The following is a 52568-nucleotide window of genomic DNA, read 5'->3' as shown; positions in this document are numbered from 1 at the left end:
GAGCCGATGACCCCGGCGGTCACCGGCTTCCGCGAGCACGTCCTCGCGAGCCGTCAGGCCAGCGAAGCCGCCAGCTCCACCAGCGTCCGGGCCGCGAAGCCGGTCGCCCCCGGCACCACTTCCCCGTAGTTCTTCTCCGACCGGGCCGGCCCGGCGATGTCCAGGTGCGCCCACGGCAGGCCCGAGGTGAACTCCCGCAGGAACAACGCCGCCGTGATGCCGCCCGGGCCACCGGGCGTCTGCCGGACGTCGCCGAACTCGCCGCGGACGTTCTCCGCGTAGTCCTCCACCAGCGGCATCCGCCACCACGCCTCGCCGACGCGCGCACCCGCTTCCGACACCAGCGCCGCCAGCGTGTCGTCCGAGGCGAACAGCCCGCCCGTGCGCAGGCCGAGCGAGACCTTCATCGCACCCGTCAGGGTGGCCGCGTCGACCACGTAGTCCGGCGAGAACCGGCGGATCCCGTAGACCAGCGCGTCGGCGAGGACCATGCGGCCCTCCGCGTCCGTGTTGCTCACCTCGGTCGTCTTGCCGCCGTAGTGCCGGACGATGTCGCCCGGGCGGTACGACGAGCCCGAGACGTGGTTCTCCGCGCACGGCACCAGCGCCGTCACGCGGACGCCGAGCCCGAGGGCCGCGACGCCGCGGATCGCCGCGATCACCGCCGCGCCGCCCGCCATGTCCGTGCGCATCAGGTGCATGCCGTCGGCCGGCTTGATCGACAAGCCGCCCGTGTCGAACGTGATGCCCTTGCCCACCAGCAGCAGGTGCCGGGCGGCCCCCGGCGGCTGGTAGGTCATCTCGATCAGCCGCGGCGGTCGCGCGGACCCGCCGCCGACCGCCAGGACGCCGCCGAAGCCCTCCGCCGCGAGCCACTTCTCGTCCCGGACCGTCACCTCGACGCGCGGGCCGGCCACGCGCGCGGCCGTGTCCGCGAGCCAGGCCGGGGTCTTCACGTTGGACGGCGTGTTCGCGAGGTCGCGCGTCAGCGCCGTCGCCGCGGCCAGCGCCGAAGCCCGGTCGACCAGCGCCGGCAGCGCGGGGTCGGCCGCCACCAGGCGCACCGTCCGCACGGACGGCGCGGGGTCCTCGCCGGTCACCCGGTACCGGTAGCCGCCCAGCAGCAGGCCCAGCGCGAGCTCGGTGACGTGCTCGCCGGCGGCCTCCTCGGGCAGCTCCAGCTGCACCGCGCGGAAGGCCTTGCCGCCGTGCTCGACGTCGTCGGCCAACGCCGCGTTCACCGCGCGGACCAGCGCCGCGCCGGTCTTGCGGTAGTCCTTCGGCTCGCCGCCGCCGATGCCCGCGATCCACCGGGGGCCGGTGCCGGGCACCGTCTGGACGTCGCCCGCCTTGCCGGTGATCCGGACGCCCTCGATCTCCAAGGGCTCGACGTCATCGTTGTCGGGCGCGGCCACCAGCCGGGCCGCCGGGACGCCGCGGCGGAGCTCGCCCGCGACCTCGATGTCGAGCAGGGTAGCCGGAACGGGCGGTAGCGGATTACGCACAGTGAGCAACCTTCGGGCGCAGAGGAACCGCGACCCCGGCCTCCGAAGGGAGACCGGGGTGCGACGGAAGGACGGATCGGGGGAGCCGGGTCAGCCGGTGACCTCCGCCAGTGCGGCGCCGAGGTCCTTCGCCTCTTCCGCGGAGAGTTCGACGACGAGTCGCCCACCGCCCTCGAGCGGTACGCGCATCACGAGGCCCCGCCCCTCCTTAGTCACTTCGAGGGGACCATCTCCGGTCCGGGGCTTCATGGCCGCCATAGCGTGCTCCCTCCGTCTCAACCGGCGCGCCCGGGTCGCGCTCGCGTGAAAGCCAGCCGGGTCTGGTGTCCATTGTCCCTCATCAGCGGCCGGGCGCATCAGCGGACCGATCTTTTGCCGCCGTATCGGTGCTGGTATGCGGCCCGCGCGAGGTGAAAGACTCTCGGCCGACCGAAGTTTTCCGCGCAAGGAGAAGACGTGACCACATCCGACGTCCTGTTGACCGCCGACGCCGACGGGGTGCGCACCCTCACCCTGAACCGGCCGCAGGCGTACAACTCGCTGACCGTCGAGCTGAAGGAAGCACTGCTCGCGGCGCTGCGCGAGGCGTCCGGCGACGAGGGAGTCCGCGCGGTGGTGCTGACCGGTTCGGGCAAGGCGTTCTGCGCCGGGCAGGACCTGAAGGAGCACGTGGGGCTGCTGCAAGCGGGTGACCCCGCCCCGCTACAGACGGTGAAGGAGCACTACAACCCGATCGTCAAGACGATCGTGGCCATGCCGAAGCCGGTCATCGCGGCCGTCAACGGCACCGCCGCCGGTGCCGGGGCCGCCTTCGCCTACGCCAGCGACCTGCGGATCGCCGCCGAGTCGTCGTCGTTCCTGATGGCCTTCGCCAACGTCGGGCTGGGCCCGGACTCGGGCGCGTCCTGGACGCTGCAGCGGCTGGTCGGCCACGGCCGCGCCGCCGAGCTCATGCTGCTGGCCCGGACCGTCGACGCCGCCGAGGCGCTGCGGCTCGGCCTGGTCGGCGAGGTCGTGCCGGACGCCGAGCTCGCCGCCCGCGCCCAGCAGGTGGCCGCGAAGCTCGCGGCCGGCCCGACCGTCGCCTACGCGAAGATCAAGAGCGTGCTCAACCTGGCCGCGCAGTCGACGTTCGACGAGGCGCTCGAAGCCGAGGACGCCGCCCAGACCGCCCTCGGCGGGACCGCCGACCACGCCGAAGCCGTCGAGGCCTTCGTCGGCAAGCGCAAGCCGGCCTTCCAGGGCAAGTGACGCGGGGCTGCTTCCGGGCTCAGACCGCCCGGAAGCAGCCTTCGACGTGGTCGTCGACCATGCCGGTGGCCTGCATCAGCGCGTAGCAGGTGGTCGGGCCGAGGAAAGCGAAGCCGCGCTTCTTCAGCTCCTTGGCCATCGCCTTGGACTCCTCGGTGATCGCCGGGACGTCGGCCATCGTCGCCGGACGCTTGTGCGACGAAGGCGCGAACGACCACAGCAGGTCGTCCAGGGGAACCTCAAGCGAAGCGATGGCCTGCGCGTTCTTGATCGCGGCCAGGATCTTCGCCCGGTTCCGCACGATCGACGCGTCCTGCATCAGCCGTTCGACGTCGGCGTCGCCGAACTTCGCCACCTTCGCCGGTTTGAACTGCTTGAACGCCTTCCGGAAGGCTTCACGCTTGCGCAGGATCGTGATCCACGACAGCCCCGACTGGAACGACTCGAGGCACAGCCGCTCGTACAGCTCGTCCTGCCCGTGGAGCGGCACGCCCCACTCCTCGTCGTGGTACGCCACGTAGTCCGGGGTCGAATTGCCCCAGCTGCACCGCGCGACGCCGTCGGCGCCGACCAGCTCACTCATGCCCACCCACCGAATAGCTCTCCGCGAACCGCGCGAACCGCCGCAAGGACTGGCGCACCCCCAGCGCGAACGCCGGTCGCACGACCGGCCAGCCGAGCCGGCCCAGCGGCCCGAACGGCAGCCGCAGGTGCTCGGCCCAGACGAACGTCGAGCGCGTCGCGCCCTTGGGGACGACCTGGAACACCCCGGTGCCCTGCACGAAACTGCCCAGGTGCCGGACACCGCACCGCACCGGCGGCTCCCAGCTGGTGATCTCCATGGTGTCGGTGAAGCCGACACGGGCCACGCCGGTGAACGCCGACAGCCGCGACCCGACGCTGCGGCCGTTGCCCTCGACGACTTCGACCTCGGTGCCGAGCATCCACTCGCCCTGGCGCGCCCAGTCCGTCAGCGCGAGCCAGGTGGTCCCCGCCGGGGCGCCGACGTCGACCGAGAGGATCAGGTCCGTCACGGGGACGCCTCGGGCGAGCTCTCCCGCTCGCGCTCGCGCTGCTCCAGCTCGGCGACCCGGGCGCGCAGCTCGTCGAGCTCGACGCCGAGCCGCCGCATCACCCAGTCCACCTCGGACATCTTGTAGCCGCGCAGCACCAGCTGGAAGCGGACCTCGGCCAGGTCCGCGCCGGTGATGTCCTCGGCGGGCAGCCGCGTGGGCGAGCTGCCCGGGGGCAGCGGGGCGAGCTCCTCACCCCGGCCGAACACCACCGCGGCGAGCAGGAACACCACGGCCGCCACCAGCAGCATGACTACGAGGTAGATCAGCGCGGTCGTCACGCGACGATCGTGGCATACCCACCCCAGGAACGTCTCGCGAGCACGACGAGCCGGACCGAAAGCGCCACCCAGGCGACCATCAGCAGCGCGCACGGGACGCTGAGGAACAGCCTCGAGACGTCGACGACACCGGTCGCCGCGACGAGCAGGCCGACGGAGGCGAGGTTGACGCCGACCGCGAGCGCGATGAGGATCCCGCAGAACCGGGCGAGCCCCGTGCCGTCCATGCGGCGGCTCAGCCAGCGGATACCGAGCAGGGCGACCACGCCGATCACCGGCACGACGAACACGGCGCCGTGGGAAGCGTGCGCGACGACCTTGTACCACTCCGGCGTCGGCGTCGGCAGCTTCGTCCATTCGCCGAAGGTGAGGATCCGCGCGTAGTCCCACGCGGTCTGCATCGCCGGGACGCCCAGCACCAGCTTCCACAGCGTCCGGACCCCGCTGAGCATGCCCAGCTCGGCCTGGTAGCCGCGGGCGACGACCGCCGCCGGGCCGAAGTCGGCGACGGCGCGGCGCTCGGCCTCTTCGTCGTCCCACCCGCCGGCGCGGTAGGCGTCGGCGGCGTCGTGGAGGCCGTCGCGGGCCTCTTCGAGGAGGTCGGCCTTGAAGCGGCCGCAGCCGTGCAGCCTGCGGTCCAGCTCCCCCAGGTACGCGTCGATCATGCGTCCAGCACTCCCCCGATGACCGCGGTGAACTCCCGCCACTCGGTGCGCTCGGCCGCCAGCGCCTGCTCGCCGGAGCGGGTCAGCCGGTACGTCCGGCGCTTGCGACCGGACACGACGTCCCATTCGCTGGCCAGCCAGCCGGCCCGCTCGAGCCGGCGCAGCGCCGGGTACACGGTGCCGGTCGGCAGGTCGAGCGCGCCGTCGCTGCGCAGCTGGAGCGCCTCGATGATCGCGTAGCCGTGGAGCTTCCGGCCGTCGAGCACGGCCAGCAGCAGCGCGTCGAGGTGGCCGCGCAGGGTGTCCGCCTTCATGAGTACCCAGTCTACACATCGGCTCGCTACATGTAGGCAGGCTATGTGTAGCCTGTCTACATGAACGCACTCCCGGTCGCGAGACTCCAGTTCGCGACGACGACCTCGTTCCACTTCCTGTTCGTGCTGCTCACGCTGGGGCTGGTCACCTTGGTGGCCGTGATGCAGACGCGCTGGACGCTCGGCGGCAAGCCGGAGCTCCTGCGGATGACCCGCTTCTGGGGACGCCTGTACGTGATCAACTACGCGCTCGGGATCGTCACCGGCATCGTGATGGAGTTCCAGTTCGGGCTGACCTGGACCGGCCTCTCCGCCTTCGCCGGCGACGTCTTCGGCGCGCCGCTGGCCATCGAGACGCTGGTCGCGTTCTTCCTCGAGTCGACCTTCCTCGGCCTGTGGATCTTCGGCTTCGGCCGGCTGCCGAAGGGGCTGCACCTGGCGCTGATCTGGCTGGTCACGCTGACCGCGTACGCGTCGGCGCTGTTCATCATGCTGGCCAACTCGTTCCTGCAGAACCCGGTCGGCAGCCACCTCGAAGGCGGCACGCTGCGCCTCGACGACTTCGGCGCGCTGTTCGCCAACCCGGCGCTGACCGCGTCGCTGCCGCACGTCGTGGGCGCGGCGATCGTCACCGGCGGCTTCTTCGTCGTCGGTGTCAGCGCCTGGCACTTCCTCAAGCGCACCACCGAGGTCGAGTTCTTCCGCCGCTCGATGCGCCTCGGCGTGGTGGCGGCGCTGCTCGGCTCGGTGCTCGTGGTGAACCAGGGGTTCGCGCAGTTCGCCGAGCTCGCGAAGTACCAGCCGGACAAGCTGGAAGACGCCGGCGTCGGCCTGCCGCTCGGCGTGATGATCATGCTCGGGTTCGCGATGCTGCTGTGTGCGCTGCTGGGCGCGGTGCTGCTGGTCCGCAACTGGCTCACCCGGGCGCGGTTCCTGCACTACCTGATGGTCGCGGCCATCCCGCTGCCGTTCGCCGCGGCGATCATGGGCTGGCTGGTGCGCGAGCTCGGCCGCCAGCCGTGGCTGGTCTGGGGGAAGCTGCGCACCGCCGACGCGGTCGCGGACGTCCCGGCCGGCCAGATCCTCTTCTCCTTCATCGCTTTCACACTGCTGTTCGCCGCGCTCGCGGTGGCCGACTGGGTGCTCATGGCGCGCGTCGCCAAGCGCGGCCCGGATCCGGTCGGCGAGCCCGCCGAACGGCCCGTCCTGAGCGGAGTCTGACCGATGGCGACCTTCTGGTGGTGCGTGCTGGGCCTGCTGACCTGCGGGTACTTCGCGCTGGCGGGCTACGACTACGGCGTGGGCATGCTCCTGCCCGGCTTCGAAGCCGGCGAGCGACGGCGGCGGCAGACCCTCGGCGCCCTCGGGCCGTTCTTCCTGGCCAACGAGGTCTGGCTGGTGGCCGCCGTCGGCCTGCTGTTCGGCGCGTTCCCGCACCTGGAGGGCAAGGTGTTCGCCGGGGCGTACGTCCTGGTGGTGACGCTGTTGCTCGGCCTGGTGACGTTCACGGCGTCGATGCAGCTGCGCAGCCGCCGCCCGGACGCCCGCCGCGGTGCCTGGACAGCGGGCATCGTCGGCGGCGCGCTGGTGACGGCGCTGTCGTGGGGCCTGTTCCTCGGCAACCTGGTGCTCGGGCTGCCCCTGACCCCCGCCGGCTCACCGTCCGGGGACGTCCTCGCGTTGTTCTCGCCGTACGCGGTGCTGTGGGGGCTCGGGTTCGTCGCGCTGTTCTGCCTGCAGGGAGCGGCGTTCCTGGCCGTGCGGGCGCCGGCCGAGCTGACCGGCCGCGCGGTGCGGCTGGCCCGCGCGTTCTCGGCGCCGGTGTTCGCTTTCCTGGTGATCGCGTCGGGGTGGGGGTTCTTCGCGCTCGACGGCGTCTCCGCGCTCGGCCTCGGCGCGGTCGTCCTGGCGTTCCTGGCGTTCGCCGTCACCCGGCTCGGATTCTTCGCGAAGCGGTACCGGGTCGCGCTCGTCGGGTCGATGGTGCTCGCGGCCTGCCCGGCGCTGCTCGCCGGGACCCTGCGGTTCCCGACGGTGCTGGCTTCTCCGGGGTACGCGTTGACGCTCGACCAGGCGGCGACGGCCCCGGAGACGTTCGCGGTGCTGGCCTGGTTCACGCCGCCCGCGGTGCTGGTGCTGCTGGTGGTGCAGTGGCTGACCTGGCGCGCGCACCGCCGTCCCGTCGACCAGCGCTCGCTGCTGCACTTCTAGGAGGACGTCGTGCCTGCTCTGCCCGGACTCCGGCGGTACCTGGTCGTTCTGGGGCTGCTCGGGGTGCTCACGGCGTTCTCCGTGCTGCTCCAAGCCGAAGGGCTCGCCACCCTGCTCACCGGCGGCGGGATCTCACTGTCCCTGGTCGTGGCGATCGCGGCGCGGGTGGCGCTCACCTGGGGCCACGGTGTCCTCAGTGGACGATTCGCGGCGTCGGTCCGGGAAGGGCTGCGCCGGCGGCTGCTCGGGTCCGCTTCGGACCGGGCGGGGGTCGTCGCCACGCAGATCACCCGCGGCGTCGACGCCACGGACAGCTACCTGACCGGGTACCTGCCGTCGCTGGTCGTGTCGGTCGTCGTCCCGGTCGCGGTGGTCGTGCGGTTGGGCACGACCGACCTGGCCTCGGCGCTCGTCGTGGTCGTCACCCTGCCGCTGATCCCGGTGTTCGCGATCCTGATCGGCAAGCACGCGAAGGCGTCCGCCCAGTGGGAGCTGCTGACGAAACTGGGCGGCCACTTCCTGGACGTGGTCCGCGGGCTCGGGACGCTGAAGGTGTTCGGCCGGGCGTCGGCCCAGGCGGCGACGGTCCGGTCGATGGCGTCCGCCCACGCCGACGCGACCATGAAGACGCTGCGGGTCGCGTTCCTGTCGGCGCTGGTGCTGGAACTGGTGGCGACGCTGTCCGTCGCGCTGGTGGCGGTGCCGATCGGGTTCCGGCTGCTCGCGGGTGGGCTGGACGCGCGGACGGCGCTGCTGGTCCTGGTGCTGACCCCGGAGGCGTACCTGCCGCTGCGGGCGGCGGGCGCGAAGTTCCACGCGGCGGCGGAGGGGTTGACGGCGTTGCGGGAGGCCCTTGCGGTGCCGGTGCGTTCTTCCCGCCCGGGTGTCTTCACCCGGCGCCGGGGCGCGCCTTCTCTCGAACTGGACCGGGTTTGCGTCTCCTACGACGGAGTACCGGCTCTGTCCGATGTGGACTTGACCGTGCCGTCCGGTGCGCGGATCGCCCTGGCCGGGCCGAGCGGGTCGGGAAAGAGCACGCTCCTGGCGGTGCTGCTGGGGTTCGTGCCGCCGTCCTCGGGACGGGTGCTGGTGGACGGGGTGGACCTGCGTTCGCTGTCGTCGCCGGAGTGGCTGGCCGAGGTGGCGTGGGTCCCCCAGCGGCCGACGCTGTTCCGGGGGTCGCTGGCCGCGAACATCGCACTGGGGTCACCGGCCGACGTCCCGGCGGCGGGCCGGGCGGCGGCGCTGGACTCCGTGGCGGCCGGGCTGCCGTCGGGGTACGAGACGCCGGTGGGCGAACTGGGCGAGGTGTTGTCGGCCGGGCAGCGGCAGCGGGTGGGCCTGGCGCGCGCGCTGGCCCGGACGTCGGCGGGGCTGGTCCTGCTGGACGAACCCACGGCCCGCCTGGACTCCCGCACGGAAGCCGCGGTGCTGTCGGCGACCCGGCGGTTGCTGCCGGGCCGGACGGCGGTGCTGGTCGCCCACCGCCCGGCGCTGGTCTCGCTGGCGGACCGGGTGGTCGAGCTGCGTGGCGGCCGGGTCCGCGCGGAGGTGGCGGCGTGAACCTCTGGGCCCTGTCCGCCAAGGACCTCCTCCGGCTCTTCCGCGCCGCCCTCCTCGGTGCCGCCGCCGAGATCGCCGCCCTCGCGCTCATGGCCACGGCCGCCTGGCTGCTGCTGCGCGCCGCCGAACGACCTCCGCTCGCCTCGCTCACCGTCGCCATCGTCACCGTCCGGACCCTCGCCCTGCTCCGGGGCGGCCTGCGGTACGCCGAACGGCTCGCCGGGCACGACGTCGTCCTCCGGTGGCTCGGCTCGCTGCGGACCCGCGTCTACCAGGCCCTCATCCCCGGGAACCGGTACTCGGGCGGCGACCTCGTCACCCGGCTGGTGTCCGATGTGGACGCTCTGCAGGACGCGGTACTGCGGTGGCTCCTGCCCGCCGGGGTCGCGACGATCGTGGGCACCACCGCGGTCGTCGTCACCGCCCTCGCTTCGGCGCAGGCCGCCGTCGCGCTCGGGGCCGGGCTGCTCGTGGCCGGGGTGCTCCTGCCGTGGCTGGTCGTGCGCGTCACCGGTGCGGCCGCCCGGGACAGTGCCCCGAACCGGGCCGAACTCGCCGAGCGGGCCGTCGAACTCGTCACCGGGCACCGGGAGCTCGTGGCCGCCGGGGCGCTGGACGAGCACCGGGCCGAGGCGACCCGGGTCGCCGGCGACCTGGCCACCGGCGAGCGCGCGACCTCGGCGAAAACCGCGCCGGCCGCCGCCGGCGGAGTGCTCGTCCAGCTCGGCGCGACCGTCGCGGTCGCTCTGCTCGCCGAAGCCTCCGTGCCCTGGACCGCGGCCCTGACCCTGGCCGCACTGGCCGCCTTCGAAGTCGTTCTCCCGCTGATCGGCGCCGCTCGGCGCGTGCCCGAAATCCGCGCGTCCGCCGCCCGGGTGCGGGCCGTGCTCACCGAGCCGGCCCCGCCGGAAGGCACCCGTGTCGCGGCAACCGGCCATTTCCGGCTCGACGGGGCCGGCGTCCGCCACCCCGGCCGGGGCCCGGCGCTGCGGGGCGTCGACCTGGACCTGCCGCCCGGCAAGCGCGTCGGGATCCTCGGCCCCAGCGGCGCCGGGAAGACGACCCTGCTCCGGCTCCTGCTCGGCAGCCAGTCCCCGACGGAAGGCCGGGTCGTCCTCGACGGCCACCCGCTCGGCGAGTACGCCGACCTGTCGCAGGTCATCTCGGGCGCCGAAGCCGACGCGCACGTCTTCCACACGACCGTGCGCGAGAACCTCCTGCTCGCCAAGCCGGACGCGACCGACGAAGAACTGGAAGCCGCCTGCGAAACCGCCGGGTTCGACCTGGACCTCGATCGCGGAACCGGCCCGGACGGCGAGGCCCTTTCCGGCGGTCAGCGTCAGCGGCTGGTCCTCGCCAGGGCCGTCCTGGCCGCCCCCAAGGTCCTCGTCCTCGACGAGCCCGTCGAAGGCCTCGACCCGGCGCACGGCGACGCCGTCCTGACGAGGGTCCTCGCGCAGGCGAACGGCAGCGTGGTCCTCGTCACCCACCGTCCCGAGCACCTCGAGGGCTTCGACGAGGTCCTCACCCTCGAGGACGGGCGAGCACTTCCCGCATCGGCGGCCGATCGGCGACGCGGACGTTCGTGACGTCCGGCAGCCACTCCTCGTCCACCTGCACGAACTGCGTGAACGGCGCGTCGGCGGCCGGGACGCCGCAGCGGCCCAGCGCCGTGCCGAGGATCTGCCGGGACATCACGCCCAGCTGGCCCAGCGACCGGTTCCGGTGCTTGCGGACCCCCAGGTTGACCTGCGCGAGCCCGTCCAGGCCGTACCGCGCCTCGGCGTCGAGCAGCAGCCCGATCTCGACGCCGTAGCCGGCCGCGAACGGCACCGACTCGAGGAACTCGCGCGTGCCCGCGTACTCGCCGCCGAGGGGCTGGACCAGCCCGCCCAGCGCGGGACGCAGCGCCGAGAGCACCGGCCGCGCCAGCAGCTCGGTGACGCGACCGCCGCCGGCGCTCTCCAGCCGCAGCGGACGGCGGTAGAAGCCCTTGACCAGGTGGACGCCGCTTTCCGAGAGCAGCGGCCCGAGCAGCGACGGCACGAACGCCGGGTCCGGGTCGACCAGGTCGGAGTCGAGGAAGACGACGAAGTCGCCGCTGGTCGCGGCCAGCGACCGCCACAGCACCTCGCCCTTGCCGGGGACGGGCGGCAGGTCGGGCAGGACGTCCTCGCGGCGGACCACCCGCGCCCCCGCGGCCTCGGCGGTTTCGGCGGTCGCGTCCGTGGAACCCGAGTCCATGACGACGAGCTCGTCGACGACCGAGCCGACCAGCGGGCGGACCGACGCGACGACGTCACCCACGGTCCGCTCTTCGTCGAGGGCCGGTAGCACCACCGAAACCGTCCGGTCACCCTTCGCGGCCACGATGTCCGCGGGCGTCCAACCGGGCTCCTGCCACGTACGCCGCTCGAACCAACTCACGGGTAACGATCGTGCCATGCTGATGGCACCGCCACCGAGGAGGAGGACCACTTGATCGCGCTGCTTGTCCGGTTCGTGCTGGGACCGCTGGTCAGGGCGGTGTACCGGCCCGAGGTGCACGGCGTGGAGAACGTGCCGCTCACCGGCCCGGTGCTCCTGGCGGCCAACCACCGCGCCGCCCTCGACACCGGCGTGATCACCTTCGCGACCCCGCGGCAGGTCAAGTTCCTCGGCAAGGCCGAGTACTTCGCCGGCAAGGGCCTCAAGGGCCGGGCACTGGCCGCCTTCCTCGGCGGCCTGGGCTACGTCCCGGTCGAGCGCGGCAACGCCCAGGCCGGTCTCGCCGCCCTGGAGGCGGCCCGCAAGGTCCTCGACGCGGGCGGCGTCTTCGCGATCTACCCGGAGGGCACCCGCTCCCTGGACGGCAGGCTGCACCGCGGCCACACGGGCGTCGGCGCACTGGCCCTGGCGACCGGCGCGAAGGTGGTCCCGGTCGCCCTGACCGGCACCGAGAAGCTGCAGCCGGGCGGCGCTCGCATCCCCCGCCTGGCGAAGATCGGCATCACGTTCGGCAAGCCGCTGGACTTTTCGCGCTACGAGGGCCAGGACTACGCCCCGGCGATCCGGCGGTCGGTCACCGACGAGGTGATGTACGCGATCCTGGAGATCTCGGGGCAGGAGTACGTGGACACCTACCACAAGCGGCCCAGCGAGGGTGTGGCCTAACCCGCGAGAGCCGCTCCGTGGCACGATCGCCGCCGCGGACGGAAAGCGCACGCCGAGGAACGCGCCGGTCGCCGTCAGCAGACCTACGGCAAGCGACGCTCCGGCCTGGACCCACGGGTTCACCGGCTCAGATCCCCGGCGGTTCCTTCGCCCACTTCGGCGGGGCCGGTGGCTCGTACGTCTCGAACCGGTCCAGCAGTACGGCCGGGTCCGGGTCGGTCAGCAGGAGCTCCCGGTAGCCGTCCTTGAGGAAGCCTTCCGTGACCATGTGGTCGGCGAACGTCATCAGCGGCGCGTAGTACCCGTCGACGTCGACCAGGCCGATCGGCTTGCCGTGCAGGCCGAGCTGGGCCCACGTCCAGACCTCGAACAGCTCCTCCAGGGTGCCCGCGCCGCCCGGCAGGGCCAGGAACCCGTCGGACAGGGCCGCCATCTTCGCCTTGCGCTCGTGCATGTCCGCGACGACGTGCAGCTCGGTCAGGCCGGCGTGCGCGATCTCGACCGACGACAGCGCCTCCGGGATCACGCCGATCACCTCACCGCCCGCGGCCAGGGCGGCGTCGGCGACGACGCCCATCGTGCCGACGCTCGCGCCGCCGTAGACCAGGCCGATGCCCCGCTGGGCCAGCAGCTTGCCGAGCGCGGCCGCCTGCTCGGCGTAGCGCGGTGAGAAGCCCATCGCCGAGCCGCAGAAAACACAGATCCGCCGCATCAGTGGGTGTCCTCCCACGCCTGGTAGGACTCCTGCACCACGCGGACCGCGTCGTCGATGTCGTCGGTGACGTGCAGCAGGTCCAGGTCCTGCGGGCTGATCTTGCCCTCGGCCATCACCGAGTTCTTGATCCAGTCGTAGAGCCCGCCCCAGTAGTCGCTGCCGAAGAGCACCACCGGGAACTTCGTGACCTTCTTGGTCTGCACCAGGGTCAGCGCCTCGAACAGCTCGTCGAGCGTGCCGAAGCCGCCGGGCAGGCAGATGAAGGCCTGCGAATACTTGATGAACATCGTCTTGCGGGCGAAGAAGTAGCGGAAGTTGACGCCGAGGTCGACCCACGGGTTCAGGCCCTGCTCGAACGGCAGCTCGATGCCGAGCCCGACGGAGAAGCCGCCGGCCTCGGCCGCGCCGCGGTTGACCGCCTCCATCGCGCCCGGTCCGCCGCCCGTCATCACGGCGAAGCCGGCGTTGGCGAGTGCCCCGCCGATCTTGCGGCCGAGCTCGTACTCCGGGTTGTCGCGCTTGGTGCGGGCCGAGCCGAACACCGTGACCGCGCGCGGGACCTCGGCGAGCGCGCCGAAACCCTCGACGAACTCGGCCTGGATCCGCAGCACGCGCCACGGGTCGGTGTGCACCCAGTCGGTCGGCCCCCGCGAGTCGAGCAGCCGCTGGTCGGTCGTGCTGCCCTGGTCACGGCGGTCGCCGCGCAGCACGACCGGGCCCTTCTGGCGCTCGACCGGACGTTCGGGGTACTGGCCGTCGGGAAATTCAGACTGTTCGCTCACTACGCCATGCTACGGCCTGCCCGCCGGCGAGAATGCGAACAACGCCGTGGCGGTGAAGTCGATGGCGGGCTCGTTACCGGGCCATGAACTCAGGTCGTCGGCGCAACGGCTTCCCCGGCCGTCGAAGGATTCATCCGGACGGGTTCCTTCCTGCGCGCCCGCCGCCTTGCCCCGGCAGGTGCCTGGACTATCCACACTGGACAGACTGAGGCCGGACGCCGCCGCCTGTTCGGCGGGAGAACGCTGTCCCGGGGCGCCGCGGCCGGCAAGATGGCCGTCTCCGCTCCGGCGTGCCCGATGACCTACCGTGGGGAGATGACCGAACCGCTCGGCGCGCGGATCCGGCGGTTGCGCACCGGCCGCGGCTGGACCCAGCGCGAGCTGGCCGAGCCGGGTTACGACCGGGGCTTCCTGGCGAAGGTCGAGACCGGTAGCCGTCCGCCGTCGGAGGAAATGCTGGCCTACCTGGCGCAGCGGCTCGGGCTGACCGTCGACGAGCTGAGGTTCGGGCGCCCGCCCGGCATCGCCGAGGAGCTGCGCGCGGCGCTGGACGAGGGCTACCGCGATCTGGAGCAGGGCCGGATCGCCGCCGCCGAGGAGCGGTTCGCCTCCGTGGGCAAGCAGGCGGCGGGCTACCACCTCGACGACATCGAGTGCTACGCGCGGTTCTGCCAGGCCGAAGTGAAGTGGCAGCTGTTCGACGTCTCGGGCGCGCAGGAGGCGCTGGAGCACGCGGAGGAGCTGGCCGGCGCGGCGCCGCCGTGGCTGCGCGCGATGATCGTGCACCGGTGGTCGGGCTGCCGGTTCCAGCGCGGCGACGCGGGGACGGCGATCGCGCGGCTCGAGGCCGAGCTGGCGGCGGGGCCGGCCGACCCGGACGCCGAGCTGTGCCTGCTCACCGCGTTGATCCACCCGCTGGTGGAGATGGGCGGCCTGCACCGGGCCCGCCGCGCGGCCGAAGCCGGGCGGCGGCTGGCGCGGGCGGCGACGCGGCCGGACTTCGTCGCGCGGTTCCACCGGCAGGCGTCGCAGGTGTGGCAGGCGACGGGGCACGCGGACCGGGCGGACGAGGACCTGACCGAGGCGTGCCGGCTGTTCGCGTCGGCGGGCTTCGACCGTGACGCGGCCCGCTGCCGCTGGGCCCGCGGCTACCTGCTGCGTCACCTGGGCCGCCTGGACGAGGCCCGCGCGGAGCTGACGGCGGCCCGCGACCAGCTGGCGGCGATCGGCGCGGACGAAGGCTTCGCCGGGGCGACCCTCGAGCTGGCCGAGGTCCGGCTCCGCCAAGGGGCGGCCGCGGAGGCGGCTTCGCTGGTTTCCGCGGTCCGGGACCTGTTGTCCCGTGACGTCGAGTCGCTGGGCGAGGCGACGAGCCTGCTGGGCCAGGTCGCCCAGGCCCAAGGCGACCCGGAGACGGCGACCCGGCTCCTGCGCGAGGCCTTCGAGATCCAGACGACGGCGTCCCTGCACGGGGCCGCGGTCTCGACGGCCCTCCGGCTCGGCGACGCGCTCCGCCACCGTGGTCACCTCGACGAAGCCATCGAGGCCTACCGCCGCGGCCTGGAGTCGGCGGCCGGCGCCGAATAGCGGACCAGCGGGGGCACCGGTCCGCACCGGGACGACTTTCCTACGAAAGTCGGTGAATTGGTTCAGACCAGTACGGTATCTCGCCGCCACCAGGGGATTCATGCGGACGCGGATGATCGCGACGTCGTCGCGCTGCTCCGTTCGGCCCATTGACCCACCCACGAGCGGAACCCTTTACTCGGACGCGTCCGGGGCAATAACAGCAGTTATTCCCCTGGACACACTCCTCCCCGGTCCCCGGAAAGGTTCCCCATGAGATCCCCACGCGGGCTGGCGGCGATCGCCGGCCTGACCCTCGCCCTCGCGGTGCCGGCGATCCCGGCCGCCGCCGCTCCCGCACCTCCCGCCGCCACCCCGCCCGAGGCGCTCGCCGCCCGCGCCGCCGATCAGGCCGCCCTCAGCGGCGCCGACCGGCTCGCGAAGGGCACCGGGGAGGCCTTCGTCCGCACCGGGGTCACCCCGGGTGGCGGCGGGCTCTACTACGCCTCCTACCAGCGCACTTACCACGGCTTGCCGGTCGTCGGCGGGGACGCGGTGGTCGTCGCCGACGGCGCCGGGCGCGTCCGCGGCACCGAAGCCGCCCACACCGCGCCGATCACGGTCGGCACACAGGCCGCTCTCAAGGCCGGTCAGGCCGCGCAGATCGCGAAAAGCGCAGTCTCCACAGTGGACACGGCCGAGGCACCTAAGCTGGTCGTGCTGGCCGGCGACGCCCCGAAGCTCGCCTACGAAGTCGTCGTCGGCGGCCGCGACCACGGCAGACCCACCCGCCTGCACGTCTTCGTCGACAGCACGACGGGCGAGATCCTCGAGACCCGTGACGACGTCCGCGAAGCCGGGACCGGCAATGCGTACTACGCCGGCACCGTCCCGATCGACACCTCCGGCTCCGGCGGTTCCTACTCGATGACCGACCCCGGGCGCCGCGGCGTCGCCTGCGGCCGCGAAGGCGGCTCGATCTTCACCAAGAGCACCAACACGTGGGGCAACGGCTCCGGCACCGACCTCGAAACCGCCTGCGTCGACACGCTCTACAGCGTCCAGACCGAGTGGAAGATGCTCGCCGACTGGCTCGGCCGCAACGGCATCGACGGCGCCGGCGGCGGGTTCCGGGCGAGCGTCGGCCTCAACGACGTCAACGCCTACTGGGACGGCTCGTCGACGCACTTCGGGCACTCGCAGGACAACCGCCGCCAGGCGACGCCGATGGACGTCGTGGGCCACGAGTTCGGCCACGCGATCTTCCAGACCACGCCGGGTGGCGCGGGCTCGGGCAACGAGAACGGCGGCCTGAACGAGTCCACCGGCGACATCTTCGGCGCGCTGACCGAGTACTACGCCGACAACCCGAAGGACACGCCGGACTTCAGCGTCGGCGAGGGCGTCAACCTCGTCGGCCAGGGCCCGATCCGCTACATGGACAACCCGTCCAAGGTCGGCGACCCGAACTGCTACTCGTCGTCGATCCCGAACACCGAGGTGCACGCGGCGGCCGGACCGCAGAACCACTGGTTCTACCTCCTCTCCCAGGGCAGCAGCGCGAGCCCGACGTGCAACAACTCGGCCGTCACCGGCATCGGCATCCAGAAGGCGGGCAAGATCTTCTACAACGGCCTGCTGAAGAAGACCTCGTCGTGGAACCACCGCGCGGCCCGCAAGGCCACCCTGGAAGCCGCGATCGCCCTGTTCCCCGGCAGCTGCGCCGAGTTCGCCGCCACCAAGGCCGCGTGGGACGCGGTGAGCGTCGCCGCGGTGAGCGGTGAACCGGCCTGCAGCGGCCAGCCGCCCGCCGGCAACGACTACTCGCTGACGCTCTCCCCGGCATCGGCGTCCGTCCAGCCCGGACAGACGGCGACCACCACGGTGACCACCCGGATCACCTCCGGCAACGCCCAGACCGTGCAGCTGCTGGCCACCGGCCTGCCCGAAGGCGCGAAGGCGACCTTCAGCCCGGCCACCGTCTCCTCCGGCGGCACGGCCACGCTGACCATCACCACCTCGGCGACCACGCGGGAGGGCACCAGCCAGGTGACGGTGACCGGCGACGGCACCGACGCCGACCACACCGCCCAGTTCTCGCTGACCGTCGGCACCGGCACGCCGCCGTCCGGCTGCGACGGCCTCGCCGAGTGGGACGTCGCCAAGGCGTACGCGCCCGACGACGTCGTGAGCCACCACGGTCACCGGTGGACATCACTGTGGTACTCGACCGGCGCCGAGCCCGGCGCGCCCACCTCGTGGGCCGTCTGGAGCGACGGCGGCGCGTGCTGAGGCCTACCCTGAACGTCCACGGCGGAAAGGCACCCGGGTGAGCGAGAGCGTCGGCGAACGCCTGCGTGAGCTGCGCACCGAACGCGGGCTCACGCAGCGCGAACTCGCCGGGCCGCAGTACTCCGCGGCGTACGTGTCGTCGGTCGAGACCGGCGTGCGGACGCCGTCGGGGGACGCGCTGCGGTTCTTCGCCCAGCAGCTCGGCGTCGATCCGGACGAGCTGCTGGGCGGGCGGTCCCCGCGGGAGCTGATCGAGCTGGACCTCGAGCTGATCGAGACGGCGGAACGGTTCCTGGCCGGCGACGCCCGCCGCGCCACCCCGCGGATGCAGCGGATCCGGCGTCGCGCCGAGCGCCTGGACCGGCCGCGGCAGGCGGGGATCGCGCTGCTGTGGCTGGCCGGGTACTCGACCGGCGACATCCGCACGAAGTACGTCGCGGACGCCGAAACGGCACTGGCGGGTGAGCCGCCGCCGGTGCGGGCGATGGTCGTGCCGCTGCGCGCGGCCGTGCTGACCGGCTGGGGTGAGGTGCAGTATTCGGTGCACCTGCTGGAAACCTGCCACGCCGAACTGCTGCGCGACGGCTACCCGCAGCCGTCGATGCTGCTGACCCTGCGGGCGTGCCTGGCCGAGCGGCACCTGCGTCAGGGCGACCTGGAGCGGGCGGCGGAGTACGCCGGCTCGGCGTTGCGGCTCACCCGGGGCGGCCCGGCGGTGCTCGCCGAGCTGACCCGCAGCCACGTCGAGGTCTGCCGCAGCCACCTGGCGGCGGACCGGTTCGCCGACGCCGCCGCGTCGGTCGCCGCGGCCTACGACCTGATGCAGGAACGGGCGCTGCACCCCGCGATGGCGTACTGCCTGCTGGCCAGGGCCCGGGTCCGCGGCCGGTCGGGTGACGTCGAGGGCGCGCTGGCCGACCTCGGCGCGGCGCGGGAGACGGCGTGGCCGGACGACGTCCCGGCGATCACCGTCGAGCTCGCCGGGGAGCACCTCGCCGCCGGCCGGCTGGAGACGGCGGCCGCGTTGCTCGACCAGATCCGCCCGGCCGTCGCGGCGGGCACGCCGCTGGCCGCCGAGCTGCGGCTGCAGCTGGGCTCGCTGGCCAAGGCCCGCGGCGACGCCCGCCGCGCGGTCGAGGACCTGCGGGCCGCCGTCGAGCTGGCCACCGGCCTGGACGCCCGCGGGGTGCTCGTCCGCGCGCTGCGGCCGCTGAGCGAACTGCTCGGGGAGACCGGGAAACCGGCGGAGGCGGCGGACGTGCTGCGGAACGGGCTCATCGCGCTGGGCGCCGAAGCGGACTGAAGCGATTCCGAGCGGTACCAACGAATCCCGGTGATCGAGATCGTCCGGCGTTCGGATGGTGTCGCCGACAATCCCTACGAAAGTCGTTCCGGAGCGGAACGCGGCGAGAATCCCCTGCTGCAGCGGGCTTTGTACGAATTGATTCGATAATCCGTAACGCGCTGTTGGTCCGTTCGGCGCATTGACGCCCGGATCGGCTGATCCTTTACTCGGATGCGTCCGGACGCATACCTGGAGTTAGCCCGCCGGACACGTCTCCCCTTTCCCTTACCGGACCTCGATTCTGCCTTCATGGAAGGAAGACCTCGATGACCCATCGTGGGTTCAGCACGGGCTTGGCGGCCGCCGCCGGGCTTGCCATGACGCTCGCGTTACCGGTGACCCCGGCCGGCGCGGCGCCCCAAGCACAGCCCGCCGCCCCGGAAGCGGCCGCCGCCCGCGCCGCCGACCAGGCGGCCGCCAGTGGTCTCGACACCCTGCGCCGCGGCCCGGCCGAATCGTTCCAGCGCATCGGCCTGACCCCCGGTGGCGCCGGGCTCTTCTACGGCGCCTACCAGCGCACCTACCAGGGCCTGCGGGTCGTGGGCGGGGACGCGGTCGTCGTCGCCGACGGCGCCGGGCGCGTCCGCGGCACCAGCGCCGCGGAAACCGCGCCGATCACCGTCGGGACCCAAGCCCTGGTCGACGCGGCCAAGGCCGCCGCCACCGCGCGCGCTCAACTGCCCACTGTGGACAGTGTGAGCACGCCGGAGAAGGTGGTGCTGGCCGGGACGAGCCCGAAGCTGGCCTACGAAGTCGTCGTCGCCGGGCGCACCGCCACGGCCCCGAGCAACCTGCACGTGTTCGTCGACGCGGCCACCGGCGCGGTGCTCGACAAGCGCGACGACGTCCGCACCTTCGACTCGGGGGTGAAGCGGCAGGCCCAGCCCGCCACGGTGAACGTGGCCGGCACCGGCAACAGCTACTACGTCGGCAACGTCTCCATCGACACCACGCAGTCCGGCAGCACGTACACCCTGCGCGACCCGGCCCGCACCGGGCTGAGCTGCGGCCGTGAGGGCGGTTCCGTCTACAGCGGGCCGGACAACAACTGGGGCAACGGCTCCGGCACCGACCTGGAAACCGCCTGCGTCGACACGCTGTTCGGCTCCCAGACCGAGTGGAAGATGCTCGGCGACTGGCTGGGCCGCAACGGCATCAACGGCAACGGCGGCGGATACCCGGCGTCGGTCGGCCTGTCCGACGTCAACGCCTACTGGAACGGTTCGTCGACGCACTTCGGCCACTCGCAGGACAACCAGCGCCAGGCCACCTCGATCGACGTCGTCGCCCACGAGTACGGGCACGCCATCTTCCAGACCACCCCGGGTGGGGCGGGCTCCGGCAACGAGAACGGCGGCCTCAACGAGTCCACCGGCGACATCTTCGGCGCGCTGACCGAGGCGTACGCCAACAACGCCAAGGACACCCCGGACTACGAGGTCGGCGAGGGGGTCAACCTGGTCGGCCAGGGCCCGATCCGCTACATGTACCAGCCGTCGAAGGTGGGCGACCCGAACTGCTACTCGTCGTCGATCCCGAGCACCGAGGTGCACGCGGCGGCCGGCCCGCAGAACCACTGGTTCTACCTGCTGGCCGAGGGCTCGAACCCGGGTGGCGGCAAGCCCGCCAGCCCGACCTGCAACAACTCTTCGGTCACCGGCGTCGGCATCCAGAAGGCCGGCAAGATCTTCTACAACGGCCTGCTGAAGAAGACCTCGTCGTGGAACCACAAGGCCGCCCGCAAGGCGACCCTCGAAGCCGCGATCGCGCTCTTCCCGGGCAGCTGCACCGAGTACAACGCGACCAAGGCCGCGTGGGACGCCATCTCCGTCACCGCCGCCAGCGGTGAGCCCGCCTCGTGCAGCGGCGGCGGGCCGGACTTCTCGGTCGCGCTGAACCCGGCGTCGGGTTCGGTGCAGCCGGGCGGCACGGCCACCGCCACCGTGACCACCGCGATCACCTCGGGCGCGGCGCAGTCGATCACGCTGTCCGCTTCCGGCCTGCCCGCCGGCGCGACCGCGACGTTCAGCCCGGCGACGATCTCCTCCGGTGGTTCCTCGACCCTGACCATCGCGACCACGACGTCGACCCCGACCGGCAGCTTCCCGATCACCATCACCGCCGACGGGGCCAGCACCGACCACACCGCGACGTACGCCCTGACCGTCGGGACGACCTCGTCGTGCGCCCCGGTGACCAACTCGACCCGCCTGGACATCCCGGACTACCCGGCAAGCGCGGTCGCCAGCACCAGCACCGTGTCCGGCTGCGCGCGCAACGCGTCCGGCACCACCAAGGTCGAAGTCCACATCACCCACACCTACCGCGGTGACCTCGTCCTCGACCTGATCGCGCCGGACGGCACGAGCTACCGCATGAAGAACTCCGGCAGCGACTCCGCCGACAACATCGACACCACCTACACCGTCAACGCCTCCTCGGAAGCCGCGAACGGCACGTGGAAACTGCAGATCAAGGACGTCGGCCCGGCCGACACCGGTTACCTGTCCTCCTGGACGCTGACCGTCTAGCGGCTTCACGGTCACTTTCACGTGAAAGTGACCACCTGGGGGCGGCACTTTCACGTGAAAGTGCCGCCCCCGCGGCTCTCTCCCCCACCCCCACCGAAGGAATTCACCGCCATGAAGTGGAAGACCAGAATCGGAGCCGGGGTCACCGCCCTGGCCGCCGTCTTGGGCGTCGTGTCCGTGCCCGCGGCCACCGCCGCGCCCGCCACCGCGCTCGCCGCGCCGGACATCTCCCTGGCCAACGTCAAGGCCCACCTCAACCAGCTGCAGACCATCGCGAACAACAACGGCGGCACGCGCTCGGCGCGCGGCGGCGGCTACGCGGCCTCGGTGTCCTATGTGGAAAACCTGCTGAAGAACGCCGGCTACACGACGACCCGGCAGACCTGCACCAGCTGTCTCGGCCAGTCGCAGAACCTGATCGCCGAGTGGCCGCAGGGCGACGCGAGCCAGGTCATCATGCTCGGCGCGCACCTCGACAGCGTGAGCGCGGGCCCCGGCATCAACGACAACGGCTCCGGCAGCGCGTCGATCCTCGAGGTCGCGCTGACGCTGGCCCGGACCAACCCGGCGATGGCCAAGCGCGTCCGGTTCGGCTGGTGGGCCGACGAAGAGTCCGGCCTGGTCGGGTCGAAGTACTACGTCAACAACCTGCCGAGCACCGAGCGCACGAAGATCAAGACCTACCTCAACTTCGACATGATCGGCTCGAAGAACTGGGGCTACTTCGTCTACGACGACGTCGCTTCGGTCAAGGCGGTCTTCGACGAGTACTTCACCTCCATCGGCATCCCGACCGAGGGCGACAGCGAGGGCGACGGCCGGTCCGACCACGCGTCGTTCAAGAGCGCGGGCATCCCGGTCGGCGGCCTGGCCACCGGCGCCGGCGACATCAAGAGCTCCGCGCAGGCCCAGAAGTGGGGCGGCACCGCGGGTTCGCCGTTCGACAACTGCTACCACCGCGCCTGCGACACGATCTCCAACATCCCGGACGCGCCGCTGGAGAAGAACAGCGACGCCATCGCCTACGCGCTCTGGAAGCTGGCCGTCGGGACACCGCAGGGCAACGACTTCTCCGTGACGCTGAACCCGGCGGCCGGGAATGTCCAACCGGGACAGTCGCTGCAGGTCGCGGTGAACACCGCGACGACGTCCGGCTCGGCGCAGCCGATCTCGCTGTCCGCTTCCGGCCTGCCCGCCGGCGCGACCGCGACGTTCAGCCCGGCCACCATCACCTCGGGCGGCAGCTCGACGCTGACCATCGCGACCACGACGTCGACCCCGACCGGCACCTTCCCGATCACGGTGACCGCGGACGGCGCGAACGCCGACCACACGGCCACGTTCTCCCTCGGCGTCGGCAGCTCGTCGTGCGCGCCGGTGACCAACTCGACCCGCCTGGACATCCCGGACTATCCGGCGAGCGCGGTCAGCAGCACCGGCACCGTCAGCGGCTGCGCCCGCAACGCGTCCGGCACCACCAAGGTCGAGGTGCACATCACCCACACCTACCGCGGTGACCTGGTCCTCGACCTCGTCGCCCCCGACGGAACCGCCTACCGGCTCAAGAACTCCAGCAGCGACTCCGCGGACAACATCGACACCACCTACACCGTCAACGCCTCCTCGGAAGCCGCGAACGGCACGTGGAAACTGCAGATCAAGGACGTCGGCCCGGCCGACACCGGTTACCTGTCCTCCTGGACGCTGACCGTCTGATCCACGGCTCGGGGGCGTCCCTCGCGGGACGTCACCGAGTTGTCTAGACCACCCGTTCGTCGGTAGTCACCGGTTCCCCGCGGCGCTTATGTTGGGCGGACACGCCGCGTTCACCCCTCAACGACGATGGGAGCCGGTATGTCCGGTCGTTTGCTCGGAACCCTGCTGGCCACGGTGCTGGCCGTCCCGCTGTTCGTCCCGGCCCCCGCGCAGGCGGCGGTGCAGGCCGACACGTGCGCGGTGAAATCGCGGCCCGCGGGCAAGGTTCTCCAGGGCTACTGGGAAAACTGGGACGGCGCCGCGAACGGCGTCCACCCCGGGCTGGGCTGGATCCCGATCACCGACAGCCGGCTGGCCCAGCACGGCTACAACGTGATCAACGCCGCCTTCCCGGTGATCCGCTCCGACGGGACGGTGCTGTGGGAGGACGGGATGGACGCCGGGGTCCGGGTGTCCACGCCCGCCGAGATGTGCGCCGCCAAGGCCGCGGGCGCGACGATCCTGCTGTCCATCGGCGGCGCGGCCGCCGGGATCGACCTTTCGTCGGCCGCGGTGGCGGACCGGTTCGTCGCCACGGTCGTGCCGATCCTGAAGCGGTACAACTTCGACGGGATCGACATCGACATCGAGACCGGGCTGACGAACAGCGGGAACATCAAGACGCTGTCGGCGTCGCAGAGCAACCTGATCCGCATCATCGACGGCGTGCTCGCGCAGATGCCGTCGAACTTCGGGCTCACGATGGCCCCCGAGACCGCGTACGTGACCGGCGGCAGCGTCGCCTACGGCTCGATCTGGGGCGCGTACCTGCCGATCATCAAGAAGTACGCGGACAACGGCCGGCTGTGGTGGCTGAACATGCAGTACTACAACGGCTCGATGTACGGCTGCGCCGGCGACTCGTACCAGGCCGGGACCGTGCAGGGCTTCACCGTGCAGACGCAGTGCCTGAACAACGGCCTGGTCGTGCAGGGCACCACGATCCGCGTCCCCTACGACAAGCAGGTCCCCGGCCTGCCCGCCCAGCCCGGCGCGGGCGGCGGGTACCTGTCGCCGAGCCTGGTGTCCCAGGCGTGGCGGTCGGTTCCGGGCCTCAAGGGCCTGATGGACTGGTCGGTCAACTGGGACGGCTCGAAGGGCTGGACGTTCGGCGACAACGTCAAGGCGCTGCAGGGCCGGTAGGTCAGGAGCCGCCCGCCGGGATCGGTCGTGGTAGCCGCCCCGGCGGGCCCAGTCGTTGCAGAGCAGGCAGGCGTCACCCGTGCCCAGCAAGGTCGCCGCCATCGCCGGGTGGCGCTCGAACTTCTCCCGCAGCAGCGCGGCCATCACGCCCAGCCGGGCCGTCGGCCGGCCCGGCCGCCGGGTAGTCGATCTGCAGAACCTCCAGACCCGCCGGATCCGGCCAGCCGCCCGGGTGGACGGTGCCGCCCACGACCAGCGGGACGGTCGTCTCCGGTCCGTCCGCCACCCGCCGCGCCCGGTCTCTGTCGCCACCGGCCGCGCTCCGGCGGAAGTAGTCGAGCGCCTGCTCCCGGAGCTGCAGGGTCACCGTGAGCGTCCGGCCCCGGCTCCGGGCCGGGATCGTCTCCCCCACCTCGGCGAGCAGGATCCGCACCGGGACGTCGTTCTGGTCCATGTCGCCGAGCAGGTGGATCCGGCGGTGCTCGGGCACCGCGTGGTACGACTCGCGGACGCTCTCCAGGTTGGCCCCGGTCGGATCCGCGGCATACGCCAGCTCGTCCACCTCGTCGGCGAGCTCACCGATCACCAGCTCCGGGGTCAGCCACGATTCCAGTGCCGGCACGGTTCCCTTCGCCGTGCCGGTGATGACCAGTGGTGCGCCCTCGTGCCGAGCGCGTAACAGTCACCGTTGGGAACGAAGACGAGGCGTTGCCGTCCCTCGACGACGTCGCCGCCGACCACGCGCGACGTCGGGGTGCTGTCCGGCATACCGGCGAGCCTAGCGGCGGATCAGGAGTCGCCTGCCGGGATCGGGTCGGCGTACTCGCCCGGCGGGCCGGCGTAGGCGCGGCTGCCGTCGGGGAACGGCCACGGGTTCGGGACGCAGCCGTGCAACCCGAGCGTCTGCTGCTCCATCACCGGCGCCGGCTTGCCGGGGCCCGGGCACAGCTCGTGGCCCTGGCCGAGCCGGTGCCCGGTCTCGTGGGTGACCATGTACTGGCGGTAGACCTCGAGCGGGGCGCCGTAGCCCGGGACGGCGTTGGCCCAGCGGGCGACGTTGAGCACGACGTTGCTGCCGTTGCGGCAGGAGGTGTAGCTGTCCGGCGTGCCGCCGCACAGCTTGTCGCGGCTGGCCGGGGTCGCGAGGTAGATGGTGAAGTCGGCGCTGTCGGCCGGGCCGACCTGCTGCAGCCGCCACTGCCCGCCGACGGTCCAGCCGCGCGGGTCGCCGAGGATGGCGCGGATGTCCTTGGCGAACCCGGTGGGGCCGACGCCGTCGATGTCGGTCTCGATGGCGATCCGGTAGCGCATCAGCCGGCCGCGGCTGCCGGCGATTTCGTCGCTGCCCGGGGTGAACATCCACTGGCCGGATCCGGTCCGCGGGAAGGAGATGGCGGGCGCGCTCTGCGGCACCGGCGGCCGCTCGGGCTCCCGCTCGGCGGGCGGCGGCGGGATCGAGGTGGCGTCCCCGATGGCGGTGAGGACCGGTCCGGCCGCCGGCGCGGCGACGGGCTGTCTTTCCCCGCCACACCCGCTCACCGCCAGGGCGAGCACGGCCACGGCCGCGGCTCGTCTCGCGGTTTTCGGCATGGGTCCTCCCGGGGTGCGCGGTTTCAGAAGGACATACGGGCCGCGGCCGGGAAAAGTTGCGGTGACCTGCGGTGGCGGAGCGTCACCGCAGCTCAGGACCGCCGCGTGTGACGACGGCCACAGGCGCTCAGCCCAGGAACTTGCGGAGCACCTCGGTGACCTGGCGGATCTCCGCCGTCCGGACGTTCTCCTGCTTCGTGTGCGCCAACGTCGGGTCGCCCGGGCCGAAGTTCACCGCCGGCATGCCGCGGGCCGCGAAGCGGGCGACGTCCGTCCAGCCGAGCTTGGCCGCCGCGCGGCCGCCGGCCGCCGCCACCAGCTCCGCCGCCGCCGGGGCCGACAGGCCCGGCAGCGCGCCCGGGGAAAGGTCCACAACGGACAGTTCGAAACCGTCGAACACCTCGCGCAGGTGGCGCTCGGCCGCCGCCGCGTCGCGGTCCGGGGCGAAGCGGTGGTTGACCGTCAGCACCGCCGCGTCCGGGACGACGTTGCCCGCCACCCCGCCGCTGATCGACGTCGCCTGGAGGCCCTCGCGGTAGGTGAGGCCGTCGATGTCGACGACCCGCGGCGTGTACTCCTCCAGCCGGCGCAGCGGCTCGGCGAGCGCGTGGATCGCGTTCTCGCCCATCCACGCCCGCGCGGTGTGCGCCCGCTTCCCCGAAAGCCGCAGTTCGACGCGCATGGTGCCCTGGCAGCCGGCCTCGATCACCGCGTTCGACGGCTCCCCGACGATCGCCAGGTCGCCGTCCAGCCACTCCGGCAGCTCGCGCTCGATCCGGCCGAGGCCGTTCTTGACCGCTTCGACCTCTTCGTTGTCGTAGAACACGAAGGTGACGTCGTGCTTGGGCTCCGCCAGCGTCGCCGCCAGGTGCAGGAAGACCGCGTCGCCGCCCTTCATGTCGACCGTGCCGAGGCCGTGCAGGATCTCGTCGTCACCGGTGCCTTCGCGCCGCGAAGGGAAGTTGCCGTTTTCCGGCACGGTGTCCAGGTGCCCGGCGAGCACGACCCGCGACTCGCGGCCGAGGTTCGTCCGCGCGAGGACGGCGTCACCGTTGCGGACGACCTCCAGGTGCGGGGCCTGCGCGAGCAGCGCGTCCTGCACCGCGGTCGCGATCTCCGCTTCGGCGCCGGACACGCTGAAGACGTCCACCAGCGCGGCGGTCAGGTCCACGGGGTCGGCGTGCAGGTCGAGGCTCATGCCCCGCACGCTACCGTGGGGGTGTGCGTAGGTTCGGAGTCGCCGTGGGCGGCGCGTTGCTGGTCCTGGTCCTGTCGGGCTGCGGGAACGAGGCCGGCCCCACGCCTCCGCGCCAGGGCGGCGAGCCCGGCCCGGACGCGCTCCCGACCAAACTGGCCGCGCTGACCGTCGACCAGTGCTACGCGAGCCCGCGCACCCAGCTGCCGAAGGGCTGTGAGAAGTACGTCACGGAGGTCGGCAACGTGCCGGGCGCGGCCCGCAAGCGTGCGAACGACCGCGACCCGCAGCTGGTCGCCGAGGCCGGGAAGCTGGAGCAGGCCGTCGGGGCGTTCCGGAGCGCGGGCTGCACGACCGTCCCGGCCGCGGGCGGCCCGTGTTCGCAGGCGCTCGTCGACATCGCCGGCGCCCTTTCGGGCCTTAAGAAGCAGGTAGACGCCCGGCCCACGAGTGGTTGATTCGGTTCACTCGACTACCGTGTCGGGCGTGAGCGAGCAGAGCCCGAACCCCGAAACGACCGGCGCCAGCGGCGTCGGGCTGGCCACCGTCGCGACCGACGGGACGGTCCTCGACACCTGGTACCCGCACCCGAAGCTGACCGAGGGCGGCACGCCCGGGACCGAGCGCCTGAGCGCGGGCGAAGCCGAGGAGCTGCTCGGCGAGGCCGCCGCGGCGCTGCTCGGCCCGGACACCGACCGCGGGGTCGAGGTCGTCGCCGTCCGCACCACGATCGGCAGGCTGGCCGACGCGCCCGCGGACACGCACGACATGTACCTGCGGCTGCACCTGCTCTCGCACCGGCTGGTCCGCCCGCACGGCCAGAACCTCGACGGCATGTTCGGCCTGCTGGCCAACGTCGTGTGGACCAACCACGGCCCGTGCCCGGTCGAGGGCTTCGAGACGACCCGGCTGCGGCTGCGCTCGCGCGGCGCGGTGACCGTCTACAGCGTCGACAAGTTCCCGCGGATGGTCGACTACGTCATGCCGTCCGGCGTCCGGATCGGCGACGCCGACCGCGTCCGGCTCGGCGCGCACCTGGCGTCCGGCACGACCGTGATGCACGAGGGCTTCGTCAACTTCAACGCCGGCACGCTCGGCGCGTCGATGGTCGAGGGCCGGATCTCGGCCGGCGTGGTCGTCGGCGACGGCTCGGACGTCGGCGGCGGCGCGTCGATCATGGGCACGCTTTCCGGGGGTGGCAAGGAAACGATCTCCCTGGGCGAGCGCTGCCTGATCGGCGCGAACGGCGGCGTCGGGATCTCGCTGGGCGACGACACGGTCGTCGAGGCCGGCCTGTACGTGACGGCCGGCACGAAGGTCGTCGTCGAGGGCAAGGTCGTCAAGGCCCGCGAGCTCAACGGCATTTCCGGCGCGGTGTTCCGCCGCAACTCGGCGACGGGCGCGGTCGAGGTCGTGCCGCGGACCGGCGCCGGCGTCGAGCTGAACGCGGCGCTGCACGCCAACGACTGAGCGCGATCGTTCACCTACTATTCACGGTGTGACCACCGAATCGTTGCGTCGCAGCCCGGCTGAGCTGGGCCTGCCGGACGCGCCCGTGCGAGCGCGTCCGGCCGACCCGGCGGCCCACCACGTGCGGGCCAAGCTCGACCGCGAGATCCGCGCGCTGCTGGCGCACGAACCGGGCACGCGCTCGGGGGCGGATCCGGAGGACCTGCACCAGATGCGCGTCGCCCTGCGGCGGATGCGCAGCGTGCTCAAGCTGTCCGGCGAGCTGGTCGGCGACGGCGCCGAGCCGGTGCGCGCGGAGCTGGGCCGGCTCGGCCAGTCCCTCGGCGAGGTCCGCGACCACGACGTGCTGATCGAGCACCTGCGCGAGGTGATCGCCGGCTTCGAGGTCCGCGACCAGGCGCCGGGCCACCGCCTGGTGGCGAAGTTCGTCACCGAACGCGCCGCGGCCAAGCGGCGCCTGACGCGGGCGCTGTCGAGTGCCCGGTACTCGACGTTGCTGCGTGAGGTGAGCCTGCTGACCCGCGCGGAGTCCGGCCCGCCCGCCGACCGGCGGCACGACCTGATCGCGGGGCTGGCGAAGCCGCACCGGAAGCTGGCGAAGGCGGTCCGCGCGTTGCCCGCGGACCCGCCGGACGAAGACCTGCACGCCCTGCGCATCCGCGGCAAGAAGCTGCGTTACGCGGCCGAGCTGGCCCAGACGTCGGCGAAGAAGAAGCAGGCGGCGAAGCTCAAGAAGCTGCTGAAGGCCACGAAGGACTTCCAGACGGTGCTGGGCGACCACCAGGACGCGGTGATCGCGGCCGAGCGGATGCGCGCGGTCCTGGCGTCGGCCGACGGCCCGATGGGGTTCGTCGCCGGCCGCATCGCCGAGCGCGAGCTGGCCCGCCGGGCGGAGGCCCGCGCGGCTTGGCGGGATTCGTGGGCCGCGGTGGACGCCGCCGCCCAGGCCCTCCACGCCTGACCCGGCTCCCCTCAGGAGATCGACCAGACGTAGCCGTCCGGCCGGATGAGCACCCGCCGGCCATCGGTGGCCTCGTAAGCCGCGTAGGCGTGGCCGCCCTCGTCGACCAGGTCCGTTCCCGTCGCCACGCTCCCCGCCGGCCGGATCCGGTAGCCGGCCGTCTCGCCGTCGCCGAAGAGCAGCTCCGTCGCGTGCGGCCCGCGGAACAGCTCGAACAGGCGCACCCGCTTCCCGTTCGCGTCGGCCAGCGGTGCGTCCGGCGCCCGGTCGCCCGGCCGCAGCTGTCCCGTCCCCGCCGGCGACAGCGGGCCACCGCGGTACGTGATGTCCAGCTGCTGGGTGTCCTCCCCGCGGCGGTGGGCGTCCTCGTCGCCGTCGACGTACTTCTGCAGCAGGCCCGCCGAGACCCCCAGCACCCGGGCCGCGACCGTGCGCCGCTCGATCTCGTAGCTGTCCAGCAGCTCCGGTGATCCGTCCGCGAGCTTCCAGCCCAGGTTGTAGCCGTCCTGGACGCCGGTGTTCAGCCCCTGGCCGCCCGTCGGCGGGTGGACGTGCGCCGCGTCGCCGGCCAGGAACACGCGGCCGTCGCGGAAGCGGGCCGCCAGCCGGATGTTCGGCCGCCACACCGTCGACCAGGCCAGGTCCGACAACACCACCGTCCCGCCCGAAAGCACGTCGAGCCGGGCCTGGACCGCGGGCAACGCCGTCTCGACGTCGGTCTCGCCGTCGCCGAGCGCCGCGCCGAACTGGAAGTGCGGTGTCCCCGGCAGCGGGCTGAACATCATGCCGCTCATCGGCTCGTCCGGCGTCGCGAACCAGTGGCCGTGGTTCCGGTCGAGGCCCTCGGCCCGGACGTCGCCGAGCAGCATCCGGATCGACTCGTCGGTCGTGCCCTCGAACGCGATCCCCAGCGTCTTGCGCACGAAGCTCTTGCCGCCGTCCGCGCCGACCAGGTACGCCGCGCGGACGGTCTCCCCCGTGCTCAGCGTGGCCGTGACGCCGTCGGCGTCCTGCTCGAAGCCGGTCAGCGCGGTGTTCAGCTCGACGCGCACGCCGAACTCGGCCAGCCGGTCGCGCAGGATGCCCTCGGTCTGCGACTGGCCGAGGAACCAGCCGGTCGGGTACGGCTTCGACGGCGTCGGCTCGACGGGGTCGAACATCATCCGCTCGCCGACCACCTCGCCGCCGAGGTGGATCTTGATCGGCACCGGGGCCATGCCCGCCGCCAGCACCGCGTCGAGCACGCCCAGGTCCTCGAACACCTCCAGCGTGCGCGGCTGCATCCCGTCGCCGCGCGACCCGACGAAGTATTCCGAGGCCTTGTCGATGATCCGCACGGCGACGTCCCGCCGCGCCAGTTCGATGGCCAGCGTCAGCCCGGTCGGCCCCGCTCCCGCGATCAGCACCCGAGTGTCCATGTCACCCTCCCAGTGAATTTCGGTTCAGTGAATCTAGATTCAGAATGGCGCTGCTAGCGTCCCGTGTCAAGGGAGGTGCCGATGACGGCGACGAGCCGCAAGGAAAAGGCCGCGGAGACGGAGGCCGCGCTCAAGGCCGCGGCCAAGCGCGTCTTCGCCCGGAAGGGCTACCTGAACACGAAGATCACCGACATCACCGCCGAGGCGGGGCGGGCCGCGGGGTCGTTCTACAACCACTTCGCGGGCAAGGAAGAGCTCCTGGAGGCTCTTCTCCAGGACATGGCGGCCTCAGGCGACGAGAGCGCGGACAGCGAAGACCACTTGGCGGACTTCAGCGATCCTGCCGCCGTGCGCTGGCACGTCCGGCAGTACTGGACGTTCTACCGGGAGAACGCCGCGACGATGCTCGCCCTGCGCCAGGCCGCGATGGTCAGCGAGACCTTCGCCCGCACGGTGGCGAAGTTCGGCGCGTCCCAGGCGGCCGACCTCGACGACCACCTCGCGCACGTCACCCGCGCCGGACTGCGGCTGCCGGGGAACCCCGACCGCTGCGGCGGGCTCATCTACAACCTCGTCGACTCGTTCGCGGCCACGTGGCTGCACGAACCCCCGCCGGGGTGGACGCCGCCGACCGACGAAGAGGCCATCGAGATGCTCACGCGGTTCGTCTACCGAGGACTCACCGGCCGCGACTACTGAGTGAGCCGCTCCACCGCGGCGTCGACGCGCTCGTCGGTCGCGGTCAGCGCGACGCGGACGTGCTTGCCGCCCTTCGGGCCGTAGAACGTCCCGGGCGCGACCAGGATCCCGCGGCCGGCCAGCCACCGGACCGTCGCCGAGGCGTCTTCGTCGCGGGTGGCCCAGAGGTAGAGCCCCGCTTCGGAGTGGTCGATGCGAAAACCGTTGTCCAGCAACGCCTTCCGCAGGGCGAGCCGGCGGCGGGCGTAGCGCTCGCGTTGCGCGCGCAGGGCCTCGTCGTCGGCCAGCGCGGCGACCATCGCCTCCTGGACCGGGCGCGGCACGATCATGCCCGCGTGCTTGCGGACTTCCAGCAGCCGCTTGATCAGGCGGGGGTCACCGGTCAGGAACCCGGCGCGGTAGCTGGCCAGGTTCGCCGACTTCGACAGCGAGTGCACGGCGATGAGGCCGTCGGTCCGGCCGTCGCAGACGTCCGGGTGCAGGATCGAGAGCGGGTCGGCCTCCCAGCCGAGCGCCAGGTAGCACTCGTCGGAGACCACGACGACGTCGCGCTCGCGCGCCCACTCGACGACCTTGCGCAGGTGCTCGACCGGCAGCACCTTGCCGGTCGGGTTGGACGGCGAGTTCAGCCAGATCATCGCCGGCTTCTGCGGGCCGAGCGCGGTCAAGCCGTCGGACCGCAGGATCGACGCGCCCGCCAGCAGCACGCCGACCTCGTACGTCGGGTATGCCAGCTCCGGGATGACGACGACGTCGCCGGGACCGAACCCGAGCAGCCGCGGCAGCCAGGCCACCGCCTCCTTGGAGCCGATCGTCGGCAGCACGGCGTCCGGCTCGATGCCGTCGACGCCGTGACGCCGCGAAAGCGCCCCGCGCGCGGCTTCACGCAGGGCGGGGATGCCGTGGGTGGTCGGGTACCCGGGGATCGCGGAGACCGACGCGAGCGCCTCGCGGATGCCGTCCGGGACCGGGTCGACCGGCGTGCCGATGGAGAGGTCGACGACCCCACCGGGATGCGCCTGCGCCGTGGCCTTGACCTCGGCGAGCGAATCCCAGGGGAAGTCGGGCAGCTGGACCTGGTTCATTCGCCCTGCGGCGGCAGCGCCTTGATGAAGGCCGGGTCGTGCGCGGTCTTGCCGACCTTGGACGCGCCGCCGGGCGAGCCCAGCTCGTCGAAGAAGTCGACGTTCGCCTTGGTGTAGTCCGACCAGTTGTCCGGGACGTCGTCCTCGTAGTAGATCGCCTCGACCGGGCAGACCGGCTCGCAGGCGCCGCAGTCGACGCACTCGTCCGGGTGGATGTACAGCATCCGCTCGCCCTCGTAGATGCAGTCCACGGGGCACTCGTCGATACACGCCTTGTCGAGCACGTCGACGCAGGGCTCGGCGATCACGTAGGTCACTGCGCACTCCTGCTTATCTCTGCAAAGACAGTCTCTGCGAACAGCCAGTCGGGCCCGACACTACGCGGCGTCGGCACCCGTTCGGTCGGTGAGGCAAGCCTTAGCCATACCCCGGGTATGGCGCTCACCTCGCCCGGCGGCGCGGGGGCGGGGTGGCCCGGGCGTCACCAGTGATGACGAAGCGCGGCTTGGGGGCTTCGTCCTCGGTCTTCTTCTCCCCGACGGCTCGGTTGAACCCTTCGGCGATCTCGTCGACGAGCTCCTCGTTGTGCCGCTCGTCCTTGCGCTGGATACCCACGGTCACCTCCTGCGGAAATCCGCTCCCACGGCCTTCACCACCTCCGTCACAATCTAGCGGTGAACGCCGCCGAGACGCTCGAAATCACCTGCAGCAAAGCATGGCCGCCCCTGATCGAGGATCCCTTGGGTGAGTGGCGTCTGCGCTGGGCGGACGGCTTCACCGGGCGCGCCAACAGCGCGCTCGCCGTCGGCGACGCCGGCCGCCCGGTCGCCGAAGCCCTCCGTGCGGTGTGTGATTTCGCCCACGAACGGGCGATCACCCCGATGGTGCAGGTGGTCCGCGACAGCCCGAACGAGCACGCGATCGCCGCCGCCGGCTGGGTCCCGGCCACCGGCCACGGCGCCGGCCACGAAGTCGTCGTCCTCACCACCTCCGGCCTGCACGGGGAAACCCCGCCGCCCAGGGAGACCCCGAGTGGGCACTTTCACGTGAAAGTGCCGCCCCCAGGTGGGCACTTTCACGTGAAAGTGCCCGATGAGCCGGTGCCCGGGTGGTGGGGGCTCGCGCTGCGCCCGGGCGAGGACTCCCCGGCCGCGCGGCAGGTGCTGGCCGGCGGGAAGATCGGCTACGGCGTCGCGACGGTCGGCGGCGACGTCGCCGGGGTCGTCCGCGGGGCGCTGGTCGAGGGCTGGCTGCACGTCGGGCGGCTCGAGGTGGCCCCGGCGTTCCGCCGCCGCGGGCTGGCGTCGGCGCTGATGGGCGCGGTGCGGACGTGGGGCGTGGAACACGGCGCGGACCGCGCGGTGTTGCAGGTGGCGGAGGGGAATTCGGGCGCGCTCGCGCTCTACGCGGGGCTCGGCTACGCCCCGCACCACAGATACCGGTACTGGGTGCCCGCACCCGGCTCGTGCGAGGATTCGACGTCGTGAAGATCGTGGTAGTGGTCGGCGGAGTGGGCGGGGCCCGCTTCCTGCTGGGTGTCAAGGCGGCCCTGGGCATGGCCCCGGAGGGCGCGTCCGAGTCCGGGCACGAGGTGACGGCGCTGGTGAACACCGGCGACGACGTCTGGATGCACGGGCTGCGGATCTGTCCCGACCTGGACACCTGCATGTACACCCTGGGCGGCGGGATCGACAAAGAACGCGGCTGGGGGCACTCGGGCGAGACCTGGGTCGTCAAGGAGGAGCTGGCCGCCTACGGCGCCGAGCCGACCTGGTTCGGCCTCGGCGACAAGGACATCGCCACCCACCTCATCCGGTCGCGGATGCTGCGCGCGGGCTACCCGCTCTCGGCGGTGACCGAGGCCCTGTGCGACCGCTGGCAGCCCGGCGTCCGGCTGCTGCCGATGTCCGACGACCGCGTCGAGACGCACGTCGTGATCGACGACCCGGAGCAGGACGGCCAGCAGAAGGCCGTCCACTTCCAGGAGTGGTGGGTGCGCTACCGCGCCGAGCCGAAGGCGCACTCGATCGTCGCGGTCGGCAGCGACGAGGCCAAGCCCGCGCCGGGCGTCCTCGAAGCCGTCAAGGACGCCGACGCCGTGCTGTTCGCGCCGTCGAACCCGGTCGTCTCGGTCGGGACCGTGCTGGGGGTGCCGGGCGTCCGGGACGCGCTGCGCAAGACGTCCGCGGGTGTCGTCGGGGTGTCGCCGATCATCGGCGGCAAGGCGCTGCGCGGCATGGCCGACGCGTGCCTGACCGCGATCGGCGTCGAGACGTCGGCCGAGGCGGTGGGCCGGCACTACGGCTCGCGCAAGAACGGCGGCGTGCTCGACGGCTGGCTGATCGCCGAGGGCGAGACCGCCGACGTGCCGGGCGTGACCGTCCGCGACGTCCCGCTGCTGATGTCCGATGTGGACGCGACCGCGGCGATGGCCCGCGCCGCCCTCGAACTGGCTGGAGCCCCCGTTGACTGACCACGCTTCCCCCAAGCTGGAGATCCTGCCCGTCACCGGGCTGCCGGAGTTCCGCCCGGGCGACGACCTGACCGGCGCGATCGCCGCCGCCGCGCCCTGGCTGCGCTCCGGTGACGTGCTCGTCGTGACCAGCAAGATCGTGTCCAAGGCCGAGGGCAGGCTCATCCGCGTGCCCCGCGACCCCGAAGCACGGGACGCCGAGCGCCGGAAGCTGGTCGAGCAGGAGTCGGTGCGGGTGGTCGCGCGGATCGCGCGCACGGTGATCACCCAGAACCACCTGGGGATCGTGCAGGCCGCGTCCGGCATCGACGCGTCCAACGTGGCCGGTAACGAGGTCGCGCTGCTGCCCGCCGACCCGGACGCTTCGGCGCTGGCGCTGCGCAACGGGCTGCGGGAGCGGCTCGGCGTCGAGGTCGCGGTCGTCGTCACCGACACCATGGGCCGGGCCTGGCGGGTCGGGCAGACCGACGCCGCCATCGGCTCGTCCGGGCTGCGCGTGCTGCACGCCTACCGCGGGCAGATCGACGGGCAGGGCAACGAGCTGGCCGTCACCGAGGTCGCCGTGGCCGACGAGCTCGCCGCGGCCGCCGACCTGGTCAAGGGCAAGCTCGGCGGGACGCCGGTCGCGGTCGTGCGCGGGCTGTCGATCGAGGACGACGGCTCGACCGCGCGCGACCTGATCCGCCCGCTGGAGGAGGACCTCTTCCGGCTGGGGGCCAACGAAGCCGTCGCGCAGGGCCGGCGCGAGGCCGTCCCCGCCCGGCGGTCGGTGCGGCAGTTCGCGGACGAGCCGGTCTCGCCCACCTCGATCCGGCGGGCGGTGGGCTCCGCGCTGACCGCACCCGCGCCGCACCACACGCACCCGGTCCGGTTCGTCTGGCTGCGCGATTCGGGCGTCCGGAAGAAGCTGCTTGACGCGATGCGCGAGTCGTGGCAGGCCGACCTGACCGGGGACGGCTTCACCCCGGAGCAGATCGCGAAGCGGCTCAGCCGGGGCGACATCCTGTACCGCGCCCCCGAAGTCGTCATCCCGTTCCTGGTGCCGGACGGCGCGCACACCTACCGCGACGACCGCCGCAACGACTGCGAGAAGACGATGTTCACCGTGGCCGGCGGCGCCGCGGTCCAGGGCCTGCTGGTCGCGCTGGCGGCCGAGGGCCTCGGCTCGTGCTGGATCGGGTCGACGATCTTCGCCGCGGACGTCGTCCGGGACGTCCTCGGCCTCGACGAGCGCTGGCAGCCGCTGGGCTCGGTCGCCATCGGCGTACCGGCTACCGAGCCGGCGCCGCGCGGACCGGCACTGGCCGGGGAAGGACTGCTGGAGCTGTGAGCCCGCACGCGGACGCCGTCGCGACGCTTTCGTCGTGGCAGCCGGCTGTCGCGTCCCAGGAGTCGCTGCGGCAGGCGTTCCTCGGCTTCCTGGCCGCGCGCGAGGACAGTTGCGATCGGTCCTGCGCGGCCGGGCACCTGACGGCGTCGGCGGTGGTGCTGGACCACACCGGCACGCGGGTGCTGCTGACCCTGCACCCGCGGGTCGGGCGGTGGCTGCAGCTCGGGGGCCACTGCGAGCCGTCGGACGCGTCGCTGGCCGGAGCGGCGCTGCGGGAGGCGACCGAGGAGTCGGGCATCCCGGGGCTGCGGCTGGCCCCGGAGCCGGTGCACCTCGACGTCCACCCGATCACCTGCTCGCTGGGCGTGCCGACCCGGCACTTCGACGTCCGGTTCGCGGTGCACGCCCCGCCCGGGGCGTCGCCGGTGCGCAGCGACGAGTCCGACGACCTGCGGTGGTGGCCGGCGGACGCGCTGCCCGCCGGTTCGGAGGATCTCGCCGATCTGGTGAAAGCCGCCGTTTCTGTCGGTGCCGGGCGATAGCCTGGTCCGCGGACAGGGAGGGACCACATGGCTACACAGTTCCCGGAGCGGGTGCACTACCACTCCGGCGGTGGCGGCGACACCGGCGTGTTCGGCTACATCGTGCTCGGGCTGATCATCCTCGGCGTCATCGTGTTCATCATCGCGGTGATCGTCCGGGTGTCGAAGATGCGCCGCGAAGAGGCGATGAAGCAGGGCGGGCAGTTCCCGCCGAACCCGGGTTTCCCGCCGCAGCACCAGGGATTCGCCCAGCCGCCACAGGGGTTCGCGCCGCCGTCGCAGGAGTTCGCGCAGCCGGGTGCCCAAGGTTTCGCGCCGCCGTCGCAGGGGTTCGCCCAGCCGCCACAGGGGTCCGCGCCGCCGTCGCAGGGATTCGCGCAGCCGGGCGCCCAGGGGTTCGCCCCGCCGGGGTATCCGCCGCCTTCGCCGCAGCAGGGGTTCCCGCAGCAGCAGCCGGGGTACCCGCCCGCGCCGCAGCAGTACGCGCCACAGGGGCCGTCGTTCCCGCAGCAGCCGCTGCCGGGGCCGGGAGCGGGTCCGCAGAGCTGGTGATCGTCCCCTTCGACAGCGGTTCGCCGGTCCCGCCGTACGAGCAGGTCCGGTCCGGGCTCGCGACGCGGATCAACGACCGGAGCCTGGCCGTGGGCACGAAGCTGCCCACGGTCCGGCAGCTGGCGGCCGACCTCGGCATCGCGCCGAACACGGTGGCGAGGGCGTACCGCGAACTGGAGGAAGCGGGCCTGATCGAGACCCGCGGCCGAGCCGGCAGCTTCGTCGCGGCCGCGGGCGACCAGACCCGCCGGCGGGCCCAGCTGGCGGCGGCGGAGTACGCGAAGACCACCCGTAAACTCGGCCTCGACGACGCCGAGGCGCTGTCGATCGTCCGCGCGGCACTCGACGAGGGGAAAAGGTGATGGTGAGCGTGCTGATGCTGCTGATCATCCTGGTGGTGATCGCGGGCATCGTCGGGGTGGTGCTGCTCGTCGTCAACTCGAACAAGCCGAAGCAGCCGCCGTACCCGCCGCAGTACCCGGGTTATCCGCAGCAGGGCTACCCCCAGCAAGGCTTTCCGCAGCAGGGCTATCCGGGTCAGCAGCCGCCGGGTTACCCGCCGCAGCAGGGCTATCCCGGCCAGCAGCCACCGGGCTTCCCGGGCCAGCAGCCGCCGTACCCGCCGCCGCCGGGCCCTTATCCCCCGCAGCAGTAGCCCGCCGCAGTAACCCGCGGCAGCCGACCACCGGCCACGCTCGACGAGCTTCTCGCCCAGGAGCGAAGACCACTTCGCTCGACGCGAGCCTTGACGGGCCACTCGCCCGAAGCACTCGGCGAGCGGCCGCGGCGCCGCCCTCACATCGCGCGGTAGTCGCGCAGCTCGATCCGCGGCCCGAACCGCGGCCGCGTGTGCCCGGCCGCCTCCAGGTACCGCACCGCCCGCTGCCGCTGCGGTGCGTACGGCGCCAGCACCGCCGCCATGCCCGCGTCGTCCGTCTTCGTGCCCAGCACCGCGTGGCCCACCATCGACGGGATGTTGTAGTCGCCGAAACTGACCGCGTCCGGGTCGCCCCAGGCACGCTGGGCGATCTCCGCCGCCGTCCACACCCCGATGCCGGGCACCTGGCGCAGCCAGTGCCGTCCCTCGAGCCCGCGCAGCTCCACCGCGCGCTCCAGGTGGCCCGCCACCCGCGCCGCGTTCACCAGGGCCGTCCGGCGCTTGATGTCCACCCCCGCGCGGTGCCAGTGCCAGTCCGGCAAACCCAGCAGCGTCTCCGGTGCCGGCGGCACGCGCAGCCGCTCCGGCGCCGGGCCGGGCGGGCGGGCGCCGAAGCGGCGGCACAGCTCCGCCCACGACCGGATCGCCTCCTTGCCCGCCACCTTCTGCTCCAGCACGGCGAGCACCAGCCAGTCCCACACCACGCCGGTCGCGCCGAGCCGCAGGCCCGGGTTCGCCCGCCGGGCGCGCGCGACGACGTCGTGGTGCGCGACGAACCCCGAATCGTCGTCGTCCGCGCCCAGCAGCGCGGGCACCCCGGTGAGCAGGCGGTCCTTCGCCTCGCCCCAGGCCGCCGCCTCGATCCGGCCGTCGGCGTGGCGGCGCAGGGCGAGGGTCCCCGGGCCGTCGGGCGTGTTCGACGCGAGCCAGGTGATGCCGCGCTCGTCGGTGAGGATGTTGAGCGATCCGCGGCCGCGCTTCAGCGGACCCAGGACTCGGCCCAGGTCGACCTCGAAAGCGGGACGCCAGAACATCGGGCTACGCGTCGCTCGAGAAGCGGACGGACCCGTCGGGCAGGACGACGTCCGGCCACACGCGGGCGCCGTCCAAGAGCTCGCAGCCGGCCCCGACGGACACGCCGTCGCCCAACACGACCCCGCGCAGCACCGCGCCGGCGCCGACGCGAGCGCCGTGTCCGAGCACGGAACGCTCGACGATCGCGCCCTCGGACACGGCCGCGCCGTCGAACAGCACCGAGCCGTCGACCTTCGCGCCCGGGCCGACCACCGCGGCGACGCCGATCGTCGAGCCGCCGCCGAGCTGGGCGTCCTCGGCCACCGAAGCGCCGTCGAGCACCAGGAAGTCGCCGGGACGGCCGGGCAGCGCCGACGTCGGCGCCAGGCCGCGCACCAGGTCGGCCGAGCCGCGCACGAACGCCTCCGGCGTGCCGACGTCCAGCCAGTAGGAGCTGTCGACGAACCCCTGGATGTGCGCGCCCTGCTCCAGCAGCTGCGGGAACGTCTCCCGCTCCACCGACACGCGGCGCCCGGCCGGGATGGCCTCGATCACCGGGCGGCGGAAGACGTAGCAGCCGGCGTTGATCTGGTCGGTCGGCGGGTTCGGCGTCTTCTCGAGGAACGCCTGGACGCGGCCGGTCTCGTCGGTCGGCACCGACCCGAACCGGCTCGGGTCCGGGACGCGCTGCAGGTGCAGCGTGACGTCGGCCCCGGACTCGCGGTGCACCCGCAGCTGCTCGCCGAGGTCCGAGCCGGAGATGATGTCGCCGTTGAAGACCATCACGTGGTCGGCGCGCAGCTTGTCGTAGACGTTCCGGATGGCGCCCGCGGTGTCGAGCGGCTCCTCCTCGACCACGTACTCGAGCTCCAGCCCGATCGCCTTGCCGTCGCCGAAGTACTCCTCGAACACCTCGGCGCGGTAGCTCGTGCCCAGCACGACGTGCCGGATGCCGGCCTCGCGGATGCGCGAGAACAGGTGGCTCAGGTAGGGGGTCCCGGCGGTGGGGAGCATCGGCTTCGGCGCCGACAGGGTCAACGGCCGGAGGCGGGTGCCCTTGCCCCCGACCAGCACGACGGCGTCGACAGCGTCGGTTCGGACCTCGGACGTCACGGAAATCTCCTCTTTTATCACGCACCGCTGAGCGACAAGCCGCGGGAAACCCTGACGGAGGTCGCCCGGAGGGCCTACCCTAGACAGGAAACAGGCGGGCCTTTCCCCAGAGGGCCCCGGGTCAGTCGGGAGGCCGAGGGGATGGACCCCCGCGATCGGGCGGACGCCCTGCTCGCACGAGCCCAGGCGCGCGGTGTGTTCGTCGTGACACCCGACAGCGCGACGTCACCGATGGACTCCGCGAACACGCAGCAGATCCCGCGCGCGCAGATCGACGGGCTCGACCGCAGCCGCGACCCCGACACGACGACGCAGCTGCCGGCGTCGCTGATCGAGGAGAACGACCACCCGCTGGCCGGCTCGGCGCCGACCCGGCGGATGGAGGTCCAGGGCGGCCGCCGTCCGCAGCAGACCACGCCGCTGAACACGCCCGCGCCGACCACGCCGATGCCCACGCCGACCCCGCTGTCCCGCCGGCCACAGGCCGAGCAGATCACGAGCCCCCTGAAGGAGCCGGATCCGGAGGACACCGGCCTGGTGCCGACGGTGACGCAGAACATCGGCAAGTCCGACCTTTCACGCCGGCTCGACGGGATCTAGCGGGTTTCCAGCTTCAGCCGCAGGGCGAGGCCGAGCTTCACGGCGGCCAGCACCGGCTTCCAGGCGAGCCCCTGGTGGCGGTCGGCGAGGTAGCGGTAGGCGCTGGCGTGGTGCGCCGCGAGCATCTTCTTCGACGCCTGTGCCGTCGAATGCCCGCCTTCGTGCGTGACGCGCGAGGACGGCGCGTAGACGTTCAGCCAGCCCGCCTTCGCCAGCCGGTCGCCGAGGTCGACGTCCTCGAAGTACATGAAGTAGCGCGTGTCGAAGCCGCCGACGGAGTCGAACGCCTCCCGGCGGAACAGCTGGCACGAGCCGGACAGCCAGCCGGCGACGCGCTCGACCGGGGTGGCGGACTCCTGCCGGTACTGCTTCGTCCAGGGATTGCCGGGCCAGACCTTCGCGAAGACGGCGTGCCCGATCCCGCGCCCGAGGGACGGCAGCAGCCGCGCCGACGGGTAGACGGTGCCCTCGAGATCGTGGATGAGCGGCCCGAAGGCGCCCCCGCGCGGCCAGCGCCCGGCCACCTCGAGGAGCGCGTCGAGCGACCCGGGCTCCCATTCGAGGTCCGGGTTCACGACGACGACCCACCCGTACCGCTCGTCGAGCTCGGCGACGCCCCGGTTGGCGGCGGCCCCGTAGCCGACGTTCTCCCCGATGGTGAGCAGCTGCACGTTCTGCCGCCCGGCGGTGACCCGCTCGAGGGCGCCCTCGACGGACGCGTTGTCCGCGACGACCACCTTGACCTCGCGCTCGGTGGCCTTCTCGAGGGTGTCGAGGAACCGCTCGATGGTGTCCTCGGAGAAGTAGGTCACGGTCACGACGCCGACATCGTCGCCATAGCGGGAGTGCTCAGTCACCCGGCCATTGTCCACGCGTCACCGAGGGTGAACCGGGTACCCCGGCCCAGCCGCACGACGGAAGAAATCCCGAGGTCACGGAACCGCCGAGGGTCACCCTCGGAGCACGGCCCGAGCTGGTTCAGCGGGTGCGGAGGTGGCGGGACCAGGCCTTCCCGTACGCCTCCCGGTGCCGTTCCTGCTGTGCGCCACGATCGTCGAACCGCCCACCTGACCACCACGCGGCGCGCGCTGACATCTCTCTTGCTCCGAGGAGCCCGCCCGTCAGCGTTGTCTCACGCTGCTCGCGGAGCACCTGCTCGGGCTTCGGGCTCACCGGCTGGTCCTCGACTCCCGCGACCACCGCGACGGGCACGATCGCCAAACCCTGCATACTCGGCCCCACCGGGGCCTCGCACAGCGAGTTCACCACCTCGGAGCACGGCCCGAGCTGGTTCAGCGGGTGCGGAGGTGGCGGGACCAGGCCTTGCCGTACGCCTCCCGGTGCCGTTCCGCGGTCGTGGCCCACGAGAACTCCTTCGCGCGCTGCTGCGCCGCCGCGGCCAGCTCGGCTCGCCGTCCCGGGTCGGCCAGCAGCTCGCTCAGGGCCGCCGCGACGTCGCCCGCGCCCACTCCGCAGTACGCCACCGCGTCGCCGCCCACCTCCGGCAAGGACAGCCGGCGCGTGGTCAGGACGCACGCGCCGCACGCCATCGCCTCCAGGACCGGCAGCCCGAACCCCTCGCCCAGCGACGGGTACGCCACCAGCTCCGCCCCGCCGAGGAAGCCCGCCAGCGTGCCGAACGGCAGGTACCCCGCCCGGATCACGCGCAGGCGGTGCGGGACCGCGTCCAGCGCGCGCTCCACCTGGGTGTCCCAGCCCGGCTGGCCGGCCAGCACCAGCGCCGGGGCGTCCGGGCGGCCCGCGACCGCGCGCGCGAACCCGCGGATCAACGCCGGCACGTTCTTCCGCGGCTCCAGCGCCCCCAGGAAGGCCACGTACGGTGTCCGCCCCAGGCCGACCGCGGCGCGCGCCGCCGCGACCTCCGCCGGGGACGGTGGGTGGAACCGCTCGGTGTCGACGCCGTGGTGAATCACTTCCAGTGCGGCGTGCCGGACCGGGCCGACGCGGGCCAGCTCCGTCGCCGTCGCCGCCGAAGGCACCACGCACAGCGTCGCGCGGCGCAACGCCGTCGCCGTCCAGGCGCGGAAGAAGCGGGCCTTCACCGACGAGTGCAGCACGGCGTCGGTGAAGAACGTCGCGTCGTGCAGCGTGACCACCGACGCCGCCGACGTCGCGAGCGGCATCGTGTAGTGCGGCGAGTGGACGACGTCCGCGCCGAGGCGGCGGGTCAGCCGGGGCAGCGTCGCCTGTTCCCAGGTCAGGCGGGCCGTGCGGGTCGTCGTGGCCGGTGACGCGGGCACCACCCGGGAATTCGGCGCCAGCCGATCGTAGAGCTGCAGGTCGCGGGGCTGGCAGACGACGGTGATCCGGGCCCCGTCCGCGTCGAGGGCGGCCACGAGCGAATCCACGTACCGGCCGACACCGCCGCGGTCCGCCGGCACCGCGGTCGCGTCGATCAGCACCCGGGGGTCGTCGCTCACCCCTGCAGGGTACGGCGGTACCCCGGCGCCATGGTGAGGAACTGGCAAACCGGGCAGGTCAGTCGTGCACCCGGCGGTGGATCGCCCACACGGCCTCCGCCGCGCGGCGCCACGTGAAGTTCCGGGCCCGCTCCCGGCCGGCCCGGGTCAGCCCCGCCGCCCGCCGCGGCGAGTCCAGCACCTCCCGCAGCGCGACGGCCAGCGCCGCGGCGTCCCCGCGGGGCACCGTGAGCCCGGCTCCGCCCGCCACCTCGACGAGTGCGGGAACGTCGGTGTGCACCACCGGGATCCCGGCCGCCATCGCCTCCAGCAGACCCAGCCCGAACCCCTCGGCGAGGCTCGGCACGGCCAGCACGCTCGCGTGCCGCAGCGCGGTCGCCAGCTCCGCGTCCGACACCCTCCCGAGCACCCGCAGCCGCCCGGCGGGCAGGCCGCGCTCGGCCGCCAGCGCGACCGGGTCGACACCGCCCCAGCCCTGCTGCCCCGCCAGCACGAGCATCACCCCGTCCAGCGCCGCGACCGCGTCGACCAGCACGTCGATGCCCTTGCGCGGCTCGATCGTGCCGACCGCCAGCACGTACCGCGCGGGCAGCTCCAGGTCGGCGTCGCCGGTGGGCACGCGCACGCCGTGCGGCACCACGCGCACCGGGACGTCGACGTCGATGAGCACCGCGAGCTCGTCGGCGACCGCCCGGGTCGGCACCACCAGCCCGGACGCCCGCCGCGCGGCCCGCGCGATCATCGACCGGTGCCAGCTCACCCCGCGCGCGGTGAGCGTCTCCGGGTGGGTCCACGGCACGGTGTCGTGCACGGTCACGCTCAGCGTCTTCCCGGCCGGCGCGCGCGGCGGCGCGAACGGCGTCGGCGCGTGCACCGCGTCGCCGCCCGGCCACCAGCGCAGGCCCAGCTGCCACGCGGCGACCAGCGCCCGCGGCGGGATCCGCAGCATCCGGGGGCCCTCGACGCCGGGCAGGCGCGCCGCGGCGGCGTCGGCGTGCCGCGCGACCACGCTGGACACCGTCCAGCCCGGCGGCGCGGTCTTCGCGAGCGCGGGGAGCAGCTCGGCCGTGTAGCGCCCGGTGCCACCGGGCACCGGCGCGAGGAGCTGCTCGGCGAGCACGACCAGTTCGGGCACGCGGCTATTGTGCGGGACGTGACCGCGAATCCCGCCACCACGGTGGTAGTCGTGACCTGGCGGGGTGCCGGGCACATCACGGCCTGCCTCGACGCGCTGGCCGCGCAGACGCGTCCACATCGGACGCTCGTGGTCGACAACGCCTCCGATGACGGCACCGCGGCCCTGCTCGCGGCCCATCCTTCGGGTCCGGAAGCAATCCGGCTGCCCCGCAACACCGGCTACGCGGGCGCGCTCGCCGTCGCACTCGAAAAGGTCCAGACCCCGCTCATGGCCTGGCTGAACGACGACGCCGAACCCGCGCCGGACTGGCTCGCGACGCTGGAGGACACCCTCGAGAAGGCGCCGCTGGCCGCCGCGGCGACGTCCCGGCTCGTGCGGCCCGACGGCGCCACGCAGTCGGCCGGCGTCCGGCTGACCGCCGACGGCCACGGCGCCGACGTCACCGAACCGGCCGGCGAGGTGTTCGGCTTCTGCGGCGGCGCGGCCCTGCTCCGCACCGGCGCCCTGCGGAGCGTGCAGGGCATCCCGGCGAGCTTCTTCTGCTACTACGAGGACACCGACACGGCGTGGCGGCTGCGGCTGGCCGGGTGGGACGTCGTCGCGGCGCCGGACGCCCGCGTCCGGCACGCCCACGGCGTCAGCAGCGAGCTGGGCTCGCCTCTGTTCCACCGCTGGAACGAGCGCAACCGGCTGCTCACGCTGCTGCGCTGCGCGCCCCGCGGCGTCGCGGTGAACCAGCTGGTCCGATTCGCCGTGTTGACGGCGGTGCTGCCACTGCGTCCCCGGCGGCCGAAGGCGGCGAACTTCCGCTTCGGCCTGCGCTGCCGGGTCCTGGCCGAGGTGGCCGCGCGGCTACCAGCGACGTTGCTCGCCCGTCGCGAGATCAGCCGTCGCGCGGCGCTCGGCCGAGGCGCGGTCTGGGAAGCATGGGCAGGCCTTTAAGCTTGCTGGCATTCCGACGACAGGAGCTGGCTTTGGCGCAGGGGGATCCGCAACCGCTCGTCTCGGTGATCGTGGTCAACTACCACGGCGCCGAGGACACGATCACCTGCCTGCGCGCGCTCGCCGAGCACGACTACCCCGAGCTCGAGCTGATCTGCGTCGACAACTCGGACGAGGCCGCGCGCATCCGTGAGGCCGTCCCGCGGGCCCAGGTCGTCGAGGCCGGCCGCAACACCGGCTTCGCGGGCGGGTGCAACCTCGGCGCGAAGCACGCGAAGGGCACCGTCCTCGGCTTCCTCAACAACGACGCCCGCCCGGCGCCCGGCTGGGTCTCCGCCGCCGTCGCCGAGCTGCGCGCCCAGCCCGGCGTCGCCGCCGTGGCCAGCAAGGTCCTCGACTGGGACGGCACCGGCACCGACTTCGTCGACGGTGGCCTGACCTGGTTCGGCATGGGCTACAAGCGCCACGCCGGCGCGCCGCTGGCCGACGTCCCGGCCGCCGAGCACGAGGTCGCGAAGGACGTCCTGTTCGGCACCGGCTCGGCGCTGTTCGTCCGGGCGAGCGTGTTCGCCGAGCTCGGCGGCTTCGACGAGCGGTTCTTCATGTTCTACGAGGACGTCGACCTGGGCTGGCGGCTCAACCTGCGCGGCTGGCGCGTCCGGTACGTCCCCGGGTCGCTGACCTACCACCGCCACCACGCCACGATGGCCTCGGTCGACGCGCCGGAAACCGGCCGCGAGACGTTCCTCCTGGAGCGCAACGCCCTGGCCTCGCTCTACAAGAACCTTTCCGACGAGACGCTGGCCCGCGCGCTGCCCGCCGCGCTCGCCCTGGCCGTGCGCCGGGCCACCGCCCGCGGCGAGCTGGACGCCACCCAGCTGGACCTGGAGCGCGGCGTCGGCCCGATCGAGTCCGGCGAGGTCGCCATCCCGCGCACCACGCTCGCCGGGCTGCTGGCCATCGACCAGTTCGTCGAGCAGCTGCCGTCGCTGGCCGAGTCCCGCGCGGTCGAGCAGGCCGCCCGCGTCCGCACCGACGCCGACCTGCTTCCGTTGCTGCGCAAGGCCTTGGAGCCGGCGTACCCGCTGCCGCGCTACCTGGCCGCACACGACATCCTCGTCGAGGCGTTCGGCATCGAAAAGGCCTTCGGGCAGCGCCGGAAGATCCTGGTCATCACCGGGGACGCGCTCACCGAGCGGATGGCGGGCCCGGCGATCCGCGCCTGGAACATCGCCCTCGCGCTGTCCGCCGAACACGACGTCCACCTCATCACCACCAACCCGCTGGCCACGCCGCCGCCGGCGCCGTTCCGGGTCGGCGCGGGCAAGCACCGCGAGCTCGACGCGCCGATCGCCTGGGCCGACGTCGTCGTCCTGCAGGGGCACGTGCTGGAACTGGCGCCGTCGCTGAAGAAGCAGCACAGCGGCAAGATCGTCGTCGCCGACCTGTACGACCCGATGCACCTGGAGCTGCTGGAACAGGGCAAGGGCGTCGCCGACGACCAGCGCGCGGCCGACCTCGCCGGCGTCACCCGCGTCCTCGACGCCCAGCTCGAGCGCGGCGACTTCTTCCTCTGCGCGTCCGAGCGGCAGCGGCACTTCTGGCTCGGGCACCTGGCCGCGATGGGCCGGCTTTCCCCGCGGCTGTACGACGCCGACCCGACGACGCAGTCGCTGCTCGCGGTGGTCCCGTTCGGGCTGCCCCCGGAGCCGCCGGTGCGCACCGGGCCGGGGCTGCGCTCGTCGCTGGGCATCGGCGGCACCGACCACGTCGTGCTGTGGGCGGGCGGGGTGTACAGCTGGTTCGACCCGCTGACCCTGGTCCGCGCGATCGATCGCCTGCGGCGCGACCGCAGTGACGTCCGGCTCGTGTTCCTCGGCATGGAGCACCCGAACCCCGAGGTCGCCGAGATGGACATCGGCACCCGGACGATCCGGCTGGCCGACTCGCTGGGGCTGACCGGCAAGCACGTCTACTTCAACGAGCAGTGGGTGCCCTACCACGAGCGCCAGAACTGGCTGCTCGACGCGAACTGCGGCGTCACCACGCACTACGAGCACGTCGAAACGACGTTCGCGTTCCGCACCCGCGTGCTGGACTACCTGTGGGCGGGGCTGCCGATCGTCACCACCGACGGCGACGCGTTCGCCGACCTGGTCCGGGCGGAGCGGCTGGGCGTCGTCGTCCCGGCCGAGGACGACGCCGCGCTGGCCGACGCGCTCGAAAAGGCGTTGTACGACGAGGAATTCGCCGCGGGCTGCGTCGAGCGGCTCGCCGTCGTCGCACAGCGGTTCGCGTGGCCCGAAGCGCTGAAGCCGCTGGTGGAGTTCTGCCGCGACCCGCGCCCGGCGGCCGACCGGCTGCCCGGCTCGGCGGACCTGGTGACGACACCGCCGGTGCGCGGCCGGGCGATGCTGCGCCGGGACCTGGACCTGATCCGCGAGTACCTCGACGCCGGCGGCCCCGCGGAACTGGCCCGGCGCGTGGGTGGTCGCGCTGTGAAGGTCGCGAAGCAACGGCTCCGCCGTGGCTAGGTCACTGAGCGTCCTCCTCGACGGCACCCCGCTGCTCGGCGCCCGCACCGGGATCGGGCGCTACACGGCCGCGCTGAGCGAAGAACTGGTGTCGATCCCGGAGGTCGACACGCGCGCGGTGGCGTTCACGCTGCGCGGCTGGCGGCGCCTGCGGCACGTGCTCCCGTACGGCGCCCGCGCCCGGGGGATGCCGGTGGCGGCGCGCCTGCTGCGGGCGGCGTGGCTGCGGTCGGACTTCCCGCCGGTGGAGCTGTTCGCGGGCCCGACGGACGTGGTGCACGGCACGAACTTCGTGCTCCCCGGCCGGTTCCGCGCGGCCGGCGTGGTGACGATCCACGACCTGGCGTTCCTGGACAACCCGGAGGAGCTGGCCCCCAGCGACCGCGGCCTGCCGGAGCTGGTCCGCCGCGGCGCCCGCCGCGCGAACGTCATCTGCACCCCGACCTCGGCGGTGGCGGACGCGGTGGCGGAGCGCCTCGACGTCTCGCGCGAGAAGATCGTGGTGACCCCGCTGGGCGTCAACCCGGCGTGGTTCACCGCCCGCCCCCCGGACGACGAGCGCCGGGCCCGCCTCGGCCTGCCCGCGCGGTACCTGTTGTTCGCGGGCGCGGCGGGCCCCCGCAAGGGCCTGGACTGGCTGGCCCGCGCCCACGACGCGGCCCCGGACCTCCCGGACCTGGTGTTCGCGGGTCCCGGCCCGTTCCCCCGCGGCGCCCGCCGGTCCCAGACCGGCTATCTGTCCGATGTGGACCTGCGCACGGTGGTGGCGGGAGCGTCGGCGCTGGTCCTGCCCTCCCGCGACGAGGGCTTCGGGCTGCCGGTCCTGGAGGCGATGGCTTCGGACGTCCCGGTGGTCTGCACGGACATCCCGGCGCTGCGCGAAGTGGCGGGCGAGTGCGCAAGCCTGGTCCCGTACGGCGACGTGGACGGCTTGGCCGAAGCCCTGAGGACGGCGGTGACGGACCCGCACGCGGTGGCGACCTCAGCCTCCCGCCGAGCCCACGCGGCGAACTTCACGTGGCGCACGTGCGCGGAGCTGACGGTGGGCGCGTACCGGCTGGCCTCAGGGCGTCACTGACGCGTCCCGATGTGGCCTTCGGTGGATCCAACGCACCCAAGGCCACCTTGGGGCGCTGGAGTCCGGGCCTACTCAGCCGCGAAATAGGCCTCCAAAGCCTCGTCCCAAGGCCGCATCGGGGTCAACCCGGCCTCCACCCACGAAGCCGGTGACAGCACCGAGTACGCCGGCCTCGGTGCCGGGCGCGGGTACTCCGCCGTCGTGCACGGGTGGACGCGGGACGGGTCCGCCCCCAAGTGGGAGAAGACCGCGCGCGCGAATCCGCACCAGCTCACCGCGCCCGCGTTCGTGCAGTGCAGCACCCGCTGCGCCGGCCCCTCCCCCGCAGCCGCCCGCGAAGCCAGCTCCAGCAACCCCGCCGCCAGGTCGGCCGTCCACGTCGGACCGCCCACCTGATCGTCCACAACGGACAGTGTGTCCCGGGAAGCCTCCAGCGAAGCCATGGTCTTCACGAAGTTCGTCCCGGACCGCCCGTAGAGCCACCCCGTGCGCACCACCCACGAAGACGCCCCGGACCCGAGCACCGCGTCCTCGCCCGCCGCCTTCGTGCGGCCGTACGCCGACCGCGGCCCCAGCTTGTCCGAAGGCTCGTACGGGGCCGAGGCGTCGCCCGGGAACACGTAGTCCGTCGACACGTGGATCAGCGGCACCCGCCGGGACGCGCACGCCGCCGCCAGGACCCGCGGGCCGTCCGCGTTCACCGCGAACGCGCGCTCCTCGTCGGTCTCCGCCGCGTCGACCGCCGTGTACGCCGCCGCGTTGATCACCACCGGGGCCGCTCCCGTTTCGGCGGCCCGCTCGGCCAGCGCCCGGACCGCGGCCAGCACCTGGCCCGTCGCCGTCACGTCCAGCTCGGCCGAACCGGGCGCCACGACGTCCACCGAGGGGGACGCCAGCGCGGCGAGATCCCGGCCGAGCTGCCCGGAACCCCCGGGCACAAGTACCGTCAGCGGCACAGAAAACCCCTACTTCTTCAGCGCGGCCCGCCCGGCCAGCGGCTCCCACCACGCGCGGTTGTCCCGGTACCAGGCCACGGTCGCGGCCAGTCCGTCATCGAACGAAACGCGCGGAGCGTACCCCAGTTCGTCGCCGATCTTGGTGATGTCCACCGAATACCGGCGGTCGTGGCCCTTGCGGTCCTCCACCGGCTCGACGCTGTCCCAGTCCGCGCCGACCGCCGCCAGCAGCTTTTCCGTCAGCGCCCGGTTCGTCAGCTCGGTGCCGCCGCCGATGTTGTAGATCTCGCCCGGCCGCCCGCCGTCGGCGACCAGCTGGATGCCGTGGCAGTGGTCGTCCACGTGCAGCCAGTCACGGACGTTGAGGCCGTCGCCGTAGAGCGGCACCTTCCGCCCGTCCAGCAGGCTCGTGACGAACAGCGGGATGACCTTTTCCGGGAACTGGTACGGACCGTAGTTGTTGGAACACCGGGTGATGCACACCGGCAGCCCGTGGGTGCGGAAGAACGACCGCGCCACCAGGTCGGACGACGCCTTCGACGCAGAGTACGGCGAATTCGGCTCCAGCAGGTGGTCTTCGGTCCACGAACCGTGCTCGATCGAGCCGTACACCTCGTCGGTGGAGACGTGCACGAACTTGCCGACGCCCGCTTCCAGGGCCGCCTGCAGCAGGTTCTGCGTGCCGAGCACGTTCGTCAGCACGAAATCCGCGGCGCCGAGGATCGAACGGTCCACATGCGACTCCGCCGCGAAGTGCACGACAAGGTCCACGCCGGTCATGACGTCGGTGACCAGCGCCGTGTCGCAGATGTCGCCGCGGACGAACTCGAGCCGCGGGTCGGCGGCGACCGGGGCCAGGTTGGCCTCGTTGCCCGCGTAGGTGAGCTTGTCCAGCACGACCACCTCGGCGTCACGCAGCGTCGGATAGGCGCCGGTCAGCACCTGCCGGACGTAGTGCGACCCGATGAAGCCGGCACCCCCGGTGACCAGGACCCGCATCTTCCCGCCTTTCCTCACGCCCCGGGCGGGGCAATTCGCCCCCAGCCTACGGAGGTCCCACAACACCCTCAGTACAGTCTCCGCTGGAGGCACACTGGTGCCATGGGGGAAGCACGGGGTCACAGGGGAGGAAGCGCGTGACCGAACAGGCTGCGCCGACCATCCCGGCACGCCGGCGGCCGGACACCGGCCACGGTGCCGCGGCCTTCGCCCGCCGCGGCGGGAAAGCCGTGGTGTCCCTGTTGTCGGTGGCCGTGCTGGCCCTGACCTGGTACGGCTGGCACTACATCGGCGACCCGAACACCGGCCTGACGACGACGAACGTCTTCGCCGACACCGAAGCGCACGCGAAGCCGCTCGACGGCGCGGTCGACATCCTCCTGGTCGGCCAGGACAGCCGCACCGACGCGCAGGGCAACCCGCTGCCCCGCGAGGTGCTGGACATGCTGCACGCCGGCGTCTCCGACGGCGAGCTGAACACCGACACGATGATCCTGGTGCACATCCCCCAGAACGGGAAGCAGGCGATCGCGGTCTCGTTCCCCCGCGACTCGTGGGTGGAGCTGACCGGCGGCTTCGGCAAGCACAAGCTCAACAGCGCGTTCGTCTACGCGTACACGGACACTTACCGGGCGTTGCAGCGCCAGGGCATGACCGACCTCAAGGAGGCCGACGCGCAGGCGAAGGTCGCCGGCCGGAAGAACCTCATCGCGACGATCGAGAAGTTCATCGGCAAGCCGGGCATGATCGACCGCTACGCCGAGGTCAACCTGGCGAGCTTCTACGAGATCACCAAGTCGATCGGCGGCGTCGAGGTCTGCCTCAAGGGACCGGTCAAGGAAGCGAAGTCCGGCGTCGACCTGCCCGGCGGGCGCCAGACGATCGAAGGCGTGCAGGCGCTCGCGTTCGTCCGCCAGCGCTACGGCCTGCCCAACTACGACCTCGACCGGATCGCGCGCCAGCAGGCGTTCCTCTCCGGCCTGGCCCGCAAGGTGATCTCGACCGACGTGCTGACCAGCCCGGCGAAGATCGCGGACCTGGTGACGGCGGTGAAGAAGTCCGTCGTCGTGTCGCAGGGCTGGGACCTGACGGAGTTCGCCGAGCAGATGCGCGGCCTGACCGGTGGCAACATCGAGTTCCACACGATCCCGACGCTGGGCAACGCGACCATCGGCGGCGCCGACGTGCTGCGCGTCGACCCGGCCCAGGTGGCGGCGGAGGTGGCCCGGCTGACGTCGGACGGCGACACCCCGGCGGCGACACCGACGTCGGCGCAGCTGCCCGGCGCGAAGGCCGTCACGGTCGAGCTGTTCGACGGCTCGGGCTCGCCGTCGCTGGCCGGTCAGACGCGCGCGATGCTGCAGGGCAAGGGCTTCACCCTCGCCGCCGACCAGCGGCTGAGCACCCGAAACACCACCGTCCTCCGGTACCACCCGGGCGACGAGGCCGCACTGGCCCTGGTCAAGCAGGCGCTGGGCACCGGTGCGCAGGCCGAGCCGGACCGGGACGTCCCCGCCGGGCACGTGCGCGCGCTGCTGGGCAAGGACCTCCGGAACTCCGCCGCCGGCCCGGGTGGCGCGCCCACGTCGACCGCCGTCAAGCCGCCCGCCGCCCCGTCGACGGCCGCCGCTCCCG

52 protein-coding genes are annotated in these 52568 nt (G+C 72.8%); 28 read left to right on the top strand and 24 right to left on the bottom strand.

The features are described 5' to 3' along the window. Positions 1–53 precede the first annotated feature (53 nt). Together DV20_RS09005 and DV20_RS09000 are read right to left on the bottom strand one after the other, a co-directional pair. A complete protein-coding gene (locus DV20_RS09005; protein WP_043778314.1) occupies positions 54–1505 on the bottom strand; it encodes a leucyl aminopeptidase family protein in 1452 nt (483 codons plus the stop codon). Between the two features lie 90 nt (positions 1506–1595). Further along, positions 1596–1763: a DUF3117 domain-containing protein gene (locus DV20_RS09000; RefSeq protein WP_013222969.1), complete on the bottom strand. Its 168-nt coding sequence runs from the start codon at positions 1761–1763 to the stop codon at positions 1596–1598. A gap of 198 nt (positions 1764–1961) precedes the next feature. On the opposite strand from DV20_RS09000, the gene DV20_RS08995 reads away from it, so the two are divergent. Next, positions 1962–2756, top strand: coding sequence for an enoyl-CoA hydratase-related protein (locus DV20_RS08995; RefSeq protein WP_043778309.1), 795 nt, complete (start codon positions 1962–1964; stop codon positions 2754–2756). Between the two features lie 19 nt (positions 2757–2775). Here the strand turns inward: DV20_RS08995 and DV20_RS08990 are convergent, their stop codons facing one another. From DV20_RS08990 to DV20_RS08970, 5 genes are read right to left on the bottom strand one after another with little or no spacing between them, the layout of a single operon-like run. Further along, a complete protein-coding gene (locus DV20_RS08990) occupies positions 2776–3339 on the bottom strand; it encodes a DNA-3-methyladenine glycosylase I (protein ID WP_043778307.1) in 564 nt (187 codons plus the stop codon). After that, positions 3332–3790 carry an SRPBCC family protein gene (locus tag DV20_RS08985; protein WP_043778306.1) on the bottom strand — a complete coding sequence of 153 codons (459 nt, stop codon included), beginning with the start codon at positions 3788–3790 and terminating at the stop codon, positions 3332–3334. Before DV20_RS08985 ends, DV20_RS08990 begins: the two co-directional genes overlap by 8 nt. Beyond that, the gene (locus tag DV20_RS08980; RefSeq protein WP_043778304.1) at positions 3787–4110 is read right to left on the bottom strand and encodes a DivIVA domain-containing protein; all 324 of its coding nucleotides are present in this window, start codon (positions 4108–4110) and stop codon (positions 3787–3789) included. Before DV20_RS08980 ends, DV20_RS08985 begins: the two co-directional genes overlap by 4 nt. Continuing rightward, a complete protein-coding gene (locus DV20_RS08975; RefSeq protein ID WP_043778303.1) occupies positions 4107–4775 on the bottom strand; it encodes a permease prefix domain 1-containing protein in 669 nt (222 codons plus the stop codon). Before DV20_RS08975 ends, DV20_RS08980 begins: the two co-directional genes overlap by 4 nt. Continuing rightward, entirely contained in the window at positions 4772–5089 is a 318-nt protein-coding gene (locus tag DV20_RS08970) for a helix-turn-helix transcriptional regulator (protein WP_043778301.1), read from the bottom strand. The genes DV20_RS08975 and DV20_RS08970 overlap by 4 nt, the downstream gene beginning before the upstream one ends. Before the next feature lie 60 nt (positions 5090–5149). Here DV20_RS08970 and DV20_RS08965 point away from each other — a divergent pair, with 60 nt between their 5' ends. From DV20_RS08965 to cydC, 4 genes are read left to right on the top strand one after another with little or no spacing between them, the layout of a single operon-like run. After that, a complete protein-coding gene (locus DV20_RS08965; protein ID WP_043778299.1) occupies positions 5150–6310 on the top strand; it encodes a cytochrome ubiquinol oxidase subunit I in 1161 nt (386 codons plus the stop codon). A 3-nt stretch (positions 6311–6313) separates the two neighbouring features. Further along, positions 6314–7300: a cytochrome d ubiquinol oxidase subunit II gene (locus DV20_RS08960; RefSeq protein ID WP_043778297.1), complete on the top strand. Its 987-nt coding sequence runs from the start codon at positions 6314–6316 to the stop codon at positions 7298–7300. A 9-nt stretch (positions 7301–7309) separates the two neighbouring features. Beyond that, a complete protein-coding gene (gene cydD / locus DV20_RS08955) occupies positions 7310–8863 on the top strand; it encodes a thiol reductant ABC exporter subunit CydD (RefSeq protein ID WP_051735860.1) in 1554 nt (517 codons plus the stop codon). Then, positions 8860–10452: a thiol reductant ABC exporter subunit CydC gene (gene cydC / locus DV20_RS08950; protein WP_043778296.1), complete on the top strand. Its 1593-nt coding sequence runs from the start codon at positions 8860–8862 to the stop codon at positions 10450–10452. The genes cydD and cydC overlap by 4 nt, the downstream gene beginning before the upstream one ends. Here cydC and DV20_RS08945 read toward each other — a convergent pair. Continuing rightward, a complete protein-coding gene (locus tag DV20_RS08945) occupies positions 10388–11290 on the bottom strand; it encodes a glucosyl-3-phosphoglycerate synthase (RefSeq protein WP_084093387.1) in 903 nt (300 codons plus the stop codon). The genes cydC and DV20_RS08945 overlap by 65 nt on opposite strands. A gap of 51 nt (positions 11291–11341) precedes the next feature. Here DV20_RS08945 and DV20_RS08940 point away from each other — a divergent pair, with 51 nt between their 5' ends. Continuing rightward, positions 11342–12016, top strand: a complete 675-nt coding sequence (locus DV20_RS08940) for a lysophospholipid acyltransferase family protein (RefSeq protein ID WP_043778293.1) — start codon at positions 11342–11344, stop codon at positions 12014–12016. 127 nt (positions 12017–12143) lie between these two features. Here the strand turns inward: DV20_RS08940 and DV20_RS08935 are convergent, their stop codons facing one another. Further along, complete coding sequence (locus tag DV20_RS08935; RefSeq protein WP_043778292.1) at positions 12144–12728, bottom strand: LOG family protein; 585 nt, start codon at positions 12726–12728, stop codon at positions 12144–12146. Beyond that, on the bottom strand, positions 12728–13513 hold the full coding sequence (locus tag DV20_RS08930; protein WP_043778290.1) for an LOG family protein: 786 nt from the start codon (positions 13511–13513) through the stop codon (positions 12728–12730). Before DV20_RS08930 ends, DV20_RS08935 begins: the two co-directional genes overlap by 1 nt. A gap of 297 nt (positions 13514–13810) precedes the next feature. Here DV20_RS08930 and DV20_RS08925 point away from each other — a divergent pair, with 297 nt between their 5' ends. The 6 genes from DV20_RS08925 (at position 13811) to DV20_RS08900 (ending at position 24145) form a co-directional block, all read left to right on the top strand. Continuing rightward, entirely contained in the window at positions 13811–15100 is a 1290-nt protein-coding gene (locus DV20_RS08925; protein WP_043778319.1) for a helix-turn-helix domain-containing protein, read from the top strand. Between the two features lie 252 nt (positions 15101–15352). Next, the gene (locus DV20_RS08920) at positions 15353–17371 is read left to right on the top strand and encodes a M4 family metallopeptidase (RefSeq protein ID WP_043778288.1); all 2019 of its coding nucleotides are present in this window, start codon (positions 15353–15355) and stop codon (positions 17369–17371) included. A 37-nt stretch (positions 17372–17408) separates the two neighbouring features. After that, on the top strand, positions 17409–18674 hold the full coding sequence (locus DV20_RS08915; RefSeq protein ID WP_043778285.1) for a helix-turn-helix domain-containing protein: 1266 nt from the start codon (positions 17409–17411) through the stop codon (positions 18672–18674). 308 nt (positions 18675–18982) lie between these two features. Further along, positions 18983–21247 carry a M4 family metallopeptidase gene (locus DV20_RS08910; protein WP_043778282.1) on the top strand — a complete coding sequence of 755 codons (2265 nt, stop codon included), beginning with the start codon at positions 18983–18985 and terminating at the stop codon, positions 21245–21247. Between the two features lie 111 nt (positions 21248–21358). Next, entirely contained in the window at positions 21359–22963 is a 1605-nt protein-coding gene (locus tag DV20_RS08905; protein WP_043778279.1) for a M28 family metallopeptidase, read from the top strand. Between the two features lie 138 nt (positions 22964–23101). Further along, a complete protein-coding gene (locus tag DV20_RS08900) occupies positions 23102–24145 on the top strand; it encodes a chitinase (RefSeq protein ID WP_043778277.1) in 1044 nt (347 codons plus the stop codon). A 73-nt stretch (positions 24146–24218) separates the two neighbouring features. On the opposite strand, the gene DV20_RS08890 is transcribed toward DV20_RS08900, so the two are convergent. The 3 genes from DV20_RS08890 to dapE form a co-directional block, all read right to left on the bottom strand. Then, the gene (locus tag DV20_RS08890) at positions 24219–24767 is read right to left on the bottom strand and encodes a DUF7639 domain-containing protein (RefSeq protein ID WP_043778273.1); all 549 of its coding nucleotides are present in this window, start codon (positions 24765–24767) and stop codon (positions 24219–24221) included. A 167-nt stretch (positions 24768–24934) separates the two neighbouring features. Further along, on the bottom strand, positions 24935–25735 hold the full coding sequence (locus DV20_RS08885) for a DUF3152 domain-containing protein (protein WP_200876380.1): 801 nt from the start codon (positions 25733–25735) through the stop codon (positions 24935–24937). A gap of 127 nt (positions 25736–25862) precedes the next feature. Next, on the bottom strand, positions 25863–26933 hold the full coding sequence (dapE, locus tag DV20_RS08880) for a succinyl-diaminopimelate desuccinylase (protein WP_043778267.1): 1071 nt from the start codon (positions 26931–26933) through the stop codon (positions 25863–25865). A gap of 44 nt (positions 26934–26977) precedes the next feature. On the opposite strand from dapE, the gene DV20_RS08875 reads away from it, so the two are divergent. Genes DV20_RS08875 through DV20_RS08865 form a run of 3 tightly spaced genes read left to right on the top strand, consistent with a single transcriptional unit; the run spans position 26978 to position 29361 of the window. Then, on the top strand, positions 26978–27388 hold the full coding sequence (locus DV20_RS08875) for a hypothetical protein (protein WP_043778264.1): 411 nt from the start codon (positions 26978–26980) through the stop codon (positions 27386–27388). 28 nt (positions 27389–27416) lie between these two features. Further along, positions 27417–28400: a 2,3,4,5-tetrahydropyridine-2,6-dicarboxylate N-succinyltransferase gene (gene dapD, locus DV20_RS08870; RefSeq protein ID WP_043778318.1), complete on the top strand. Its 984-nt coding sequence runs from the start codon at positions 27417–27419 to the stop codon at positions 28398–28400. Between the two features lie 28 nt (positions 28401–28428). Next, positions 28429–29361, top strand: a complete 933-nt coding sequence (locus tag DV20_RS08865; RefSeq protein ID WP_043778262.1) for a CHAD domain-containing protein — start codon at positions 28429–28431, stop codon at positions 29359–29361. Between the two features lie 11 nt (positions 29362–29372). On the opposite strand, the gene DV20_RS08860 is transcribed toward DV20_RS08865, so the two are convergent. After that, positions 29373–30779 (bottom strand): FAD-dependent monooxygenase, encoded by a 1407-nt coding sequence (locus DV20_RS08860; protein ID WP_043778260.1) that lies wholly within the window; start codon positions 30777–30779, stop codon positions 29373–29375. 81 nt (positions 30780–30860) lie between these two features. Between DV20_RS08860 and DV20_RS08855 the strand changes: the two genes are divergently transcribed. Next, positions 30861–31478, top strand: a complete 618-nt coding sequence (locus DV20_RS08855) for a TetR/AcrR family transcriptional regulator (RefSeq protein WP_043778259.1) — start codon at positions 30861–30863, stop codon at positions 31476–31478. Here DV20_RS08855 and dapC read toward each other — a convergent pair. The 3 genes from dapC to DV20_RS08840 all read right to left on the bottom strand — a co-directional run bounded on the left by dapC (position 31472) and on the right by DV20_RS08840 (position 33178). Beyond that, positions 31472–32563 carry a succinyldiaminopimelate transaminase gene (dapC, locus tag DV20_RS08850; RefSeq protein ID WP_043778256.1) on the bottom strand — a complete coding sequence of 364 codons (1092 nt, stop codon included), beginning with the start codon at positions 32561–32563 and terminating at the stop codon, positions 31472–31474. The genes DV20_RS08855 and dapC overlap by 7 nt on opposite strands. Next, on the bottom strand, positions 32560–32880 hold the full coding sequence (gene fdxA / locus DV20_RS08845; protein ID WP_003083029.1) for a ferredoxin: 321 nt from the start codon (positions 32878–32880) through the stop codon (positions 32560–32562). The genes dapC and fdxA overlap by 4 nt, the downstream gene beginning before the upstream one ends. Before the next feature lie 124 nt (positions 32881–33004). Next, entirely contained in the window at positions 33005–33178 is a 174-nt protein-coding gene (locus DV20_RS08840) for a hypothetical protein (protein ID WP_043778317.1), read from the bottom strand. 59 nt (positions 33179–33237) lie between these two features. Here DV20_RS08840 and DV20_RS08835 point away from each other — a divergent pair, with 59 nt between their 5' ends. Genes DV20_RS08835 through DV20_RS08805 form a run of 7 tightly spaced genes read left to right on the top strand, consistent with a single transcriptional unit; the run spans position 33238 to position 38115 of the window. Continuing rightward, complete coding sequence (locus DV20_RS08835; protein WP_043778248.1) at positions 33238–34050, top strand: GNAT family N-acetyltransferase; 813 nt, start codon at positions 33238–33240, stop codon at positions 34048–34050. Beyond that, positions 34047–35036 carry a 2-phospho-L-lactate transferase gene (gene cofD, locus DV20_RS08830; protein ID WP_043778245.1) on the top strand — a complete coding sequence of 330 codons (990 nt, stop codon included), beginning with the start codon at positions 34047–34049 and terminating at the stop codon, positions 35034–35036. Before DV20_RS08835 ends, cofD begins: the two co-directional genes overlap by 4 nt. Next, on the top strand, positions 34972–36366 hold the full coding sequence (locus DV20_RS08825; RefSeq protein WP_084093385.1) for a coenzyme F420-0:L-glutamate ligase: 1395 nt from the start codon (positions 34972–34974) through the stop codon (positions 36364–36366). Before cofD ends, DV20_RS08825 begins: the two co-directional genes overlap by 65 nt. Continuing rightward, positions 36363–36908, top strand: coding sequence for an NUDIX hydrolase (locus DV20_RS08820; RefSeq protein WP_043778241.1), 546 nt, complete (start codon positions 36363–36365; stop codon positions 36906–36908). Before DV20_RS08825 ends, DV20_RS08820 begins: the two co-directional genes overlap by 4 nt. Before the next feature lie 27 nt (positions 36909–36935). Beyond that, on the top strand, positions 36936–37460 hold the full coding sequence (locus DV20_RS08815; RefSeq protein ID WP_043778238.1) for a hypothetical protein: 525 nt from the start codon (positions 36936–36938) through the stop codon (positions 37458–37460). Further along, the gene (locus tag DV20_RS08810) at positions 37457–37822 is read left to right on the top strand and encodes a GntR family transcriptional regulator (RefSeq protein WP_043778235.1); all 366 of its coding nucleotides are present in this window, start codon (positions 37457–37459) and stop codon (positions 37820–37822) included. Before DV20_RS08815 ends, DV20_RS08810 begins: the two co-directional genes overlap by 4 nt. Next, positions 37822–38115, top strand: coding sequence for a hypothetical protein (locus DV20_RS08805; protein WP_043778232.1), 294 nt, complete (start codon positions 37822–37824; stop codon positions 38113–38115). The genes DV20_RS08810 and DV20_RS08805 overlap by 1 nt, the downstream gene beginning before the upstream one ends. Positions 38116–38255: 140 nt before the next feature. On the opposite strand, the gene DV20_RS08800 is transcribed toward DV20_RS08805, so the two are convergent. Both DV20_RS08800 and manB read right to left on the bottom strand, forming a co-directional pair. Next, entirely contained in the window at positions 38256–39152 is an 897-nt protein-coding gene (locus DV20_RS08800) for a DNA-3-methyladenine glycosylase family protein (protein WP_043778229.1), read from the bottom strand. 4 nt (positions 39153–39156) lie between these two features. Further along, entirely contained in the window at positions 39157–40245 is a 1089-nt protein-coding gene (gene manB / locus DV20_RS08795; RefSeq protein ID WP_043778226.1) for a mannose-1-phosphate guanylyltransferase, read from the bottom strand. 141 nt (positions 40246–40386) lie between these two features. Between manB and DV20_RS08790 the strand changes: the two genes are divergently transcribed. After that, entirely contained in the window at positions 40387–40845 is a 459-nt protein-coding gene (locus DV20_RS08790; protein WP_043778224.1) for a hypothetical protein, read from the top strand. On the opposite strand, the gene DV20_RS08785 is transcribed toward DV20_RS08790, so the two are convergent. From DV20_RS08785 to DV20_RS08770, 3 genes are all read right to left on the bottom strand, one after another. Then, positions 40842–41702, bottom strand: coding sequence for a glycosyltransferase family 2 protein (locus DV20_RS08785; RefSeq protein ID WP_200876379.1), 861 nt, complete (start codon positions 41700–41702; stop codon positions 40842–40844). The genes DV20_RS08790 and DV20_RS08785 overlap by 4 nt on opposite strands. A 435-nt stretch (positions 41703–42137) precedes the next feature. Then, on the bottom strand, positions 42138–43268 hold the full coding sequence (locus DV20_RS08775) for a glycosyltransferase family 4 protein (protein WP_043778218.1): 1131 nt from the start codon (positions 43266–43268) through the stop codon (positions 42138–42140). 76 nt (positions 43269–43344) lie between these two features. Then, entirely contained in the window at positions 43345–44421 is a 1077-nt protein-coding gene (locus DV20_RS08770; protein ID WP_043778216.1) for a glycosyltransferase family 4 protein, read from the bottom strand. Positions 44422–44430: 9 nt separating this feature from the next. On the opposite strand from DV20_RS08770, the gene DV20_RS08765 reads away from it, so the two are divergent. From DV20_RS08765 to DV20_RS08755, 3 genes are read left to right on the top strand one after another with little or no spacing between them, the layout of a single operon-like run. Next, the gene (locus DV20_RS08765; RefSeq protein ID WP_200876378.1) at positions 44431–45366 is read left to right on the top strand and encodes a glycosyltransferase family 2 protein; all 936 of its coding nucleotides are present in this window, start codon (positions 44431–44433) and stop codon (positions 45364–45366) included. Positions 45367–45398: 32 nt separating this feature from the next. Continuing rightward, entirely contained in the window at positions 45399–47900 is a 2502-nt protein-coding gene (locus tag DV20_RS08760; protein ID WP_043778214.1) for a glycosyltransferase, read from the top strand. Beyond that, positions 47893–48978, top strand: coding sequence for a glycosyltransferase family 4 protein (locus tag DV20_RS08755; RefSeq protein ID WP_043778212.1), 1086 nt, complete (start codon positions 47893–47895; stop codon positions 48976–48978). Before DV20_RS08760 ends, DV20_RS08755 begins: the two co-directional genes overlap by 8 nt. 68 nt (positions 48979–49046) lie before the next feature. On the opposite strand, the gene rfbD is transcribed toward DV20_RS08755, so the two are convergent. After that, positions 49047–49934, bottom strand: coding sequence for a dTDP-4-dehydrorhamnose reductase (gene rfbD, locus DV20_RS08750; protein ID WP_043778211.1), 888 nt, complete (start codon positions 49932–49934; stop codon positions 49047–49049). A gap of 9 nt (positions 49935–49943) precedes the next feature. Beyond that, positions 49944–50933, bottom strand: a complete 990-nt coding sequence (rfbB, locus tag DV20_RS08745) for a dTDP-glucose 4,6-dehydratase (RefSeq protein ID WP_043778209.1) — start codon at positions 50931–50933, stop codon at positions 49944–49946. A 137-nt stretch (positions 50934–51070) separates the two neighbouring features. On the opposite strand from rfbB, the gene DV20_RS08740 reads away from it, so the two are divergent. Further along, a partial coding sequence (locus DV20_RS08740) for an LCP family protein (RefSeq protein WP_043778208.1) occupies positions 51071–52568 on the top strand: 1498 nt, incomplete at its 3' end.

The sequence above is a fragment of the Amycolatopsis rifamycinica genome, from assembly GCF_000695625.1.
Taxonomy (GTDB): Bacteria; Actinomycetota; Actinomycetes; order Mycobacteriales; family Pseudonocardiaceae; genus Amycolatopsis; species Amycolatopsis rifamycinica.
The sequence above is the reverse complement of the archived record's forward strand: the minus strand, read 5'-3'. Positions and strand labels throughout refer to the sequence as shown.

Excerpts from the sequence above, each read along its gene's own strand:
- DV20_RS08920 (WP_043778288.1), top strand. The coding sequence starts at position 15,353 with ATGAGATCCCCACGCGGGCTGGCGGCGATCGCCGGCCTGACCCTCGCC.
- DV20_RS08975 (WP_043778303.1), bottom strand. The coding sequence starts at position 4,775 with ATGATCGACGCGTACCTGGGGGAGCTGGACCGCAGGCTGCACGGCTGC.
- DV20_RS08935 (WP_043778292.1), bottom strand. The coding sequence starts at position 12,728 with ATGCGGCGGATCTGTGTTTTCTGCGGCTCGGCGATGGGCTTCTCACCG.
- DV20_RS08960 (WP_043778297.1), top strand. The coding sequence starts at position 6,314 with ATGGCGACCTTCTGGTGGTGCGTGCTGGGCCTGCTGACCTGCGGGTAC.
- DV20_RS08825 (WP_084093385.1), top strand. The coding sequence starts at position 34,972 with ATGTGGACGCGACCGCGGCGATGGCCCGCGCCGCCCTCGAACTGGCTG.
- DV20_RS08860 (WP_043778260.1), bottom strand. The coding sequence starts at position 30,779 with ATGGACACTCGGGTGCTGATCGCGGGAGCGGGGCCGACCGGGCTGACG.
- DV20_RS08805 (WP_043778232.1), top strand. The coding sequence starts at position 37,822 with ATGGTGAGCGTGCTGATGCTGCTGATCATCCTGGTGGTGATCGCGGGC.
- rfbB (WP_043778209.1), bottom strand. The coding sequence starts at position 50,933 with ATGCGGGTCCTGGTCACCGGGGGTGCCGGCTTCATCGGGTCGCACTAC.
- DV20_RS08990 (WP_043778307.1), bottom strand. The coding sequence starts at position 3,339 with ATGAGTGAGCTGGTCGGCGCCGACGGCGTCGCGCGGTGCAGCTGGGGC.
- DV20_RS08900 (WP_043778277.1), top strand. The coding sequence starts at position 23,102 with ATGTCCGGTCGTTTGCTCGGAACCCTGCTGGCCACGGTGCTGGCCGTC.
- DV20_RS08970 (WP_043778301.1), bottom strand. The coding sequence starts at position 5,089 with ATGAAGGCGGACACCCTGCGCGGCCACCTCGACGCGCTGCTGCTGGCC.
- DV20_RS08790 (WP_043778224.1), top strand. The coding sequence starts at position 40,387 with ATGGACCCCCGCGATCGGGCGGACGCCCTGCTCGCACGAGCCCAGGCG.
- dapE (WP_043778267.1), bottom strand. The coding sequence starts at position 26,933 with ATGAGCCTCGACCTGCACGCCGACCCCGTGGACCTGACCGCCGCGCTG.
- DV20_RS09000 (WP_013222969.1), bottom strand. The coding sequence starts at position 1,763 with ATGGCGGCCATGAAGCCCCGGACCGGAGATGGTCCCCTCGAAGTGACT.
- DV20_RS08925 (WP_043778319.1), top strand. The coding sequence starts at position 13,811 with ATGACCTACCGTGGGGAGATGACCGAACCGCTCGGCGCGCGGATCCGG.
- DV20_RS08815 (WP_043778238.1), top strand. The coding sequence starts at position 36,936 with ATGGCTACACAGTTCCCGGAGCGGGTGCACTACCACTCCGGCGGTGGC.
- DV20_RS08800 (WP_043778229.1), bottom strand. The coding sequence starts at position 39,152 with ATGTTCTGGCGTCCCGCTTTCGAGGTCGACCTGGGCCGAGTCCTGGGT.
- DV20_RS08905 (WP_043778279.1), top strand. The coding sequence starts at position 21,359 with ATGAAGTGGAAGACCAGAATCGGAGCCGGGGTCACCGCCCTGGCCGCC.
- DV20_RS08885 (WP_200876380.1), bottom strand. The coding sequence starts at position 25,735 with ATGCCGAAAACCGCGAGACGAGCCGCGGCCGTGGCCGTGCTCGCCCTG.
- dapC (WP_043778256.1), bottom strand. The coding sequence starts at position 32,563 with ATGAACCAGGTCCAGCTGCCCGACTTCCCCTGGGATTCGCTCGCCGAG.
- DV20_RS08910 (WP_043778282.1), top strand. The coding sequence starts at position 18,983 with ATGACCCATCGTGGGTTCAGCACGGGCTTGGCGGCCGCCGCCGGGCTT.
- DV20_RS08965 (WP_043778299.1), top strand. The coding sequence starts at position 5,150 with ATGAACGCACTCCCGGTCGCGAGACTCCAGTTCGCGACGACGACCTCG.
- DV20_RS08855 (WP_043778259.1), top strand. The coding sequence starts at position 30,861 with ATGACGGCGACGAGCCGCAAGGAAAAGGCCGCGGAGACGGAGGCCGCG.